Consider the following 57671-nt stretch of genomic DNA (forward strand, 5'->3'; position numbering starts at 1 on the left):
CTTCCGGGCTTAAAACTGGAATCCAGCCGGAAGATCTGTGTTCCTTCCACGGTTCCGCCCAGCACCCCGGCCAAAAGATTACTCTCATGGAGCCATCGCATATAGGCTTTCTGCCACCTATTTTCATCTGTAAGCGTTTCCTTTTGCTTTTCCTGGTCATCGTAATCCCGCGCCGCCTGGTCCAGAGCTGCCTTCAGTTCTTCCGGCGAGAGCGTCTCCCAGTCCAGAATCGCGCTGACCCTCTTTTGATTCTCTTCCGACAGCGTACTTCCGCGATCTTGAGATTTTAGCAGGATATATCGGATATTTGGCTTGTAACGCTGGGTGTCCCGGATAAACCAATTTTCATTGTAAAAATTCAGCCCTTCTTGTATGAGCACGATCTGCGCCGGCAGGCTCTCGATCATAGAAGCTGCCAAAACCGCATTGGTCGTATGCAGTACCAGAGAATAGTCTTCTTTCCACTGGCCTATATACTGTTTTAAGATTCCCTGCAATTCCAGATTGTCTACAATGAAAATCACCGAGTAACTCATTCGGACACCTCCTATGCCCTCTTTATAGAAAAATCCTATTTAAACTTTTTTCTTTTACCAGATAAAAATACCAAATTTTTGAAACATTTTCAAGAAGGTGTATTATTTTGTTCAAAAAAACAAAATATTTCTCCTATTTTCCCATCTTTTGTTAAATATTTTTCGGGATAGCAGAATAATCCCCCTTGTCAAAAAATCTATCCATTGAATCTGACAACTTCCGGTTTTATCATAAAAGCACTTAAATCAACGGAACGAAAGGAGATATTATTTATGAAAGCTTTAGCGAAAATCTGCGACGGAAAAGTGGATCTTGTGGACCTTCCAGAACCAATGATACGGCCAAACGCCGTTAAGGTGAAGGTGGACTACTGCGCCCTGTGCGCCACCGATATCCACATTGTCACTCAAGACTTATATCATTTCTCCAAAGATCTTCTGCCAATGGGACTTGGGCATGAAGGTTCCGGAACCATCGTAGAGCTCAGCGATGAGGCGGCGGAAATGGGCTATAAGATCGGCGATAAGGTGGCTGTGGCAAGTCTTGGACACTGCGGCGTCTGCGATGAGTGCAAGCGCGCCCATGACGTGTTCTGCGAACATTCTACTTCCGCCATGCCGATGGCGACCGAGTACGCCGTGGTGAACCTGGATATGATCTTCAAGATTCCAGAAAACGCCGATCCGCTTCACTACTGCATCGCTGAGCCTTGCGCCTCCGCTATGCAGGGCATTGATATCGCTGATATTCAGATTGGAGACTCCGTTTTGATCTCCGGCGTAGGCGGCATCGGCGCGATCCTGCTGGATATGCTGACCAAAAGAGGCGCCACCAAACTGACCGCCAGTGATCCCCTCCCGCAGAAACGCCAGCGGGCGCTGGATATGGGCGCTCAGTATGTGATCGATCCCTCCAGTGAAGATATTGTAGAAAAGGGATTAGAAATCACAGGAGGACGGGGCTATGATGTGATCATCGAAGCTTCCGGAGTGCCGGCAGCCGCTCCGCCGCTGCTCAATCTGATCGCTAAAAAAGGAAAAGTCGTTTATTTCGCCGTATTTCCCATGGATTATGAGCTGCCTGTAAATCTTTACGAAATGTACATGAAAGAGGCAAGCCTTCATACGGTCTATACCAGCATTTACAATTACCCAAGAGTCATCGACCTGCTGCCCCAAATGCAGTTAGATAAGATCATAGGCCCTATCATGCCCCTTTCAGATGCGGTAAATGCTTTTGAATTATATAAGAAGTCAGAATATCCAAAGATTGTTATTAAATGTAATAAAGACGCGTAAGGAGGCGGAATTATGGCTGAACAGGCAACGATCAAACATTTAGAAAAGGCTTCTCTGGAAACGAAGCTCAACCTTTTAAGATTATGTCATCAGACGGTCATCCATATCGGAGGCGATATGTCCTGCTGTGATATTATGACCGCCATCTGGCAGTACGCCATCCATTATGATCCCGCCAACCCACATTGGGAGGACAGAGACCGATTTGTATTGAGCAAAGGGCACGCGGCCGCTGTCACTTCTTTCAGTCAGGCGGCCATCGGCTGCTATGATGTGGAAGATATCTACAAAGAGTACGCCACGGATTTTGGCCGGTTTGGAATGCACTCCTGCAATCTCAGGAACCCCTATGTAGATGTTTCCACCGGTTCTCTTGGCCACGGATTCCCGGTGGCGGCTGGAATCGCCACCGCCCTGAAATCCAAAGGAAGCAAGAGCCGGGTATATACCGTTGTGGGTGACGGCGAATGTGACGAGGGAAGTATCTGGGAAGCCGCCATGTCCAGTGTAAAATACAAACTTGGCAATCTGGTCGTATTCGTAGACCGGAATTACATGTCTTTCGACGGCCCTACGGAAGAATATATGCCTTTAAACGATATGGCCAGCCGCTGGCGCGCCTTTAACTGGAACGTGGTCGAGGTGGCCGATGGAAACGATATGGAACAGCTGATCGACGTCATAGACGCCCTTCCGTCGGCAGACAGCGATGTTCCTACCGTTGTTGTCTGCAACACGGTGAAAGGACACGGCATCAGTTTTATGGAAAACAACGCCAAATGGCACGCAGGCATGGTCAATGATGAAAACTACGAGAAGGCCGTAGCTGAAGTAAAAGCGGCATACGAAGCGAAATGGGGGAATGAATAATGGCTGGAATGACAATCAATATCGGTGATATTTTTAGTCTGCGGGATGCTGTAGGCGCATGCCTGGAATCCCTGGGCGAACGCTACCCGGAAATGATCATCTGCAGCGCGGATGTAGACGTATCTTCCAGAGTCAGCGGATTTAAAAAACGTTTTCCTGAACGTTCCTATAATGTGGGTATCGCGGAGCAAAATCTGATGAGTTTCTGCGCCGGAATGGCCACAGAAGGTTATATTCCTTTTGCGTTTTCTTTTGCTCCCTTTGCCTCCATGCGGGCCGCTGAGCAAGTCCGTACTGATATCTGCTACAACAATCTGCCCGTGCGCATCGTAGCCAATTATGCCGGATACTCCGGGGCGGAAAGCGGCGGTACCCATTGTGCTTTAGAGGACTGCGCCATCATGTCCAGCTTCGCCAACATGACCGTGATCGAACCTGGGGATCCCTTCCAGATCGCAAAGGTCCTGGAGGCTGCTATTACCTGGCCGGGCCCAGTATACATCCGCATGGGCAAGGAAGCCACTTCTTCCCTCTACCCGGAAGACCAAAAATATGAGATCGGAAAAGCTCTGGTTCCCCGTCCCGGAAATGACGGCGTATTCATTGCTTCTGGCATTGTCGTCCATCATGCTATGAAAGCCGCTGAGATGGTAAAAGAGGAAACAGGCGCGGAAATCCGTGTAGTGGATATGCATACCATTAAGCCTTTGGACAAAGAAGCCGTGCTGGATGCCGCCAAAACCGGACGTATTGTATGCGCACAGGATCACAACAAGATCGGCGGCCTGGGCTGGGCCGTTGGAAATGCTCTGGCGGAAGCCGGCATTTCCTGCAAATTTAAAATTCTGGGCTGTCCAGATGAGTTTGTACCCCTGGCCACGCCGGATTTCTTATATCATCTGAACGAATATGACGAAGAAGGGCTGGCGAAAAATATGAAAGCCATGCTGTAAATGAAAGAATGAGAGGAGGATTCCCGCATGTCAAAAGTATACAACGTAGACGAGGCAAATATTAAATTGACGCCTCTCCAAAAATGCGGCTATGCGATCGGAGACTTTGGAAATAATTTCAGCTGGTCATTTATTTCAGCTTTTTTAATGTATTTCTGGACAGACAGCCTTGGAATCGCCGCCGGTACCGCTGGTATCATCATAGGCGCTTCCAGGATCTGGGACGCGATCAATGACCCGATCGTCGGCCGCTGGTCTGACCATACCAAAAGTAAGTGGGGGCGTTACCGTCCTTGGATACTCTTTGCCTCTCTGCCCCTGGCAGTGCTGAATATCCTTTGCTTCACGGATTTCGGGATAGAGAGCGCAGTCGGTAAAATTGCCTACGCGACTGCTACCTTTTTCATTCTGGTATTCGTATATACTTGTGTAAATGTTCCTTATTCCGCCATGGAGGCCGCCGTAACACTGGATGCGAGAGAGCGCGGAAGTCTAGCTACATATCGGCTATTCTTCGCTTATACAGCTTCCGCTATCATTTCCTATGGAACTCAGCGCTTTGTCATTTTATTTGGCGGCGGGGACGACTCTAAAGGTTATTTTATGACGGCTGTCATGTTCTCAGTGATCATGGTCGTATGTCATATGATCTGCTTTAAAAATACAAAAGAAGTTGTCAACACGCCCCACGAAGATGTATCCTATAGAGAAAGCTTCAAGTGTTTGAAAGGGAATTGGCCGGTCATTATTCTTTCCGCCGGTTTCTTGATCTACGGTTTATTCTACTATGGAAGAAGCTCTGTTGCCCTGTACTATTTTACTTATAACGCGGACAATGCTCTGGCGTACAGCACCTACTCGCTGATCAATCTGGTCTCCTCTATGGTGGGAATACTGATCTTAGGTTCGATCACGTCTAAATTAAAAAACAAGGCGATTGTTCCTATGGTAGGTTTCCTGGTATCCGGAATCCTGACCTTTGTGATCTATTTCATAGATCCTACAACGACTGGCGGTATGATGGTCGTTTATCTTACCACCGCTGTGGTTGGTCTGTTTATGGGAGCTTCTACCACCATGATCTATGGAATGGTGCCGGATACCACGGAATATACCCAGCTTTACTATGGCGTCCGGGCCTCCGGGTTTATTTCAGCGATCGTAAACTTTTTTATGAAGGTTGGCATGGCTGTCGGCGTCACCGGCGCGGGATCAGTTCTGTCTGCCATGGGCTATATCGCCGGAATTGAACAGTCAGCAAGTGTACTAAACGGGATCAATCTTATTTTCACTGTCATTCCAGGAATCTTGTCGATTGTAACCGCTGTTATGCTGAAGTTCTATCCGATCGACCACGCCACATATGAAGATATCCTGGAAAAACTAAAAGCTCAAGAAGAATAATGACTGATAAGGCTTAGGATACACTTGGCTTGGTGTATCCTGAGCAGGTCCAGATTTTCTTAATTTAGGAGGTAATTTATGCGACAGTTATTCTATACTCCACATGGCCTGGAACTCCAGACAGATGCGCCAGAGCCTCAGATCGCGGAGGACGATGATGTAAAAATTAAAGTGGAATACTGTGGGGTGTGCGGCTCAGACCTTCATTTCCTTCGAAAAGAGATGGATTTCCTGGTGTTGGCTGACACCGACCACTATCCTCTGGGACATGAAGCCGCCGGATATATTACAGAGCTTGGCCCAAAGGCCACTGCGAAAGGACTGAAGGTGGGCGATCCCGTCATCTACTACTTCAATCAGTATTGCGGAAAATGCCATTACTGCCGGAACGGACAGGAGCATCTTTGTACCAATATTAAGAGTAATATGGCGGCCATGGCGGACTATATCGTCACCGGCGAACAGACCGTCTTCAAACTGGATGAAGGCACCGATCTGGCCAAAGCCGTATTTCACGAACCCATCTCCGTATGCCTGCACGGCATCGACCTGGCGAAGATCAAACCGGGACAGAGCGTGATGGTCAGCGGCGGAGGCGGCATCGGTTTGATCCTGCTGCAGCTTGCCAAATTGTCCGGCGCCACAGAACTGACTTTAAGCGAACCCATCGCCTGGAAACGAGAAGTCGCTAAAAAACTAGGCGCAGTACATACCATCGATCCCACCGCAGAAGATGTGGGCGAAGCCGCCCGCCGCTATACAGGCGGCCTTGGATACGATGTGGTGATCGAGGCCTCCGGTTCCACACGGGCGTGTCCCGGCGCTCTGGACGCCGTAGGACGGGGCGGCACTTTGGAATTCTTTGCCGCGTTATATGATGTGAATTACGATTTTCCATTGAATCTGCAGGCGGCATTTTTCAAAGAAGTCACCATCGTGGCCGGCGTCTTCCAGTCTCCGTACGCATTTCCGCGGACCTTGGGATTATTCAAAGTGCTGGATATCGATACACTGATGAGCGATGGCTGCATTTTCGAGGCGGAACAGTATCAGGAGGCATTTGAGGCACAAATGAAAGGGAAGACGATCAAGTCAGTATTGAAGTTTTGATTGTTAAATTTTTAATTGGGGACGTAGCCTTTTTGCAAAAGGCTACGTCCCCAATTACGTTTTGCCCTGTACCAAAATGACTTTTAGGGTGTATCCGCCCGCAATCACAGCCGGTACATTTTCCGGGCGTTTTCTTCTGTCTGCCGTATCACTTCTTCATAGGAAATATCCTTCAGCCGGGCAATCTCCTCAGCCACATAGCGGATATATCTGGAATCATTTCGTTTTCCCCGATAGGGCACGGGAGCCAGATAAGGGCAGTCCGTTTCCAGCAGGATCTTTTCCAGCGGTATGGCTTCTGCCACTTCCTTGATTTTCTTTGCGTTTTTAAATGTGACCACTCCGCCGATTCCAATATAGAAGCCCATTTTTACATACTCCTGCGCCATTTCCCTGGAATAGGAGAAGCAGTGGATCACTCCGGAAAGGCCGCCGGCCTCCTCTTTCATGATCTCCAAGGTATCTGCCGCCGCTTCCCGGCTATGGATCAGGACTGGAAGGTTAAGCTCTTTCGCCAAATCTAACTGACGGATAAACCATTTTTTCTGCTGGTCATGGGATTCCTTATCCCAGTAGTAATCCAGGCCAATTTCTCCCACGGCTACCACTTTTTCCCGCTGAAACAATTGTTTCATCTGAGCAAAAGACACTTCATTCAATGCTCCCACTTCATCGGGGTGAATGCCCACAGCCGCATACATGAACGGATACTCCTGGGCCATGTCCACTACTTTCTGGCAGGAATCATAAGAAGCGCCTACATTTACAATGGTTCCAACACCCTCCGTCGCCATCGACATGAGAAGTTCCTTCCGGTCCGTATCAAATTGTTCGTCATCATAATGCGCATGTGTATCGAAAATCATAGTACCTCCTTGGTTGGGGCCGGGGGATTTTTAAAAATCCCCCGGCCCCAATTAAAAATGCCCTGTCCCTTTTTACACTTTTCCCATATCCTATTACAACAATTCTGCCCTTAACTGCTCCGGTGTCTTCATGGATAACAGTGCCGGCGCAATATCAAATACGGTTTTCGCTCCGCTTTCGCCGGCTTTCGCCAAGCGATAGGCCGCTCTTGCGTAGCAGATCAGCACGCTTGCCGTAAATTCCGGATTAGAATCTAATTTCAAAGAATATTCGATGATATGGTTATTTGCCTCTGTACCTGTTTTTCCACTGCGGATCACAAACCCGCCATGAGGCATTTTGCTATGGTTTTCCTTCAGTTCTTCTTCTGTAATAAATGTTACGGTTGTGTCGTATTCGTCGAAATAGTTTGGCATTGTCTTGATCGCGTTCTCGATTTCCGCCAGATCCGCTCCTTCTTCCGGCACCACATAGCACTCCCGCAGGTGTTTTTCCCGTGTGGTAAGTTCCGGCTCGCTTCCGCTTCTCACCTGGTCTACCGCTTCTTCGATCGGCACCGTGTACTGAATGGCATTTTTCACACCTTTCACACGGCGGATCGCGTCAGAATGTCCCTGGCTGACGCCTTTCCCCCAAAATGTGTAAGTGCTGCCATTCACAAGGATAGACTCCGCGTAAAGCCGGTTCAGAGAAAACATTCCCGGATCCCAGCCGACAGAAATGATTCCCACATTTCCGCCTTCTTTTGCTGCTTTATCTACATTTGCAAAATATTCCGGTATTTTTGCGTGAGTATCAAAACTGTCGATGGTATTAAAATTCTTCACAATCTGCGGTCCCATGACCGGAAGATCCGTAGCAGACCCGCCGCACAGCATCATCACATCGATCTCATCTTTCATTGACAGCATATCATCCATATGCTTTACCTCTGCTCCCGCCGTCTGGATCTTTACAGAAGCCGGATCTCTTCTTGTAAATACCGCCTTCAACTCCATATCCTCATTGCAGGCGATCGCCGTTTCAACACCTTTTCCAATATTTCCATAACCAACAATACCAATTCTGATTTTATCCATTTTTTCTCCTTTCTCTTTCATCGGGGCCGGGGGATTTTTAAAAATCCCCCGGCCCCGATTGAAAATGCCCTGTCCCTTTTTAACAATTTAGCAGATTTCTGCTCCTGCGGGCATTTCTTTTTCCGGGGTTACAAGTGCCAGATTCCCGTCTGCGTCTTCCGCGCACAGCAACATTCCTTCTGACAATACGCCTGCCAGTTTGGCAGGTTTCAGGTTCGTCAGCACCATGACTTTTTTACCTACCATTTCTTCTGGTGTGTAATGAGCTTTGATGCCGGATACGATCTGTTTGATCTGGCTTCCTACTTTTACTTTAGAGCACAGCAGCTTTTTGGATTTTGGCACTGCTTCGCAGGCGATGATCTCTCCCACCTGGAACTGCATTTTTCCAAAGTCCTCAAAGGTTATCTCCGGCTTTGGCTCCAGGTCGATCACCGGGCCCTCTTCTTTGGCTTCTTCCACCGGCGGATGCAGCTCTTCCACTTTTTTCATCACTTCTTCAAGATCCAGTCTGGCGAAAAGGATTTCCGGCTTTTCTGTTACTTTTCCATCTCCAAGCTGGGCCAGGATCTTGTCTGCGGTTTCCGGCATATAAGGCGCCAGAAGTTTCGCCCCTGCTTTGATGCTCTCGATCAGGTTGTAGAGCACGGTCTCCAGCCGGTCTTTCTTTGCCTCATCTTTTGCCAGCGCCCAGGGCATGGTTTCGTCAATATATTTATTGCAGCGTTTAAACAGATTGAAGATCTCCGTCATGGCATCCGCCACCCGAAGCTCGTCCATTTTCCCGTCCACCGCTTCTGGGGTATGGGCTGCTACTGCTTTCAGATCTGCGTCCACATCTTCCGCCACGCCTTTGTCTGCCACAGTGCCGCCAAAATATTTATTTGCCATGGAAACGGTCCGGTTAACCAGATTTCCCAGCGTATTGGCAAGATCAGAGTTCATCCGCTCTACCATCAGCTCCCAGGTAATGACGCCGTCGTTCTCAAATGGCATCTCATGGAGTACGAAATACCGCACTGCGTCCACTCCGAAGAAATCTACCAATTCATCCGCGTACAGCACATTTCCTTTGGATTTGCTCATCTTGCCGTCTCCCTGCAGAAGCCAGGGATGTCCAAAAATCTGTTTGGGCAGCGGAAGATCCAGAGACATCAGGAAAATCGGCCAGTAAATAGTATGGAAACGGATGATGTCCTTGCCGATCAGATGCAGATCCGCCGGCCAGTTCTTCTCAAACAGTTCCGCGTTTTCTCCATCGCAGTTATATCCGATACCGGTAATGTAGTTGGTCAGCGCGTCCAGCCATACATAAACTACATGGCCCGGATCGAAGTCTACCGGTATACCCCATTTAAAGGAAGTTCTGGACACACACAGATCCTGCAGGCCCGGCAGCAGGAAATTGTTCATCATCTCATTTTTCCTGGATACGGGCTGAATGAATTCCGGATGAGTATTGATGTGCTCGATCAGCCGGTCCGCGTATTTACTCATTTTAAAGAAATATGCTTCCTCTCTGGCTGGCTGCACTTCCCGGCCGCAGTCGGGACATTTGCCGTCTACCAACTGAGATTCGGTGAAAAATGACTCGCAGGGAGTACAATACATTCCTTCATAATATCCCTTGTAAATGTCGCCTTTCTCGTACATTTTCTTGAAAATCTTCTGTACCTGGCGCTCATGGTCCTCGTCTGTGGTGCGGATAAATTTATCATAAGACGTATTCATAAGATCCCAGATCTGCTTGATCTCGCCGGCCACATTATCCACGAATTCTTTCGGTGTAACCCCGGCTTCCTGGGCTTTCAGCTCAATCTTCTGGCCATGCTCGTCTGTTCCTGTCTGGAAGAACACATCATACCCCTTGCTCCGTTTGTAACGGGCGATCGCATCCGCCAGCACGATCTCATAGGTGTTCCCGATATGGGGCTTGCCTGATGTATAAGCGATGGCTGTTGTAATATAATACTTTGGTTTTTCCATTTTGCAGCTCTCCTCCTTTGATCCAAATAAATTATGCCTAAAAAAGAAAAAACTCCGATTTTTCAAATGATTTGAAAAATCAGAGAAGACGGAATTTCCCGTGTTACCACTTCTTTTCATCTGGGCCTCACGGCACAGACCTTAGCGGGTGAATTTCACCCTGCCGCTATAAAGGGCGGACCCTTCGCAGCCTTGCAGACAGATTCCTCCGTGATTTTCTGCCACTCTCCGGATTATTTAAAATCTGCCATGTTCGGTGCGCCGCTTGGGAGCCATCTTCCGCCAGTCTCCATTCATCCCTCTCAGCAGCAGGCCTTTTGGCCTTCCAGGACTTCTCTGTAGAATATAAAAAGGCGTACTCTTTCCGTCATTGCATTTGCATATTTATTCGTGTTAAAAATCGTAGCATACCAAAGCCTGGCATGTCAAGGAAAAGTAGAGGATTCCTCCGCCTTCTGGCAGAACGGTTACTCATTTCCGCTCTTCCTTCTGCATATAAATAGAAAAAACGTCAGGAATCTCTATGTTCAAATCGTTAAAAAAACATTCCCGGCTCTTGGGGGTCATCCTGCTTGCCCTTTTTCTTTCTATTGCCGGCCTGCTTTTATTCCTGGGGCAGGATGCCAACCGGAGGTTTGAGGCCTACACGGAAGCTCTCTTCCGCCAGGAGGTGGCAAGCAATACGATTTCCCTCCACTATACGCTCCGGGATCCTTCTGCTTATGGCATCCAAGACACACCCATTTCTCTTGGAACCTGCAGCACAGACACGGAAGAAATCAGCGCCGCCGCTGAAAATGCCCTGGCCCTGCTCCATAGGCATAACCGCGAGAAACTATCGGAAGAAAACCGGCTGACCTATGACGTCCTGGAAAGTTATCTGGAACATTCTCTCCGGGAGTCTGCCTATGGACTGTATGAAGAACCTCTGGCTCCTCTAACGGGAACCCAGGCCCAGCTTCCTGTGCTGCTGTCAGAATATCAATTCTACGACACCACCGACGTAGATATCTATCTGCGGCTATTAACCCAGATGCCGGAATATTTCCAGTCGATTCTGGAATTTGAAACAGCCCGTTCTGAGCAGGGGCTTTTTATGTCTGCCTCCAGCGCGGATGACATTGTCACAGAATGTCAGGCGTTCATAGATTTGGGAAAAGACAACTATCTCTATTCCTCCTTCGAGGAACGATTAGAGCCGTTAGGTCTGACCGATGACCAGAAAAAAGCCTATTGTGACAAAAATGCAGAAATTATTGAAAGTTCTGTTTTCCCTGCTTATCAGACATTAAAAAAAGGCATTGCCGGCCTGCGCGGCGCCGGCAAAAATAGCTGCGGCCTGTGCCATTTTCCAGAAGGGGAAACGTATTATGAAGCTCTGGCCGCCTCTGAAACCGGTTCTGACCGGACGATCCCTGAACTTCAGGAACTGACCCAGCAGCAGATCGCCCAGGATCTGACGGACATCCAGGAGGCCCTTTCATCCCTTTCCGTGACGGAAGAGGGCGGCGTTTCTTCTGATTTATTCAAGACCCAGGGAAGCACCCTGTCCGACACCAATCCCAGTTCCATTCTCACTTTCCTGGAACAAAAGCTGGAGGGGGAGTTTCCTGATCCGCCCAAGGTAAACACTCAGGTCAAATACGTTCAGGAGTCTATGGAAGAATATTTAAGTCCGGCTTTCTATATGATTCCGGCGATCGATAACACTCAAGATAACGTGATTTATATTAACGCCGGGCATCTGCCTGACGATCTGTCTCTATTCACTACTCTGGCTCATGAGGGCTATCCAGGCCATTTGTATCAAACCGTCTATTTTGCCAGCCAGGATCCCGATCCTATCCGGAACCTGATAAATTTCGGCGGTTACACAGAAGGATGGGCTACCTATACAGAAATGATGAGTTACTATTATGCGCCTTTAGATCACAGCCAGGCGGTCCTTATGCAGAAAAACGCTTCCATTTTGCTGGGGCTTTACGCCCTGGCCGATATGGGGATCCACTACGATGGATGGAGTCTTCTGGATACCGTATCCTTCTTCCACAGTTATGGAATCACCGAAACCGATGTGATCGAGGATATCTATGAACTGCTCGTAGGCGATCCTGCCAATTATCTAAAATATTACATCGGATACGTAGAGTTCCTGGAGCTGAAAAAAGAAGCCATTCAAGAATGGGGCGATGACTTCAGCCAGAAACGGTTCCATAAAGCCGTGTTAGAAGTCGGGCCAGCACCCTTTGACGTGCTGCGGACATACGTGTTGGGGCCGGGGGATTTTTAAAAATCCCCCGGCCCCAATTAAAAATGCCCTGTCCCTTTTTGACTAAATCAGGAAGCTTTCCTGCTCGATTCCCTTCCCAGTGTCAAGAATCCGCCGTGCCAGACCAGACAGTTCTCCTGCCTCCAATTTTTCCAGCTTTTTCAGAGATTCTTTGGTCAAAGGCTCTGCGTATTCCTGATACTGGTTGAAGGTTTTCACATCCATCATGTATGGTTTCAGTTCTGGAAAGATTCTGTTTTTCATATACTGATAAATCCGTATCCCGCCGTAATCCAGATCTCCCGTGTGATAATAGGCGACCTCTTCTGTCCCCAGAACGTCCCTCAGTGCTTGCAGAAAATCTCTCTCCTTTGGCGAAAAATAACCATGGCTGAAGAAATATAAAGTATCTTCTTCGTAAGGCATTGACACAAAATTGGCTTTATTTTCTATGGTCATTACTCTTCTGATCGGCGCTTGTTCCGGCAGAATCCGGCTGTGTTTTAATGTTGCGCTGTTTAGCACCGTACCGTATCTAAATTTTGACAGGTCCAGTTCCTCTTCTTTTTCTTCTCCGCCAATGACAAGTTTAAGAGGCCCTTTCACTGCCAGCTCCTGAGCATATTCCTCGATCAGGAGCTGCGCCAGCACAGTTTTATCATCCATTCCCTCTTCAATTTCATCACAATATTTTCTGGCTGTAGACAATACGTGGGCCTGGGCTTCTTTTTCAAATTGTTTGGAATGATTCAAAAAACGTTTACTGAAGATCCGCTTGTAAATAGGTTCCTCCAAGACGTCAATCCCGCGGAAACATTTCAGATAAAGGTCCAATTTCTCCATTTCTCTTGGAAAATCGCCCCGCTCCAGCCTGGACAAAAGATACGTATAATAATCTCTGATCCAAGGTTTGGCAAACCCCTTCTCTATTTCTACAGTTATCTTCTGTATTCCGGCGTTTACCCGGTCCTGCTTTGTGCAGATCTTTTCCCCGCACATTTTCTCCAGCATTTGATAAAATTCCGGCAGACTTTCCAGCCGGAACGCGATCCTCTCCGCATCACTTCCCCGGATGATCCATTTTACATCGGTGATAAGCCCAGCCGCTTCCAATTCCTTGACTTCGTTGATCAGCTCTGTTTTTCCGCACTGGTCGTAATCCGACTGCTGGATCTTTATCGTTCGCCCTCCGCTGGCTCCTTCCCGCCAGTCATTTGCACTGTTTTCACATTTTTGAATGATCTTTTTTATCAAATACATCTCAAAAAATCCTCCATTTGGGACAGGGCTTTTTCAATTTGGGCCGGGGGATTTTTAAAAATCCCCCGGCCCCAACTCTTCGAATTCCTGAATCGAGATATGCCGTTTATCGGGATTTGCGTACACGAAGGTCTTATCTACATTCTCCAGATAGTTCTGGATCTTATCGTTGGTAGCGCTAATGATCGCCTGGAACCCCAGCCCCCGGATCAAGGATATACAGCTTGCCACTTTTTCTCCATCCATTTTGGAGAAGGCTTCATCCAGTACCACCAGCCGGATCGTTGGCTTCCGGTGTACTTTGGGCGACAAGTTGATCCGGTAGATCTGGGCGAAGCTTGCCAGCAGCGCCACGTACAGTGGATTCTGTCCCTCTCCCCCGGAGTTTTTCTTGATCATCTTCCCAAGTCCTATGGTCATATCTTTCTCACCCTGGATGATCTGCTGCATGTCAAAGGAAAGATAGGTCCGGTAGTCCGCGTATTTCTCCATATTCCGCTTTGCCTCTTCCATCTCTTCTTTCGACGCGTTTTCCGGCGGAATAAAAATCTGGATCAATTCGTTCATCATCTCGCCGTACTGCCCTTCATGTTCCATCGTAAACAGATTCATCTGGTGGTCCATCCGGTTCCCCAGCTCGGAAGGCTGGATCTGCAGGGCGTCATCCATGAACATTTTATAATACCTTCCGTCCGCCCCTTTATTTCTGCCGATCACAAACTGATACCGGTCTTTTCCAAAATCCAGCCGGCTTAGTATCCGGTTCAGTTCGTCTTTTCGCTGCAATGCCTCCCGGATGGCGCTGCGGATCTTGAAAATAAAATCGTCTTTGAAATGCTCTACCGCGGAACGGGCCTGCTCTTTGGCCGCCTCCCGGTATTCTTCCAGCTCCCCGCAGCTAAGATCTTCCAGCAGTTTATCGTAAGGCCCATTCTCCCGGATCGTGGTGGAAAACGTCCGGTTTGGATAACTGCGGATGTAGTTTCCACGCTCTTCCACCAACTGCCGGTAGGATTCCTCCTCCTTTTGCCGCAAACCTTCCAGCTCCGCCTGCTTCTGCTTCTTCAGGTATTCGTAATTCCTGGATTTCCGTGAGTTCAGATATTCCTGGAACTCTCCCTCCCACGTCTGTTCTCCATCTTCTTCCAGTTCTTTTTCTTTCCCGGCAAGCTGTTCCTCTGCCTCCAGGATCTCTTCCCTGAAATGTTTGATCGCTCCCCGGCTGCTCCAAATACTTTCTTGAAGTCTCTCTCCCAGTCCTTTCTTTTCTTCCTGCTGCCGCAATAGCTCCTTTTTGCGCTCTTCCCATTGATTGACGGAAACTTCCCTTAACTCTTCCATCTCCTGGATCAGCTTTTCTTTCCGTTTCCGTTTGCCGGACAGTTCTTTGCAGTCCGCCATCCAGCCCAGATAATCCTCCGCCGGCTGGGTCAGGCCCTCCAGTTCCATCAGCCGCCGCACTTCTTCCAGCAGCTCCTGGATGGGAAGCCTTTCCTCCTGCAGTTTTTCCCGCCGCTTTTCAAGCCGCCGGATCCGCTGGCGCATACTGGTCTCGCCAATATAAGCCCTGCTGGTATAATTCTCCGGGTTCATGTGCTGCAGACGGAATCCTGAATACAGCATACAATCCGGCGTCACGCCGATCTTCTGCTGCCGCAGTTCGCTGATGGTCTCACACTTGATCACATTTCCAAGCAGGAAATCTATATAGGCCCGCACGTAAGGCTCCCTGGCCTTCACTTCTTCGGCCAGCGCCCCTTCCCGGACTGTGTATTCCCCCTCTAAGACTTTCTCCGTATCCAGCACTGCCGCCCGGCAGAATTTCTTCCGATCCATATCCTGGTAAATGTCCATGGCCATCTTCGCATAGGCTGGTTCCACCACCAGCAGCAGTTTGTTATTGCCAAGATACCCTTCCACCGCGTTGTGCCACCGCTCGTCCCGGATATCCAGAAGGTCCGCCAGGATCTGCACATTCACAAATCTGCCGCAGTTCTCGTGGAGCCGGCGGCGCAGTTCATATCTGGCTTCTTCCAGCTCTCTGGGATATGCCTTGCTTCCCTTCTTAAGTTCCTCTAATTCTTCTTTTGTCTCTTTTTCTTCCCGCTTGATCCTTCGAAGGTCTCCGGCCGCTTCCTGACGCTGCTCCTCTAATTCCCTGCGGATCTCCTGAAGGCTTTCCTGGAGCCGTACAAGTTCCTCCGGAGAAATATTTCCCTGGACGAACTTCTTGATATCCCACAAGGTCTGGTTGGAAGGACTGTCTGTTTCCTTCCATGCCTCCAGCCGCCGGGCCGTCTGGTCCCACCGCCCTTTGCTGGTCTCCAGCCGCTGGATGGTCTCGTTCAATGCGGCAAGCTCCGTCTCCATCCGGGAATAACCGCTGTCCGCGATCTTCACCAGGATTTCCTCATACTCTTTCTGCAGCTCCTGCTGTTCCTGGGCAAGCTGTTCTAACTGCCTCTCCTGCTCTTTGGCTCCTTCTTCCCGGTTCTTCATTTTGTCCCTGCACTCTTGGATCTTCTCCGTCAACTGCAGGATTTCCAAACGGGTCACCTGATAAGCGCCGGACCTGGCCTCTCTTCCCATGGCTTCGTAGGCGTCATAAATTTCCCTGATTTTCCGCAGCTTCTCCACTTCTGCCAGGGTTTCCTCGATCCGGGCGCGCATCCTGCCGTACTGCATGACGCTTTCCTGCAGATCTTCAATGTGGATGTCCTGCTCCATGCAAATATATTCCTTGACGAATTCTTCCAGTTTAATGTTCATCCGGAAGGGAATGGCCCGCTTAAAAAGCCGGGGGAATTTCTCCATGTCCAGTCCGCCCAGATAAACGTCATAAAGCTGGCGGCGGAACCGCTCATTGCTGGGGCCGCAGTAATATCGCTCCGGCGGCAGCATCCGCTGGAAATATTCTTTTAATTCCGCCGTACTTAAAACCCGCTTTTCTCCCCGGTAATGGTTGTCCAAAATCCCGCCGGCATGCCAGAAGAAAAGCCGGCTCACCTCATTGGTCGCCGTCTCCACATCAAAGACCACGCCCACACATTCTTTCTCTCCGGTACCGCTGTGGGTGAATTCCAGCACAATGGTACTGGAGAAATTCTGATTCCGCAGATACTGGGATTCATTGTTGTCGCTGATATTGACCATGCCCCGCAGATATTCGATCAATGTCCGGTCAGAATCATCGGCGGCCGCCTTATTAAAGAATCCCCGCCCGTCAGTATTGGCATACAGCACGATCTGAAGGGCATCGATCACCGTGGATTTCCCGCTTCCTGAATGTCCGGTGAAGAAATTCACCCCTTCGCTGAAAGACAGAACCTTCCGGTTAATATAATGCCAGTTATTCAGGCAGATCTTCGATAGTATTTTGAATGGCTGTTTCGTCTCCACTTTGTTCCTCCTCGTTAAATGTATCCAAAAGCTGCCGGATGTCGTCTCCCTGCAGGACCGCGTGGATGCAGGGATAGATGACCAGCCTGGTATGCTCGTTCAATTCTTCCAGCACGTCCAGCGGCTCAATGATCTGGTATTTCTTCAGAAGCGCGATGGTCCGCCGCATCTCTGTAGGCGAGGGCAGGCTTTTCAGCACGCCGAAACTGCCTGCTTTGCCATTGACCGCTCCCAGCGTGGTGACCACATGGCTGCTGGAAGAGGCGGCGGCCATCTGTTCGTCATATAAGATCTTCATCACCAGAAGATAGATGGTCGTAAGCCTGGGCAGCTTCTCTCCCCAGAGCTGTTCTCCCTGGATGTAGAAAATCCCCATATGTACGTTTTCTCTCAGCTCGATCCCCGCCACGGCAAAGTACATCCTCAGAAACTCCAAATGTTTCGCGCAGGTCCGGTATTCTCTGGTATACTGCATCCGCCCGGCCCTGCGGTCAAATTTCCGTTCCAAAAGAAAAGTCTGGCGGTAAAGTGTCTGGATCACCTCCGTGATCTCTTCTTGTTCTTCCTGGGTCCGTTCTTCAAAATATTCTATCATAACCGTTTCCTCACAAATTTCAGCGCCGGATACCGGTAAGGTCCCTGCTGGATCATCTCCGGTTCCTCTTCCAGTATCATATACCGGCTGTCTCTTCTGGTACTGTAATCGTAGGCCAGGATCAACTTCTCGAAGCTTTCTTCATCGGAAATATCCACCTTGGCCGCATCCATGATCTCATCTGTCATATGTTCCTCGATAAACGCCTCGATCTGCTCTGTGCTGTATCGGGTATGGATCCGGTTCAGCCGCAGGATCGCCTCCTTGGAAAGGTCTTGTTCTTCTTCCTCCAAAGCCATCTGGCTGATAAAGTCCTTTCTGGGCTTCCGCCGTTTATAGAGAGACCTCTCAGATAGGATTTCCAGCAGAGACAGGTTGATCTTCTCCGAGGTCTTCTTGAGCAAAGCTTCTCCCCTGCCGCCTTGAGACATCTGATTTAAAAGCTGGACAACCAGCCCTCTGGTGTCTGACTCCTGGCTCAGCAGATAATTCAGCCGGGTGACCGTAGCCCGCACATACTTGGTGTGCTCCCGGTCCATGTTGGAGATCCTATGCTCAATGTCGTCAAACCCTCTCTCGATCTGGTCGAGAAGATCCAGCACATCTTCCTCCACATCCCCCATCATCCGGGAACGTTCCCGGACCAGCTCGATCCATTCCTCATCTTCCCGCATCTCCCGCAGACATTTTTTAATGTCCATCTTATAAATATAGAAGTTATCCGAGGTTTTCAAAATGTGGTACTTCTTGCGCACGATCTCTTCGACATAACCGTTCAGGTGTTCTTTTAACAGATCTCCGTAGAACTCCTGGTCCAGAAGCCGGCCAAAAAAGCGGTCCATATTGTGGAGCATATCCTGCAGCGCTTTATTGAGCCTTCTGGTATTGACAAGCGCCGTGCGCAGCATGCTTAAGTTCACTCTGGAATCGTTCCGGAAGGAAAACAACGTGCCGTAGACATTCTGGATATAAACTTCAGTTTCCTCCATCCCCTCCGAACTCAGCCGTTCAAAGGCGTTGATAAAAACCGCCGAGTAATCCGGGATCACAATGTTGGTCACCAGGGTGTGATAATCCTCGATCCGCTTTAACCAGCCGGTCTTCAGCAGCCAGTTTAAAATCCGGGATGCCGGCGTTTCCAGCATATCGAAATCGGTTTCTGTCTCCTCCCACTTCAGTTCGAACTGTTTCCTGACGTTCCGGTCGCTCAGTACCTGGATACAGGTTTCTTTGGTGAGAAAATAATTATTATATTGGTATTCTTCACTGATGCACAAAAGAGCGTCAATGTATGTCTCCCGGTTTATGGAACGAAACAAACTCCAGAATGTATCCGGGATCTCTTGGCGAAGCTGCATGTATGCTGTTCACTCCTATCCTTTTATCTGCGTGTTAAAATCTGTATATTAAAATCCTGCGTATTAATATCTATGTGTGTAAACCAGCTCGGTGATTCCATTATACGTTTGGGCGCGGAGCAATTGCAGCGGAATTTCTGCCGCCTCTCCTTCCAAATCCTCTTGAAACAAACGGATTCCGCCCCCTAAGATCATCGGGATCACCGAAATGTGATATTCGTCGATCAGGTCTGCTTTCACCAGGGGCTGGATAATGTCTGCTCCTCCGCAGATCCAGATATTTTTTCCCGGTTTCTCTTTCAGATCCCGGACCAGTTCCCGGGGCGGCTGATGGGTGAAAATGATCTGGTCTGCGGAAGGTATCTCCCTGTGGGTGACCACATAGCTTGTCAACCCTTCATATACCCATTCCTTTGGCGACAGCTCCGTCACGACTTGATGATAAGTCTTCCAGCCCATGACCACGGTATCAACATTTTTTATGAAAACCGAATAGGTATCCAGGACAGCGCCCTCCGGATCCTGGCCGCCAAGCCAAGACACCCCGCCATTTCGATCTCCAATATAGCCGTCCAGGCTCATAGCGATAAATAAAACAACCTTTCTCATACTGTTCCCTCTCCTGACCGCACCACTATTTTCACCGGTGTACAGGCCCCGTTATTGCACTTGCTTTCCGACACGCTGCATGCGGCAATTCCCAAACGCATATGCATATCCGCCCTCAAGATGATCTGATCTCCCGGCTTGGAAACAGGCGGCTCTACCGAGATCCTTCCGGCGCTGTACAGTTTCGTATGCATGAAGAGATTGACCGGCTGGATGATCGGCCTTGCTTCTCCCAGACTGTGGTTGATATTGTCAAGACAGTTGGGATGGTCCTTTCCATTTTCGTAGAAGAAGTCGTACATTTCCGGACGGCAGCAGGGATGCAGAAGGTCATGCTCCCCCACCTCATCATAGAGGATCTCAAACATTTTCCGGTAGCGGTTCGAGTAAATCCCATCTCCCACCTTCAAACGCAGGGATTCATTGCAGTCAATGGTGACTCCCGTGGACAGAAATTTGTCCAGGCAGTACCTCTATACAGATCCCGCTGCAGACATTTATGATATATTCTGCTTTCATCTACCTTCTCCCTTCCGGCTGTGTGTCTCTGCTCTGTCCATGCATAAATAATTCATCTACGGTGATTCCCAGCTCCTTTGCCAGTTGAAACGCAAGAGTCAGGGTGGGGTCGTATTTATTATTCTCGATGGCGTTCACCGTCTGCCGGACCACTCCGCAGCGTTTTGCCAGTTGTTCCTGAGAGAATCCCAGTTCTTTTCGCTTTTCCCGAATTTTATTTTCCATAGTAGTCCCCATATTGCTTTTTATAATAAAGCAGCATAGCGCCATAAATAATTGCTGCCAGCGTCAACAAATGTCAAATTCTTTTTACATTTCAACTGTAGATTAAAAAAAGAGAAATGTCAAGAACTTTTGACATTTTTCTCGGATCTTTTCCCGGAATCTTTCCTTATTCTCCCAAAATCGCCTTTCTATCCCCTGCAGTCACAGCCCGCCCAGCGCCACGCTGGCTATAAGTCCCCCGGCGGTTGCCAAAAGGGCCCCGGCCAGTGTGTACCTGCTCTTCGTAACTTTTGCCGTCATAAAGTAAACACTCATGGTATAAAAAATGGTCTCTGTGCAGCTCATACTGATGGACGCCACTTTCCCAATATAAGAATCCGTCCCATATTCCTTATAGAGATCCAGCAAAAGGCCGGCAGCTGCCGAGGACGAAAACATTTTTACCACGCTTAAGGGCACCAGCTCTGCCGGAAAGCCCAGAGGCTCCGTCAGACCTCCCGCGATCCTTGCCAGGAAATCCAGGAAGCCGGAAGCCCGCAGGATTCCCACCGCCACCATCAATCCCACCAGTGTGGGGATGAGTTTGATCACTGTGAAAAATCCACTTTTTGCTCCTGTGATGAACGTCTCATAAACTTCCACTTTCATCAAAAGTCCATAGCTGACAATCCCGAAGATCACTAAGGGAACGATCAGGTCGCTGACATACAATAAGATTTTCATTCCGCTCTCCCTTTTCTTTTTCAAAACCATACGATTCTATAAGTCTATAAGATCCTGGTTTTGACCTTGGTATCATTATATGTATGCCGCTTTCCCCTTATATCCCCCTTTTCTTTTATCTCTGTCAGCTTCTGCCGCCCTCTGCCTCACAGCGGATCAAGTATTTTAATTTCTTTTCGTCCGCCGTCTTCTCCTGCTGTCCCCGCCTGCTTTTTTCATATTTTCTCCGTCCCAGTTTTTCCCTGGTTTCCTCCAAGATAGATATCCTCTCCTTTCTGCGTTCTCCTTTCATCCATCCCCTTTTCTCCAGATAATCCAAACGATCCTTTCCATATTGGGTAAGAAACGCTTCTGCCAGCACTTCTTTTCTCACATCTAAAAGTACGCTTTTGGCAGGAATACAATCCAATGCCTGGAAGATTTCATCCGAGCCGTTTCCCGCGATCCGTCCCAGATACTGGAAATCCTTTTTCTTTCTTAAAATCCAGCCCATCATCTTGTCCGCCTCACAAGCAAAGCAGAGCTCCCATAAACGTTTTCTTCCCTCTTCCAATTCTATCGACTTCCTATATTTGTTTAAAATCACTTTCAAAAACAGTTTTTCCATTTTGCTTTCCGGAAAGGGAAAGATTCTTTCAGAAATTTCTTTTTCATATTTTAAAATATGCCGGAACATCTGCTCATCTTTGTACCGCAGTATCTTGCGGTAGACCCTGGTCCGTCTTTCTTCTGCCAGGATTCCTAAGATTCCCCTTTCCAGGAGATGGCAGGACAGCGTCTTCTGCTGGTGATCCAGCAGATATTCCAAAATCTTTGTCCAGTCTTCCTCCTTATCCTTCTTTTTTAAATCTCGCTTCTTTAGTAAAGGGATCTGTTTTCCCAGAAGATCGAGCCTCTTGTTTTCAATCATCTCTTCTATGCTTATCTGATTTTCCTTTGCTTTCATACGGATACCTCTGTAAGTAAATTTTGATATGGTTTGTTGGTTATCAGGTATCTTAATCCTCTTTTTTAAACAGAAGTTAAATTCAAACCATCCTTTTTTGAAATATCTGTGAATTCTGACTTTGAAAACAGTTTCTTCACGATTCCATGTTATACTGTCCCAAAACCAAAGAGCAGTTTTATCGAAGAGCTTCGCTCTTACAGGAGGATTTCTATGTTTCAGATCATCATTACAGACAGCAGCAGACCGCTCCGGCGTCATCTAGAACAATTACTTTCCAAAGCGGGATATCAATGTTATCCTGCCGCTTCCGCAAGAGAAACTTTATGTCTGTTGGAAGAAATTTCCGCGGATCTGATCCTTATGGATATTTCGCTGCCGGATATGAATGGATATGAATTTATAAAGCTCCTTCGAAACTACTCAAGTGAATTGCCGATTCTGGTTCTCTCGGAGAACTGCCTGCTTTCGAATATGAAACGCAGTTTTCTTGCCGGCGCCGACGACTTTATGGGGAAACCTGCGGCAGAAGAAGAACTGGTCCTTCGTATCCATGCCCTTCTCCGCCGCTTTCACAAGATTTCCAAGCCGTGTATCCGTGTAGGCTCTACTTGGCTGGACTCTAAAACCCTGACTGTAGGGAGAGAATCTCAAGTTCAGACACTTCCCCGGAAAGAATTTCAGCTTCTATATAAATTGCTCTCCTGCCCGGAGCAGATATTTACCAGGGGACAGCTTCTGGAAGAAATCTGGGGACCCGCCACCAACTCCATGGAACCTACCGTCAGTGTCCACATCAACCGGCTGCGGAAACGATTTGCGCAGTCCCCGGACTTTCACATCCTGACCGTCAGAGGTTTGGGATATAAAGCAAGTCTCCGTGTCTGAACACACTTTTTCCTTCTTTTTTCCATAAAGTTATCACCCTCTGGACACAATTCTTCTGTATAGTTTGGTCTAACCGTTAAAACCAAAGGAGGTGGATCTGATCATATGATTGAATAAAAAGAAGAGCGGGAACTTTCAAAGATTTGTTGTGAAAGGAGTGTTGTAACATGAAACATAAAATATTTCGCAGACTATTTTTGTTGGCATGTGTGGCAATCCTTGCCACAGGAGCTCTGACCGCGTGTACCAGCGATGATGATTCAGACGGCTCCTCCACCAGTTCGGAGTCGGATTCTGATTCGGACACGTCATCCGATTCCGACTATTCTTCTGATTCTGACAGTGATACATCGTCCGATACAGGTTCCTCTTCCAGTTCGGATACAGCGTCAGATTCAGAGGATTCTACAGATTCCGATACGGCATCTGACTCCAGTACGTCATCAGGATCCAGTTCCTCTTCAGAATCTGACACATCCTCAGAATCTGATACTTCATCTAGTTCGAGTTCTGTTTTGAATTCCAATTAGAAAAGCGGAACAACAGGCCATATGAGAAGAAAAACAGGATGAAATCGCTTTCTCTGTGATTTCATCCTGTTTTTCTTCTCTCGCAGCGTTACCCTTTCTTCATGTCCTTTCATCCTGCCGCAGATAATTAAATCCCGCCTATAGTATTTTCTTTTTCTTAAAGATTAAGATACACGCGATCACAATCACAATACTCAGGACTACTACCCCTGGATATCCGTCTTCCAATCCCGGCATATCTTTGAAATTCATTCCATACCACCCGGTGATCAGCGTCAATGGGAAGAATATGGTAGAAACTACAGTCAGGAACTGCATATTACTGTTCTGCTTAGTGTCAATCTGGGACTGGTGGGCTTCCTTCACTTGCCCCGCGTATTCTAAAAGATGCTCTGTTCTGCTCTTTAACCGGTCCGCCCGATCCGCCAGCGTCCCAAAATATTTCAGCTGTTTCTTTTGGAATAGGCCGTTCTCATTTTCTTCCAATTCTTTACTCAAATCCATAATCTCGTCATAATAACTCCGAAGCGTCAGAAGCTCTCTGCGCAGCGGCATAAGACGGGCCTGAAAATCCTTGATCCTGCCCTGAGCTACATCTTCCTCCATCTCAAACAGTCTCTTCTCGTAAGTAACCAGAAGTTCCTGGTCGCGGCTGATAAATTCCGCAATATAATTATAAATAAACCGTTCCCTTGTCTCACCTTGATGCATCTTCTTCTGCTGGATCCTGCGGATCAGCCGGAGGGAAAAATCTTCATCATCTACGATCACAATATGCCGGTCATTAATAAAAATCGCGATTTTATATCTGCTGCCCAGCACATCCAAAAGCTTTGGAATACAGAAAGTACCTACCAAACAATCCTGCTGGTTTTCAATCTTGCAGAAGCCGATCTTAGATAGCTGCATTTCACCTTCATAGGCAATGTCCAGCTTCTCGAAGACCGCTCCGGCTTGGGCAGAATTAGTCAGAAAAACCGCTGGAAAACGCAATGTTTCCCACTCTTCCATATCCACTGGACATAACTGCTCTCCAAACTGAAAGACCATATTCTCACCTCCGGGTATCATTATAACATAGGGCTTTCAAAAAGGGACAGGGCTTTTTCAATCGGGGCCGGGGGATTTTTAAAAATCCCCCGGCCCCGATTGAAAATCTACGCACAAAGGCCTATACTATTTAAGAATGTTATTTTTACGAAATCTGGTGATAATATGACACATTCCACTATTTCCAAAACGCAGAAAAAGGATTTCAGCCAAGGAAGTGTGGCAGCCAATATTCTCCGGCTTGCTCTTCCAATGACGCTGGCTCAGCTGATCAATGTCCTTTACAATATTGTAGACCGCATTTATATCGGACATCTTCCCAACACCTCCACTCAGGCCTTGACTGGGATAGGGCTTACTCTGCCTGTCATCACGATCATCACTGCCTTTGCCAATCTTTTTGGTATGGGCGGCGCTCCTTTATTTTCTATCGCCAGAGGCGCCCGGGAAACGGAACGGGCAAAATGGATCATGGGAAACTCTTTTTCTCTGCTTTTATTATCCGGTGTGGTTATCGCGGGAGTCTGCTTACTATTCAGGAAACCTCTTTTATATCTTTTTGGCGCCAGCGACATTACTTACCCTTACGCAAATGACTATATTACAATCTACCTGCTCGGAACTTTATTTGTTATGGTCAGCCTAGGTATGAACAATTTTATCAACGCTCAGGGCTTTGGCGTGACCGGAATGCTGACGGTATCTATCGGCGCCATCCTAAATCTGGTGCTGGATCCGCTTTTCATCTTCGTCTTCCACATGGGCGTCCAAGGAGCCGCTATTGCTACTGTCCTTTCTCAATGCATTTCTGCCATTTGGGTGCTTCACTTTCTAACGGGAAATAAGGTGTTAATAAAGTTGTCAAAGAAATATTTTCGTTTACAAAAGGGCCTGATTAAAGAGATAACCTCCCTTGGCCTTTCTGGTTTTGTTATGTCTATCACCAACGGGTCTGTCCAGATCATTTGTAATGCGACTCTTCAGAAATATGGCGGCGACCTGTATGTCGGAATCATGACGGTACTTAACTCTGTACGGGAAATCATTAATATGCCGGTCACTGGGCTAACCAGCGGAGCTCAGCCTATCATGAGTTTTAACTATGGAGCCGGGAAATATAAAAGAGTAAAAACCGCTATCTCATTTACCACCATCGCCTGTATCCTTTTTACACTGGTAATGTGGGCTCTTTTATTTTTCTTCCCTCGCTTCTTCATCCATCTTTTTAACAGCGAACCCGCACTTTTAAGAGAAGGCGTGCCTGCTATGCATTTGTATTTCTTCGGCATTTTCATGATGGCTCTGCAGTTCGCCGGCCAGTCCACCTTCGTAGCCCTTGGCTACTCCCGACAGGCCGTATTCTTTTCCCTCCTTCGCAAAGCTGTGATCGTCATCCCCCTGACCATCTGGCTTCCTACAATAGCAGGTCTTGGAACAAACGGAGTATTTCTGGCCGAGCCAATTTCAAATTTTATCGGTGGAAGCGCCTGCTTTATTACCATGATGTTTACCGTCTGGAAGAAACTTAAAGATTAATTTTGTAAATGATTTAATTTCTTTTTGTCATTTGGGTACAGGGCAAAAGTTAATTGGGGACGTAGCCTTTTTTAATTTTACTACGTCCCCAATCATATACTTTACAAAAACCTCAGGAGTTTCTTATGTTGAATTTTCTCTGGGCCGGCATGATTCTGATCGGTATTCTTTTCGCCGCTTTCACCGGCCGTATCCCGGACATTACCAACGCTGCCATTGACTCTTCTAAGGAAGCCATCACTCTTTGTATTACTATGATGGGGGTTATGTCTTTATGGGTCGGGTTGATGGAAATCGCCAGAAGCGCGGGCGTAATCCAAAGCGCGTCCCGGCGGCTGCACCCTCTTCTGCGCTTTTTATTTCCCAGTCTTCCTCCGGGTCATTCTTCTGAGCCTTATATTCTTACCAATATGATCGCAAATTTTCTTGGGCTTGGCTGGGCCGCGACTCCGGCCGGATTGAAGGCGATGGAGGAATTATCGAAGCTGGAAGACGACCGGCGGCTTATGCGCCTCCCTGGTCCTGTAAGGAAAAAGGGAACTGCCAGCAATGAGATGTGCACCTTCCTGATCATTAATATTTCTTCCCTGCAGTTGATTCCGGTCAATGTGATAGCCTATCGGAGCCAATACGGAAGTGTGGATCCGGCCTCTATTGTAGGCGCCGGAATTCTGGCTACTACAGTGAGCACAGGCGTTGCTGTCATCTTCTGCCGGCTGATGGACCGGAAACGAAAGCGCTGACTTTCGCGGGATCACCCTTTTCCGCCGGATTGCTTTTCTGGAAATGCTACTGCCACTGACAGCCAGCCCGCTTCATAATCCGCCCGAATCTGGCCGCCCATCCGCTCCACCAGTATTTTGGCGATAGAAAGTCCCAGACCGGTGGAGTTTCTCCCTGTCTCTACAGTATAGAACCGGTCAAAAAGCCGTGCGGCAGTTACCGCATTCAATCCGGCGGATGGATTGGAAAATGTGATCCGTCCGCCTGGTTCCATTTCAACACGAAACACCCCTTCCCCGTATTTTATCCCATTGCTGATGATGTTTCCAAATACGCGGCGCAAGGCATCCCGGTCTGCGGTCCGTTCTACCTTTTCTTTTGGGAGCTGGATCCTTGGCGTGATTCCCTCCTCTTGAAAAAGTACATATGCCGCGGCCAAGCTCTCCTCCAGCACTGCCCCTATATCCACTTTTTCTTCCGCCAGTTCTTCTGTTGAGAGAATAATAGAATAGCGAAACATTTCTTCCGTCAGCTTTTTCATCGCTTCTGCCCGGTTATTGATCAGTTCCAGGTATCGTCTGCCTGTCCGCGCAAGTTCTTCTTCTCTTAGCAGACGGACATATCCCAAGATTCCTGTCAAAGGAGTGCGCAGATCATGAGAAATATTTGTAACTGCTTCTTTTAATTCCTGGTCGCCCTGCTGAAATCTGCGGCGCTTTTGATGAAATATGGCAAGTTGACGATTCAGATCCGCCGCAAGGCGGCACATCCTGGAATCACGGCTTGAAATGGCAATCCTCCCATTGGTATCCTCCTGACAGCAATGGGCAAATTGTTCCCGGATTTCTTCCGCCGCCTTACGTATTCCGCAGATTTTTATTCCCAAGACCGCTGATAATACCAACAGCACAAGGCACAAAACACTAAGCCATATTTCCATTGTCCCGCTCCTTCTTTGGCTTTCTCATTTTTAATCGTTTTCTTCTCTCTTCTATTTTAAATCTTTCTTTTCAAACAGCCAGATTCCGACTCCAGTGGCCGCGGCAATTATTCCCAAAGAATACAGCGCCATCGCCGCCGGATGGACTGCCATCTGTCCCGCAAGCTGGAATCCCTGCCCTGTAGGAAGGAAGTCCGCAAGAAACTGCAGCAGTTTCCGTTCCCCTTCTGTGGGATAGACGGGATTTGGCACAGTTTCTATCAAGAATTCTCCATTGATGCTGATTGCCTGTTCCACCATCTCCGGCTGGCTCAAAAGGTTCAAAAGCCCACTGGCCAGCATCAAAAAACCAAAGATCAGTCCCATACTGATTACCGCGGCCGCCGCTTTATTGGCGCAAAGCATGGATAACAGATTGAAAAGCGCCGCGTATACAAGGATGAGCAGAACTGCATCCGCCATCTGCCAAATCAAGGCCGAAGGCTTTGTCTCAAAAAACCCAAACATCGGAATTCCCACTGCGCACACCAGCAAGAGGTAGGCCACATAAAATGCCAGATTCCCAAAGGCACAAGTCAGAAAATTCGCAAAATAAATCTCTTTCCTCCCATGGCCCGCGATCACCTTATTACGGATCGTTCCGTCACTATAGTCGGCTCCTACATACATCGTGACAAACGCGGCGGCCGCGATCCCAATCATGGCGATCAGATTCAGAAAGAAATCATCAATCTGTACATCCAATCCGTAATTGACCATTTCATTATGCTCTGAGAGAAGCATAAAGCCGCCAAACGCCAGACAGACCGCCAAGCAGACCCAGAAAGTCCCGCTCTTCTTAAGGCGCATAAGATTAGCTCCCAACAGCTTACGCATGGCTTTCACCTCCTACCAGATTAATGAAATACCCCTCCAGGCTTTCGTCTTTCTCGCGCAAAGTCTTGATCTTACATCCCTCTGCCGCCAGAGCAAGCGTAAGCTCTGTCACTTCAATCTGCCCGTAAATGTCGGCTTCTGTTTCCGATAAAATCGTATATGGTATTTTACGCTTGTCCATTACCCGTGTCAGCGCCTGGACATCCGATACCTCCACATGGATACATTTCTGACAGTTTTGCTCCAGTTCCCTTGCGCTGATCTCCTTGACCATCTGTCCATGGTCGATAAACCCATAATGAGTGGCAAGCCTGGACAATTCTCCCAGAATATGGCTGGAGATCAAAACAGTGATCTGATACTCACGGTTTAATTTTAGAATCAGCTCCCGCATTTCCACGATGCCTTGAGGATCCAGTCCATTTGTCGGTTCATCTAAAAGCAGGAAGTCCGGGTTCCCTGCCAGCGCTACAGCAATTCCGAGCCTCTGGCGCATTCCCAGCGAGAAATCTTTGGCCTTCTTTTTCCCGGTATCCGGCAGGCCTACTAAATTGAGCAGTTCCCCAATTCCATCTTCGGAAGGAAGCCCGATGATGCGGTATTGCTGCCTAAGATTCTCTTCTGCCGTCATGTGCTGATAGACGGACGGCGTCTCTACCACCGCGCCGATCCTGCGTCTGGCTTTGAGGATCTCCTTCTCTTGATTCCCGGTTCCGTAAAGGGTATAGGTTCCTCCAGTAGGTTTTTGCAGGCCGCAGATCAAACGGATCAGAGTCGTCTTCCCCGCTCCATTTTTCCCTACAAATCCGTAGATCGCGCCTTTTGGCACATGCAGTGTCACATCGTCTAGGGCTTTAAAATGCCTGTATTTTTTCTGCAGATGACTGGTTGTTAAGACATATTCCATATTCTTGCCTCCTGTTTCCTCTTTCTGTCCGGGCTGTCCTTAAGATTCCCCGGCAGCATCCAGGATAGCGGTCTCCGGTTAAGAAACCAGTAAAGGAATTCGTAAAGAAACCGTAAAGATTTCGCCTTTCTCATCCTTGTCTCAGCTTGAAACCAATCCCCCAGACTGCTTCAATATAGTCTTTTCCCGATAATTCCTTAAGTTTCCTGCGCAGATTGCTGATATGGACTTTCAAAGACTCTTCTGTACAGTCCGGCGTATCTTGCCCGATCCTGTCCAAAAGTATGGCTTTTGTGATCACCTGAGATGGATTCTGAAGCAATGTTTTTAGGATGGCGGACTCAGTCCTGGTCAAGTGTACCTCACGGCCATCCACCTTAACAAGCTGGCTCTCCAAATCCATAGAAATACGCTCAAATTCCAATATCGAAAGCCGCGTTTTCTCTTCTTTCTCCGTTTTTCTGAGCTGGACCTGTATCCTCGCCAGAAGCTCATCCACATCGAAAGGTTTCGTTATATAGTCGGCCGCTCCGTTTAATAGGAGCTCTACCTTATTACGCACCTCGCCTTTAGCGCTCATTATGATCACCGGAAGATCGGCGATTTCTGGAAGTACTTTCTCCCCGGAAAGTCCCGGCAGCATAAGGTCCAGCAATACCAAATCCGGCTTTTCTTTCTGGAACAATAAGAGAGCCTCCGTTCCAGAATAAGCGCGTATTACCCTATATTCCTTTTTTTCTAAAATTTCTTCCACCATATCCCCAATATATACATCATCATCCACGACCGCGATCGTATTTCTGCTTTGTTCCCTATTCATCCTAATTTCCTCCATTCCTTCTCATTGTACTATTTCTCTTTGTCATTTTCAAATTCTTAACTTTTCCTTATTTATGCAGTTTTTGCGAATTTTCATGCATTTTAGCCCATTTTATTGACATTTTTGACAAATAGTGATATGCTAAATTTTGTATTAAAGAAACAGTTTCTTAACAGAGCTAATTTTTGAAAGGAGGATGAGAGTATGTGGGGACATATTTTCGACCTTAACAATCCGCTTGTAGGAGCGGACAACACCTGGGTACTTTGGGCTATCTGTGCTGCTGGCGCCGCTGCTGCCATCTATCTGGAACAAAGATACGCATGGGCCGCAAAAGCCAGCGGAGCCATTGTGGCTCTTGTATTTGCCTTAATTTTATCAAATCTGGGAATTATTCCGACAGCCTCACCTGTTTGGGACATTGTCTGGGATTATGTAGTTCCGCTTTCCCTTCCGCTTCTGCTGATGCAGTGTAATGTGCGTGACATGGGGAAGGATTCCTTAAGACTTCTTGGAATCTTCTTATTTGGTTCCGTCGGCACAATGGCAGGCGCAATCCTTGGATTCTTCCTTTTAGGCAACTTTATTCCTGAACTGAACGCGCTGGCTGGCGTATTTACCGGAACTTATGTCGGCGGGTCTGTAAACTTTGCCGCGCTGGGCGAAGCGTTTGGTGTAACCGGCGAAATGCTGTCAGCCGCTACAGTCGCTGACAACCTGCTGATGGCGCTTTACTTCTTTGTACTGGTCATGATTCCGACCATCGGTTTCTTCCGCAAGAATTACAAACATCCGCATCAGGATGCGGTAGAAGCTGGATCTGTCAATAAAGAAGAAGGCGAGACCGCTGCTGCCGCTTACTGGGGACGGAAAGAAATATCTCTGAAAGATATCGCGATGGCTGTTGCCGTTTCCTTCGTGATCGTTGCTTTGTCAGGTATCGTTGCGGACTTCCTGGGTGGAGTGATTCCAACCTCCAATCCTGTCCTGTCTATGCTGAACACGCTGTTTGGCAATATGTATCTGTGGATCGCAACCATCTCTATGATCTGCGCGACAGCGGCCCCGGGATTCTTTGGTGAAATCAGAGGAACCAATGAATTGGGAACTTTCCTGATCTACCTGTTCTTCTTTGTAATTGGTGTTCCTGCCTCTATCCCGTTGATCGTACGGAATTCACCACTGCTTCTGGTGTTCGCGGCAATTGTCGTTATCGTAAATATGCTGTTTAGCTTTGTGTTTGGAAAGATTTTCCACTTCGATCTGGAAGAGATCATCTGCGCATCCAACGCAAATATCGGCGGACCTACCACATCTGCCGCTATGGCGGTCTCCAAAGGCTGGACGAAACTGGTCGGACCTTGTCTGATCGTTGGTACGATCGGTTATGTAATCGGAACTTATCTTGGTCTGATCGTAGGAAGCCTTTTGGGCGCGGCGTAAATTAGGTTTACATACAGGGGCGGAGTTACCGTCCCTGTATTATTTTTTCATTTTCTTTTAATGAAATCATTTCTCATTTAAAAAGTGGGCAACAGCTAGTTTCTACAAAGGAGGGCTGACTTATGAACTTTGATGCACATTGTGACATTTGGACAGATGTAACTCACCATTACCTGGCTGGAGAATCCGATATTTTCCGAAAATATCACTACGAACGGCTGAAAAAAGGACAGATTGAAGGCGGAATTTTTGTAATCTGGAATGATCCGCCCTTTGACAAAGATCCCTTAAAACGTACTCATCAGATGATGGAAGCCATTTCCCATGAAGAACCTGACTGCGCGGACATCCTGAAAATCTGCCGTTCTTATGAAGATATGGCCGCCGCTAAAGAACAGGGGAAAATGTATACTTTCATTGGGCTGGAAGGCTTAAAAAGTATTGGCGAGGATTTGGATCTGATTGACGAGTTCTATCAGTTTGGCGCAAGACACGCAAGCCTTACCTGGAATGAGGAAAATCCGCTCGCCACCGGCGCTCTTGGTACTCCAGAGCGGGGCCTTACCGAAATTGGCCGCAGAGCCGTCCGCAAGATTCAAGATCTGGGAATGATCCTGGATGTGTCCCATTTGAACGACACCTCCTTCTGGGATCTTCTGGACGCTGCCAATGGCCCGGTCGTAGCCACCCATTCAAACTGCCGTGCTCTATGCAACCAGAGGCGGAACCTGATGGACGATCAACTGAAGGCTCTGGCGGAAACCGGCGGAATGGTCGGACTGAATTCTTTCAATGAATTTGTTCATGAAGAGGAGTCAAAACAAACCGTTGAAAACTTAGTCAAACATCTGATCCATATGGTAGAGATCATGGGGATCGATCATGTTGGATTTGGATTTGACTTCTCCGAATTCTTGTGCGGCGATACCTTAAGTTCCTTCAGCAACCAGGCAACACCCTACACTATTGGGCTTGAAGATGCTTCCAAAGTTCCAAATGTAATCGAAGAAATGCGGCGGGTCGGATTTCACGAAGAAGAAATCGAGAAGGTCGCTTATAAAAACTGGCATAAATTAATTCACAAAGTCATGAAATAGTTTCCTGGGGCCGGGGGATTTTTAAAAATCCCCCGGCCCCACTTGCTTTTTTGAAATATTGGGTATAATATGTATATATAATATTATATAGTTTTAAAAACCACGTATTGTATTTTAAATATTTCAGGAGGTTATCACATGGCTGACAGAATTAAAGAACACATTAAAGATCCTGGGAGCGCGATCACACATTTTATCGGAATGTTGATGGCGATTTTTGCCGCGGTCCCTCTTTTAATCAAAGCAGCTCAAGAACCTGAGCGGATTTATATCATATCTATTAGCGTCTATGCGCTGAGTTTGATTTTATTATATGCGGCAAGTACAACTTATCATACCTTCGACCGTTCAAAAAAAGTAAATACCATTTTAAAGAAGATTGACCATATGATGATCAGCGTTCTGATCGCAGGAAGCTATACGCCAATCTGTCTTCTAGTCCTGAAAGGCAGAATCGGGATCATCCTTCTCTCTATTGTATGGGGAATCGCATTGGCCGGGATCTTGATGAAGGCATTTTGGATCAACTGCCCAAAATGGGTCTCTTCCGTTTTATATATTGGAATGGGTTGGACCTGCGTGCTGGCATTCACACAAATCCTTAATTCCATGTCTCCGGCAGCTTTTGGATGGCTGTTGGCAGGAGGTTTGATCTACACGGCAGGCGGCGTAATCTATGCATTAAAGCTCCCGCTCTTCAACCGACGGCATCGTTATTTTGGAAGCCATGAAATCTTCCACTTATTCGTTATGGGCGGAAGCGCTTGCCATTTTATCGTAATGTACGCATTCGTCCTTTAAGTGTTCAAAAAGGGACAGGGCATTTTTAATTAGGGCCGGGGGATTTTTAAAAATCCCCCGGCCCCCAGACTGTAGACAAAGTTGGTGCTGGAGCCTAGCTCCAGCACCACTCTTTTTGCCAAAATGCCAACTCCCATATTTTTTTATAAAAGATAAAAAAGAATCCTGATTTTTTGTCCTGCCTTTCCCTTACATCCAGAATCTTTGCCAGCTTTTTCAGATTCATGCACGCAAAGGTCAGCCCGGCTTTCATTCTCATTCGGGCGTTGCCGATGTATTGTGTGTATCGAAATCCATGCTGTTCTTTTGCACTTCCGAACAATCTCTCAATGGTTTCTTTTCTCAACATATAGATCTCTTTGTTCCCGAGAGTATAGCGGATATCCTCACTGGTTTCCAGATACTCTTCCCAAATGTGGCGGGAGATCGTTTTTTCATGCTCTTTGCTTTCTGTACAGTTGCAAAGGTAAGGGCAGTTTTTACAGATGCTTTTATCGCTCTTGTATTCTTTGTACCCTTCCCGGTTCGTTGTCCGATAAGTAAGGATCTGATCCGCCGGACAGATATAGCAGTCATAGTACTCATCGTAGACATACTCATATTTCTTGAAGAATCCATCTTTTGTCATGGGCCTTTTATACGGAAACAGGGGCTGTATCCCGTCTTTTAACAATTCTCGGGCGATTGCTGGAGTCTTATATCCGGCATCCAATACCATCATCTCCATATCCAGGTCTTTCAACTTGTCGTACAAAGGCTTCCATGTCCTGCTGTCATGTTCATTCCCTGGATGCACAGTATAACCTAAGATCCACCCGTGCTTGTCACATGCAGTCTCTATGTTGTATGCAAAAACATGTTTATGTTCGCCTTTTCGGAACCACCCGCTTTCCGGATCTGAAGTACTGCATTTTTGCGTTTTGGCTCCTTCCGGGATCTCGTCTGAAGAACCGCTTTCACCAGAAGTGCCGCTACCCGCTGCAGGCGGTGTAGTTGAATCATCCTTTTTTTCTTTTAAAGGTTTCTTTCCATGATTTTTGCGGTCTTCATTGATTTCTTTTTTTAACTCCTCCTCATACCATAGAGCTTCTTGAGATGCAATCCTCTTTCGCCTCTTTTTGCTGTTCGCACAGGCTTTTACATGGGTAGAATCCACAAACACGGTAGACGTATCTACCAGATGAAACTTCATACATTGTTCGAGGATATGGGAAAAGATCTGTTCAAACAGTTCCGTATCCTTAAAACGCCGGGTATAGTTTTTCCCAAAAGTAGAAAAGTGAGGAACTGGATCCAGCATATCCAGACCGAGAAACCAACGATACGCTACATTCACTTCGATTTCTTTGATCGTCTGGCGCATACTTTTAATCCCATAGAGATACTGGATAAAAGGGATTTTGATCAGCATCACCGGATCCATGCTCGGCCTTCCGTTATCTGCACAATACTTGTCTTCTACAAGATCGTAAATAAAGTTCCAGTCAATTGCCCGGTCAATCTTTCGGAGCATGTGATCCTTTGGCACCATGTCATCCATGCTGAACAGCATCATTTGTTCTCTTTTTTTATCGGAATCTCTTGTCATCATAAGCAGGCCCTCCTTATAGGATAATTATACCATGTGCAGAGAACGCACCGCTTAACTTTCGAGTTGATAAGTAGGGGATTTTTCTTGATAAAAACCGGAAGAATCATTGAAATGTTGATAACTACAATAGAAAAGCTCCGGTGTAAACCGGGGACTTTGTCTACAGTCTGAGGGCCGGGGGATTTTTAAAAATCCCCCGGCCCCATCATCTTTTCCTTCTCTTTTCTACTCATTCTCTTAATTGCGTATTCGCGTTTCATCGCTTCTTCTTTTGTCTCAAACTCCTCGTAGTAGGCCAATTGTACCGGTCTTCTCCCCTTCGTATATTTTGCCCCTTTTCCGCTGTTGTGCTGTTCCAACCGTTTCTTAAGATCATTTGTCCAGCCTGTGTATAAACTTCCGTCTGCACAGCGCAGAATATATGTATAATTCATGACGGCCTCCCGATCCCATGGTGTTCTTTCTCCACTATTATAGGTGCTTTTCAGGTCATTTGCAATTGGGGCCGGGGGATTTTTAAAAATCCCCCGGCCCCAATTAACTATTCTACCAAGTATTCCATTGGATTGACCGGCTGTCCGTCTTTTCTCATCTCAAAATATACGTTGCAGCCTTCCACGCTGTAATATTTCGTTGGTTGGCTGACATAGCCCAATACAGTTTTGGCCTCTACCCGGTCGCCCACCTTTACTGGCACTTCCTTCAACTGGCCATAGAAGAGCTCATAGCCATTGCCAAGGTCCACATTTACGGTTGTCCCCGTTTCTGCCGTTACATCTATGGATTTCACGGTCCCTGGCGCGGATGAGATCACTTGGTCTCCTTCTGCCCCGGATATGATCATTGCCGGATTATACTTATATTGATCCAAGGTTGAAAAATACACCGTCTTGTCCATACTGTAACTTAAGAGTACATTTCCGTCTACCGGCCACAGAAGCTGACTGTCGCTGGTAAAGCTGGCAGACTGGCTGCTTCCGGAAGTACTCTGGGCCACAGGCGTCTCCTGGCCTTGTGTCTGCGTTCCTTCATCTGATTCCTCATTATTTTCCGCCTCTTCTTCCGCTGGCTCCTCTGTGTTCAGAATCAAGTCCGTATTCGTCTCTTTCGTGCGCTGAGTTTCATTCTCCCGCGTTTCATCTGCTGTCTGAGTCTCTTCCGCCTGCGCCACCTGATCCTCCCGCTGGGATTCTTGATGATCCCTGAATGTATATGTTCCAACGATCGCGATGGCGGCCGCAAAACTCAGGACCGCGGCGGCAGTAGCCCCTCTCCTTTTCTTCGGCTTTGGTTTTTGCCTCTGATTCATTTTATATCACCACCTTTGCCTTTATTTTTGCCAGATAGTGATACACTTATTCTCAAGAAGCAAATCTTTTACATCAATCTGCCGCCGCTTTTCCCGCGCTCTCCTGGGACTCCTCCCCCGCTTCTTCTGACTGTACGATATCCGCTACTTCTTTTATCTTTGTTCCGGGAAAAAAGTACGCCAGAATCTCTTCAAATGTATTGTTCTCTTCCGCCATTTTTCCCGCGGTATACTGGCTCATTCCCAGTCCATGTCCTACCCCTCTTGTGGTGATCCTTACCTTTCCATTATATTTCTGCAGGGTAAAACAACTGGAAGCCAGATGATACGTTTCCCGAAATTCCTCTCCGCTGACCGTCTCTTCTCCTACCCGAACGCTTAACACATATCCCGCGGTATCGCTTTTTGTCACTTCCGCATCCAGTGCATCAATGGTCACCGTCTGGATCTGCTCCGGCGCCTCAATGTCCAACGGGCAGTCCGCGATCTTCAGATAAGGATACTCTTCTCCCAGCACTTCTTTCCCATCCCTGGTACTTCCATTACTCAGCCGGAAAAAAGGAGTTTTTGCCAGGTTCCCTTCGTAGGTCAGCACCTGCCCTTCCGTCGCTTCCCATGCCTTCTGCAATTTTTTATAATTTCTGGAATATCCGCTCATTCCCCATGCTTCTTCCATCTGTTCCCGATCCCAGAATTCTTCTTCCAGCGCTGTCCCGGTTCCTCCTGACTGGAGTTTTTCGTAAATGTCTGTCCTTACCAGCACAGCCTGCGCTTTCAGCGCTTCTTCCTCATAGTCCGCCGGAATTTCTTTTGCTAAAATTCCAATGCAGTACTCTTCGATGGGCATCTGGATCTCCCCCGCCTCCGTCTTTACCCGGATGTCGGTACTGTCCACCTGGGAGGAAGATACACTGCTTGGCCCATTTATGAATACAGTCACTACATAGGGCAGCAAAATGATAATAAGGATGTAGCATCCTAGTTTTTTCAGTCTTTGACCCATAAAAAGCCCTCCCATACACTTATATGGAAGGGCTTCTATTTTTATTCTTCTTTTTCTGCTCCCGGCCCATATACTCCATTCCAGGATCCCTGCGGACCGATTCCTTTCTCCCGGTTCCGGATCAGGAAGAAATAGATTGAGGTGTACAGTGGAATGAAAACCCCCAGCACTCCATGAAGCAGGGCATAATTATCATCCGTATACCTTTTAAATATCTGACGGTTTACCAAAATCTGAAGCGCAGCTGTCATAGCGCTTACCGCTACAGACAGCAGCGTCAGCATAATAATTCCGATCAGCATCAGAAACAGCCCTGCTCCAGACGCTCCGCCCTGGTAATTCCGGTATGCCTCCGAATAATCGTAGGCGCGGGAAATGAGATTTGACACTTCCAGCACCACGCCGCCCACAATGAAGATGGTAAATACGCTCATGACCAGGCTTCCCACCACGGGAATCACTAACAGCCACAGTCCTGGACTCTTCAGATCTCTTTTCCCAAAATGCAGGGTTCCGCATAGTTCCCCTTGAAAATAGGTTCTCGCGTAGGGGACAAATGCCAGCCAGGGATAGTTCATCCCGCGCCTTTTCCCCATCGTATACATCCCCACACCTCTTAAGATATAGCCGGCCAGCCAGCCGATGCCAAGCACAGCAAAAATCAAAAAATAGCTCATAAAAAGGGTGAGCAGGAAACCGTTGGCCCCAACTTCCATTCTTATACCTCCACTGTAAGCCTATCCAAATGCCAAATATCGTCTACGTACTCCTGGATCGTCCGGTCGGAAGAAAATTTCCCGCAGCTTGCCGTCTGTAAAAGCGCCATCCTGGCCCAGCGGTCCTGATCCCGGTAAGCCGCCTCCACCTGCTCCTGCGCCTGGGCGTACGCCCGGAAATCTTTCAGAATAAAATACATATCCGCCCGGTTTCCCTGAACACTGTTCAGCAATGAGTTGTAAAGATCCCGGTACATCTCTGTATTCCCGTGAGCGTAGGTTCCGTCTACCAACTGATCTACCACCCGACGTATCTGAGGATCATTGTTGTAGATCTCTCTTGGATCGTATCCTCCATACTGCTCAAAATGAATGACTTCGTCAGAACTTAATCCAAAGATAAACGCATTCTCTCGGCCGACTTCCTCCACGATCTCCACATTCGCTCCGTCCATGGTTCCAAGCGTTGGAGCTCCGTTCAGCATAAATTTCATATTTCCTGTTCCGGAAGCCTCTTTAGAAGCAGTGGAAATCTGTTCGCTCACGTCTGCCGCCGCAAAAATAAGTTCTGCGTTAGAAACTCGGTAATCCTCGATAAATACAACTTTCAGCTTGCCGTTGATGCTGCGGTCATTGTTGATCACATCCGCCACAGAGTTGATCAGTTTGATGATCTGTTTTGCCCGGATATAACCCGCAGAAGCTTTGGCCCCAAAGATAAAGGTTCTGGGATAGAAACTCTTCTCCGGGTGTTCCTTGATCTGGTTATACAGATACATCACATGAAGAATATTCAAAAGCTGACGTTTATACTCATGAAGCCGTTTTACCTGGACGTCGAAGATGGATCTTGGATCCAGCTCAATTCCATTGTGTTTTAAAATATAGTCTGCCAGACGTTCCTTATTTTTATACTTGATGCTCATGAATTCTTTCAGTACTTCTTTGTCATCGACCCATTTTTTCAAGCCGGACATAAGGGACAGATCCGTGATCCAGTCCTTCGTTCCAAGTTTATCCGTCACCCAGTCCGCCAGAAGCGGATTCCCGTGCATTAAGAACCGCCTCTGGGTAATTCCGTTGGTCTTATTGTTAAATTTCTCCGGCATCATTTCATAGAAATCCTTCAGTTCCTGATGCTTCAAGATCTCTGTATGAAGTCTGGCCACTCCGTTTACAGAATAGCCTGCTACGATAGCCAAATGCGCCATTCTTACCTGGCCGTCCATTAAGATCGCCATCCGTTTTACCTTTCCTTCATCTCCCGGATACTGTCTGCGGATCTGTTCTACAAACCGACGGTCGATCTCCTGTACGATCTGGTAGATTCTTGGCAGCAATCGGGAAAACAGGTCGATAGGCCATTTCTCAAGAGCCTCCGCCATAATCGTATGATTGGTATAAGCGCAGGTCTTAGTCGTAATCTCCCACGCCTCATTCCATCCCAATCCTTCCTCATCCAGGAGGATCCTCATAAGTTCCGCTACCGCCACGGTGGGATGGGTATCGTTCATCTGGAACGTTACCTTCTCTGGCAGCTTCATAATATCATCGTGGGCCTTCTTATATTTGACAATTGCCGCCTGGATACTCGCGGAGATGAAGAAATACTGCTGCTTCAGACGCAGTTCTTTCCCCGCGTAATGGTTGTCATTAGGATAGAGCACCTCTACGATCGTTTTAGCCAGGTTCTGCTGCTCTACCGCTTTGTGATAGTCGCCCCGGTCAAAGGAATCCAGCTGGAAGTCCACGATCGGCTCCGCATCCCAGATCCGGAGCGTATTGACTATATGATTCCCATAACCAACGATTGGATAATCATAGGGAACCGCGAGAACCGATTCATAATTTTCCTGCACGAAATGGGTCCTGCCGGTCTCATCATATTCTACCCGGATATTTCCCCCAAACCGGATCTCCTTAGCATACTCCGGCCGTCTCAGTTCAAAAGGATTCCCGTCTTTGAGCCAGTTGTCCGGTGTTTCTACCTGATAACCATCTTCGATCTTCTGCTTGAACATTCCATACCGGTACCGAATACCGCAGCCATAGGCCGCATATCCCAGAGTCGCCAGGGAGTCCAGGAAACAGGCGGCCAGCCGTCCCAGACCTCCATTTCCCAGCGCTGGGTCTGGTTCCTGATCCTCGATGACGTTCAGATCAATGCCCATCTCATCCAGAGCTTCTTTGACTTCCTTATAGGCCGTCATATTGATCAGATTATTTCCAAGGGCGCGTCCCAGCAGGAATTCCATAGACATATAGTAGACCATCTTAGGATCGTCCTTCTCAAACTGCTTCTGAGTAGCGATCCAGTCATCGATGATCGCCTCCTTTACCGCGTAAGATACAGCCTGAAACAGCTGCTGAGGCGTGGCCTCCTCAATGGTTTTCCGAAACAAAGTCTTAACGTTATTGATAACTTCTTTCTTAAATATTTCCTTTTCAAATCTTGGATTATACATTTTCACTTATTCCTTCCCTTCGTCAGTTGCGCCGCGGGCTTGATTATTTTTTCTCTACTCCAAGAGTCACCTTTTCTCCGTTGATCTTCCATTCCTTCACATAGCCTGATGGGGATGATTTCTCCACGGTAAGAGCCAGTGTTTCCTGACCGATCTCTTCTGCGTTCTCCGCAAATATTTCTTCCGCCCGGTCAGTTCCCTCATAGGTAACGCCGATCTTATCCATAACCTCGAATCCGGCCTCCTTGCGCATAGTCTGTACTTTACTGATGATCTCTCGTACAAACCCTTCTCGCCGAAGCTCTTCCGTCAGATTAGTGTCCAATACAACCGTAATTCCATTATCGTCTTCTGACACATATCCTTCTGTCTGAGCGGTCTCGATCAAAAGGTCTTCTCGGAATAAGGTGATCTGCTGCCCGTTTACATCCAGTTTCAGAGAATCGTTCGCGTTTAGCTCATCCATGGCGGCATTTCCATCGATCTGGCTTAACGTGGTCTTGATCCCGCCTAACATTTTACCATATTTAGGTCCTACTGTCTTTAACTGTGGTTTAAATGTATATGAAGTAAACGCGCGGACTTCCTGAGTAAATGTAATTTCTTTTACATTCAGCTCGTCTCTGACGATCTCCTGATAAAATTCAGGAAGGTCAAATCCCGCCTTCACATACATCTGGCCAATAGGCTGACGGTTCTTGATATTCGCTGTGTTCCGGCAGGCGCGGCCCATGACTACCAGCTTCAGGACTTTCTCCATATTAGACTCCAGTTCCTGATCGATCTGGCTTTCATCTGCCGCAGGGAAGTCGCACAGATGGATACTCTCCGGAGCCTCCGGATCAATGCTGCGCACCAGATTCTGATAGATCTCCTCCGTCATGAATGGAATCATAGGCGCCGCCGCTTTGCTGATATTGACCAGAGCCGTATAAAGAGTCATGTAAGCGTTGATCTTATCCTGCTCCATGCCTTTTGCCCAGAAACGGTCACGGCTTCTTCTTACATACCAGTTGCTCATATCATCTACGAACTCCTGAAGCGCTCTTGCGGCCTCCGGGATCCGATAATTATTCAGGTCATCGTCCACCGTTCTGATCACGGTATTTAACTTAGACAGGAGCCATTTATCCATTACGGATAATTTATCGTATTCCAATGTGTATTTCGTTGCGTCAAATTCGTCAATATTTGCGTACAGCACGAAGAAGGCATAGGTATTCCACAGAGTTCCCATAAATTTTCTCTGGCCTTCCACAACTGCTTTCCCATGGAAGCGGTTGGGCAGCCAGGGCGCACTGTTCACGTAGAAATACCAACGGATCGCATCTGCTCCGTATTTCTCCAGGGCATCAAACGGATCTACCGCGTTTCCTTTAGATTTGCTCATCTTCTGGCCGTTTTCATCCTGTACGTGTCCCAGAACGATAACGTTCTTGTAAGGCGCTTTGTTAAAGATCAGGGTAGAGATGGCCAGCAGGGAGTAGAACCATCCTCTGGTCTGGTCCACCGCCTCGGAAATAAAGTCTGCCGGGAACTGTTTCTCAAATAATTCCTGGTTCTCGAAAGGATAGTGATGCTGGGCAAACGGCATCGCGCCTGAATCAAACCAGCAGTCGATCACTTCCGGAACTCTGTGCATTTCTTTGCCGCATTTCGGACATTTGATGGTTACACCGTCGATATACGGACGATGCAGTTCGATATCATCCGGGCAGTTATCGGACATTTCCTTCAATTCCGCGATGCTTCCGATGGAGTGCTGATGGCCGCACTCGCACTCCCAGATATTTAAAGGAGTCCCCCAGTAACGGTTCCGGCTTATGCCCCAATCCTGGACATTTTCCAGCCAGTCGCCAAACCGTCCCTTGCCGATGCTCTCCGGAATCCAGTTGATGGTATTGTTGTTGGCGATCAGGTCGTCTTTCACCGCCGTCATATTGATGAACCAGGATTCGCGGGCATAGTAGATCAGGGGCGTATCACACCGCCAGCAGTGAGGATAGCTGTGTTCAAACTTAGGCGCGTCGAAGAGAAGGCCTCTCGCCTCCAGGTCCTTTAATACCTCCGGATCCGCTTTCTTCACGAACAGGCCGGCAAATGGAGTAGTCTCGCCCATATTTCCTTTCTCGTCTACCAACTGAACGAAAGGCATATCGTACCTGCGGCCCACCTTAGCATCGTCCTCACCAAAGGCCGGCGCAATGTGTACCACGCCAGTACCATCGGTCAGGGTTACGTAAGTATCGCAGGTGATAAAGAAGGCTTTCTTATTCTGTTTTGCCGCGCAGTCTGCCGCGCACTGATACAGAGGCTCATACTCCTTGTATTCCAGATCTTTTCCTTTGTAAGTCTCCAAGATCTCATAATCCGGCGCTTTATCGCCGTCCGCTTCCGCCGCTTCAGCTCCGGCGGCTTTCGCTGCCAGACCTCCGAGCACGGTATCCAGAAGAGCACAGGCCATATAGTATACATTTCCATCGGCCGCCTTTACCTTTGCGTAGTCTTCCTCCGGGTTTACGCACAGACCGATATTAGAAGGCAGGGTCCATGGCGTGGTGGTCCATGCCAGGAAATAGGCATCCTCGCCGATCACCTTGAAGCGGACGATAGCAGAGCGTTCCTTCACATCTTTATAACCCTGGGCCACTTCCTGAGCGGAAAGAGGCGTTCCGCAGCGAGGGCAGTAAGGCACGATCTTAAAGCCTTTGTACAAAAGGCCCTTCTCCCAGATCTGCTTCAGCGCCCACCATTCAGACTCAATATAGTCATTATGATACGTAACATAAGGATGCTCCATATCTGCCCAGAAACCAACGGTAGCAGAGAAATCCTCCCACATACCTTTGTATTTCCAGACACTTTCCTTACATTTATCGATAAAAGGCTCCAGGCCATACTCCTCAATCTGCTCCTTGCCGTCCAGGCCAAGGGCGCGCTCTACTTCCAGCTCAACCGGAAGCCCATGGGTATCCCATCCTGCTTTTCTGGGCACTTCGTACCCCTTCATGGTACGGTAACGAGGGATCATATCCTTGATGACCCGGGTAAGCACATGGCCGATATGAGGCTTACCGTTGGCCGTCGGAGGGCCGTCGTAAAACATATAAATCTCATTGCCATCCCGCTCTTCCATACTCTTTTCAAAAATGTGATTTTCTTCCCAGAACTTCTCGGTGGCCTTCTCCCGGTCCACAAAGTTCAGGTCCGTAGAAACTTTCTTGTACATGATTGACCTCCTTTTTCAGTTGGGGTCGGGGGATTTTTAAAAATCCCCCGGCCCAGATTGAAAATGCCCTGTCCCTTTTTGATAAAAAAAGCTTCCGTCCTGTATAGGACGAAAGCCAGAGCTAACGTTTATAAACCACCTAAACATACCAACATATGCTTTCCCTGTAACGGGGGAAATCCGTCAGTTCCTACTAGGCAAAACAGCCTGCTTTTCAGAAACCGCGACTCGGAAGTGATATTCAATTGTATCCTACTCATACCAGGCTCCCACCTGCCCCGGCTCTCTTTGATTTTCTGATACAATCTACTGTCTTCGTCAAAGTCTTTCTATATGCTGTATTATTATAGCCAAAAATGGCCGATTCCGTCAAGGCTTTTTTCAATTAGGGACAGGGCATTTTTAATTGGGGCCGGGGGATTTTTAAAAATCCCCCGGCCCCAATTGATCATTTCCGGTGTTTCATATGTCTTCTATATTTTTTTCGTCTCTTCATCCGCAGGATCATCCAAATGAATACCACGATCAGCACAGCCAGCAGGACACACGCCCCGCACAAGACGATTGTCTCAACGGTTCCTCTTCCATTCTCTCCCTGCGCTGTATTTGTGCCCAGTTTCTCAATCTTTGCGGTATGTTCCTGGATGTAGGAATCGCTTAATTTCGCGCGGGCTGTTCCTACCGGGTTTCCCTCATAGGTATAATTCAATGTTGCCTGTCCGTTATTTTTATCATCCGGTACGATCTCCATATCCAAGTCGGAAAATTCCAACCCTTTTGGCAGCATCACATATCCTGTGCCTTCTTCATCCAGAATCTCTCCTATGTCTTCCGATGTTTCGTTTCCCGCGATGGGTGTCTTGGTAAAATTCTGAAACGCGTAATCAAACAGGTTCCTGGTATCTGTATAGTGGTGTCCGCTCTGGGACCGCAGTACCACGCATACTAGCTGCGTCTCTCCGTTATCCGCCATTGTGATCAGCGTATTCAGCGCATCGGAAGTATATCCTGTTTTTCCGCCTACAGCGTATTGGTAATAATTGCTGTTGTTCGGATTCAGCATTTTATGCTTTTGCTGGAAAATGTGTTCTTCGCAGGTAGCTGAGGCCGGAATCTCATATTGGTGAGTCTGTACGATCTGAAAAAATTCTGGATACTTAAATAATTCACTTCCGATCAGAGCCATATCTCTGGCGCAGGTATAATGATTTGGATCATGCAGCCCATTTGTATTCGCAAAATGAGAATTATTACCGCCTAACAGCTTGCATTGAGCGTTCATTTGCTCAAGAAACCAGTTATAATCGTGACCCGTATTCTTCCCCACATTTTCTCCAACCGCATAGGCAGCCTCATTGGCTGACGCAAGAAGCGTAGCATACAGCGCCTGCTCCAGTGTGATCTGATCTCCTTCTTTCAGGCCAACGGAGGAATCTCCCGGCTGCAGGAAAGAAACACAATCATGAGAAAAGACCACGGGGTCTTCCATATTTCCATTCTCTAACGCTACCAGAGCAGTCAATACTTTCGTGATGCTGGCTGGATATTCATGCTCATCAATATTTTTCCCATAGAGGATAGAACCTGTTCCGGCTTCCATAACGATGGCCGCGTCCCCGTAAGTTCCCGGTCCTTGGGGCCAGCCCTCCAGTTCATTTGTCTGGACTGGCATCTCATAGATTTCTTTTAACAGCGCTGCCTGTTTCTCCTCATCGGTCAGTTCTTCCTCCGAAGCTTCTTCTTCCTGGTTCTGTATTCCAGTTGCGTATACGTCTGTCTCTGTACCTGCGAGCAAAACAATGAATAACAGCATAATTGGGAAAATTCTCTTTCCCTTTTTTATCCATTGGTTTTTCATTTCCTTTGGCTCCTGTTCGTCTGAAGCGTCGCTGCCTCATCTACATTAGATTTTACCATATTTGTCATTTTATTACCAGAAAACAAATTTTTTCAATTATCAAAAAAAGAGTGAAAATGATTGGAAATATCATTTTCACTCTTTCCAGCGTTCCCTGCGAGAATCGAACTCACAACTAGCGCTTAGGAGGCGCTTGTTATATCCATTTAACTAAGGGAACTTTTTCATGCCCAACAATTATACTGCATTTCCATAGAACTTGTCAAACACTACTTAAAAATTTATCCTGCCTTGAAGCCAGATATTTCCTTTGAATCTGCGGCCGGGGGCTGGTTCTCCCATAATCTGGGCGGAAGGCGCGCATACGTCGAAGGTAAGTCCATTTACTTCCATACGCATGATCGTGATCTCCTCGCCGGACATCTCATTTTCCACTGCATGAAACTCTTGAATAGTGCCGAGGATAGAATAACTGTCGCACTCTACCCCATAAGGCATAATATAGGTGTCCACAATGCTGAAGATATCTTCTGTGACCAGCCTTCTGGAGACTTTCGAGTATGTATCAATATCGTCCAGCGTCAGACTCTCTATCGCTTCCGGATCCCCGCTTTTGGCAGCGCTTAATAACATCATCCGGTTCTGCACCTCTTCCTGCTGCTGGCGCTGCTGCATCGCGTCTTTTTGCACTGGCAGAAGGACGGTGCCCTTTTTGCACAGTCCGGCCAGTGTAACAGATGAATATTTGACAGTTGTTTTGCTCATCTGCCGCTCTTTCATATACTCTGCCATATTCTGCAGATGGAAGATCAGGCTAATGCCGATCTTGATATCTTCACAGATCCCCACATACGCGTCCCGGTCGATACGTTTTTCCATTGTCACGTCCGCGTAAGATGTGACTCCCGTTCCAATAAAATAAGGGAAATAATACTGCCTTTTAAAACATTCATCCAAATCTATATCTCCACATGCTGAAATCCCTATTCCTGGAGCATATTCTTTTTTATATTCACAAAAATCTATGCCCTCTTCCTGAGAAATCAGTTCATGCTGAGTAAATGATGTTTCTACCTGTGTCAAGATTTCATACAATTGTTTTTTTGTTTTTACATTGTGAAAGCCGATGGCGTCCAGGTACTGATGCATATTCTTTCCCTCATTTTTATAGAATCAATAGCGTCTTTACTCGCTATTTCCTTCGGATTTCTGTCATATTTCCCATATATGGACGAAGAATTTCTGGTATTCTTACAGAACCGTCTTCCTGAAGATTATTTTCCAGGAAAGCGATCAACATTCTCGGCGGCGCTACGACCGTATTGTTTAATGTGTGAGCGAAGTATTTATTTCCGTCCGCTCCCTTTACCCGGATGCCAAGACGTCTTGCCTGAGCATCTCCTAAATTAGAGCAGCTTCCTACTTCAAAGTACTTCTTCTGTCTAGGAGACCATGCTTCTACATCGCAGGATTTTACTTTCAGATCAGCCAAATCGCCGGAACAACATTCCAGTGTCCGTACCGGAATATCCAGTGAACGGAATAAGTCTACGGTATTCTGCCATAATTTATCATACCAGAACATACTGTCTTCCGGTTTGCAGACAACGATCATTTCCTGTTTCTCAAACTGATGGATACGGTATACGCCTCTCTCCTCGATTCCGTGCGCTCCTTTTTCTTTGCGGAAACAGGGAGAATAGCTGGTCAACGTCTGAGGAAGCTGATCCTCTGTCAGCATGGAATCAATAAATTTACCGATCATAGAATGTTCACTGGTACCAATAAGATACAGGTCTTCTCCCTCGATCTTATACATCATGGCGTCCATTTCGGCGAAACTCATTACTCCGGTCACTACATTGCTCCGGATCATAAATGGAGGGATGCAGTAGGTAAAGCCCCGGTCGATCATAAAGTCTCTCGCGTAAGCGATCACTGCGGAATGTAATCTTGCGATATCTCCCATCAGATAATAAAAACCATTTCCCGCAACTTTTCCCGCGCTTTCCAGATCAATTCCGTTAAAACTTTCCATAATCTCTGTATGATACGGAATTTCAAAATCCGGCACTGCCGGCTCTCCAAATTTTTCAATCTCTACATTTTCACTATCGTCTTTTCCGATCGGAACAGAAGGATCGATAATATTGGGGATTGTCATCATGATTTTTTTAATCCTGGCTTCTACATCCTTTTCTTCCGCGGAAAGTGTTTCTACCCTGTCAGCGTTAGCCTGAACTTTCTTTTTCAATTCTTCAGCTTCTTCTTTCTTCCCCTGGGCCATGCAGGCTCCGATCTCTTTAGAGATCTTATTCCGATCCGCGCGGAGCGCTTCTACTTCCTGCTTAATATCTCTATTCTTTTTATCTAATTCTAATACCTCATCTACCAGCGGAAGTTTTTCATCCTGAAACTTTTTTTTGATATTTTCCTTAACTACATCTGGATTCATTCTCACAAATTTAATGTCTAACATTTTTTCTCCTCCTACTCTTATTTTTCCTTTGGTTCAATGTTATAGGGATCTTGATAAATAGCTTTGTCCAACGCTTCTGCTTCTTCCTCCGCCAATTCTACGTAACTTTCTCCTTTCACGATTTCTTTTACGTAGGTATAGCATCCTTCGCGGCTATGCATGGCGTTGATCACCCATCCGTTATTCTTGCCATCCAGCATTGCCAGAGCGAAACTTAGTTTTCCTCCCATTTCGTTAAAGGCGTCGTATTTGATAATTCCAAGTTTCTGATAATTTCTCTCTATTTTCCGGCTGATCTCACGGATGTCTGACCGGTTCTGCTTTGTTATTTTTAAGATGGCGTCTACTTCCGCAAATCTTTCCTGCATGCTTTCTTCTAAAGTTTTCCCATCTTTCCCCCGCATAAACGACATATAACTGCTCTTTAGTCGGTTGTATTTCATTGTAACATTTACATAGAGCAGAAACAATACGATAAATAAAAGCAGCATAAATAAAAAAATAAATGCCGGATCTATTCCAAGTGAATTCAGTATACTATTTTCCATATATCTTTAATCTTCCTTTCCAAGGCTTACGATCATATCGAACATACGTTCTAGTTCTTTGTCAGAATAATATTCTATTTCTATTTTTCCTTTTCCATTTCCTTTTGCTGATATGCTGACCTTTGTTCCTAGCGCCTCTATCATTCTATTTTCAAGATCTGTATAGACGAATTCATTCTGAACAACTTTCTTTGCTTTTGGTTTCTTAGGATTTTTAATATCCTTCACTAATTTTTCTGTCTCCCGGACGCTCAGCTTTTCATCAAATACTCTTCCTGCAAGGTCATACTGCTGTTCATGGTCGTCAATAGCCAATAAGGCTCTTGCATGTCCTGTAGAAATCATATCATCAACGATCATCTGCTGTACTCTTTCGTCCAGCTTTAAAAGACGCATGGAATTAGTGACAGCTGTCCGGCTCTTCGATACGCGCTCCGCGACTTCATCTTGTTTCAGATGAAATTCCTCTAACAGCTTTTTAAAGGCCATTGCTTCTTCAATCGGATTCAGGTTTTCTCTTTGAATATTTTCAATCAGGCCAATTTCCACAATTTCCTGTTCGCTGTAATCTTTAATGATCACGGGAACTTCTTTTATACCTGCCAACTTTGCCGCACGCCATCTTCTTTCGCCCGCGATGATCTCATAGTAGTCTTTTCTTTTTCTTACAAGAAGCGGCTGAAGTACGCCAAACTGTTTGATGGAGTCTGCCAGTTCAAGAAGAGCGTCCTCTTCAAATTTTTTTCTTGGCTGTTCTCTATTTGGTTCAACCATATTTATATTCATCATCTGTTCACCAGATTTTATTTCTTCCGATCTATTAGATGAATTTGCTGTTTCTGTCTTAATTGGTTTATTATCAGGAATCAGACTGTCTAATCCTTTTCCCAGTCCTTTCTTTTTGACCGCCATATGTCATTCCCCCTTCTGTTTTATTGATCCGTCTCTCTGTTGATAACTTCCTCGGCTAATCTCATATAGCTTTCAGAACCTGCCGATTTCGGATCATATTGATTGATCGGAATTCCATAACTCGGTGCTTCAGCGAGACGAATATTTCTGGGTATGATGGTTTTATAAATATTCTGGTGTAAATTGTCTTTTACATTTTCCACTACTTGGAGCGATAAATTTGTTCTCGCATCGTACATTGTAAAAACCACACCCTCAATCTCTAATTCCGGATTTAGTCTGCTTTTTACAAGATCTACTGTATGAATAAGCTGACTCAATCCTTCCAAAGCATAATATTCACATTGAATAGGAACCAGTACGGATGTGGCTGTTGTCATCGCATTGATGGTAAGCATACTTAAAGAAGGCGGACAATCTATAATAATATAGTCGTATTCATCTTTAATTTCTTGAATGATATTCCTTACGATATACTCCTTTTCTTCTACATCAATCAACTCTATTTCCGCAGCGGAAAGATCAATGTTTGCGGGAATAATATCAAGATTTTCCATAATATTTTCTTTTAGCACTTCTTTTATTGTGGATTCTCCTATGATCAGATCATAGATTGTATCTTCGATGGCATTCTTATCTACGCCAAGACCGCTTGTCATATTCCCCTGCGGATCCATATCTACCGCCAGAACTTTTTTCCCTTTTTCAGCAAGGCATGAAGACAGATTAATTGCTGTAGTGGTCTTTCCAACTCCGCCTTTTTGGTTCGCGATGGCTATGATTCTTCCCATATTATATCACCTTTCTTTAGACTTAAAATTAGTATAACACTTTTTCAATTTCTTATCTACCAAATGTTTCACGTGAAACATATTTTTTCTATTTATACCAAATGTTTCACGTGAAACATTGTCTCTTTTATCTATGTTTGTCAAAATATCTGTCGAAGAAAATCACAAATGTTTCACGTGAAACATTTGATATAGCACTTTCTATGTAGTATAATAATATCAAGAATTTTAAATATCCTTTCGGTTTTAAAATTTCAATATTATTATGATAAGAAAGGTGTGAAAACATGAGTTGGAAAAAGAAGCTTGTTGCCGGAACTTCTCTGGCCGTCTTAAGCACTGTAACAATACACCTGATAAATAAATTCATCTTCCTTTCAGCTACTGTTGATGATCTTCTAAACAATCCTCCAGGCAGCTTTTACGAATGGAAGTTTGGAAAAATTTATTATACAAAAAAAGGTGAGGGAACTCCCCTTCTTCTTATCCATGATCTTTCTGTATATAGTTCGGGATATGAATGGAATAAAATTGCAAAAGATCTATCCAAAAACTATACTGTATATACCATTGATCTCCCTGGATGCGGACGTTCCGATAAACCAAATATTACTTACACCAATTATCTTTTCGTTCAATTAGTACTTGATTTTATTAAGCACGTAATAGGAGAGAAGACGAAGATTATTTCCACAGGAGAATCTTGCTCATTTACAGCCGGCGCATGTCAAACGGAACCAGACATCATTGATGAAATGATATTTATTAACCCTATTGACATAAAACAATTGGGGCGGATTCCTAATAAGAGGAGCAAAATGCTGACATGGATGATCAATACTCCTGTATTTGGAACATTTTTATATAATATGTTTGTAAAAGAGAAAAATATAGAGTCTTTATTTAAAGAAAAATATTTCTATCACTCAGAAAACGTGACTTCAGAAATGATAAAGACGTATTACGAATGTTCACATTCTGGCGGGGCCGTCTGCAAATATCTTTTTTCCAGTCAGATTGGCCGCTATACAACTGTCAATATGAAGCACTGTTTAAATTCGATCAACAACAGTATCTTCATTATTAGCGGAGAAGAAGATCTGTACCAGGAAACAGCAGAAGAGTACAAGGAAATCCTTCCTTCCATTGAGGTTGCTTCTATAAAAGGAACAAAATATCTTCCTCAATTAGAAGAACCCGATAAATTCTTAGAACAGGTCAATATTTTATTTTCACAGCAAGAAGAAGAGCCATTGTAAATTACAATGGCTCTTTTCCTGGAAGTCCAGCTTTCCGTGGATACTTCTTTTTCGTCATTTCAATTTTTTTAATCTTTACAAAAGATCTATTGATATCTGTTCCTGGCAATGAAAATTTTAAAACATCTTCCAGCTTTCCTCCCAAAATGTTTACCGCCTTCTCAGAAGCTTTTAATTCTCCATCAATATCCCCGGACTTATAAGAGATAAAAAAGCCGCCGCGCTTAATATAGGGAATGCAATATTCGGAAAGAGTAGAAAGGTTAGCGACTGCCCTGGATACACAGAGATCAAATTGTTCGCGATATTCTTTTCTTCTCGCGTAATCTTCAGCTCTTCCATGGATTGTCTCTATTCCTGACAGATTCAGCCGGTCTATGACTTCATTCAAAAACCGTATCCTCTTATTCAGAGAGTCCAAAAGCGTGACCTCAAGTTCTGGAAAAAGAATCTTCAGAGGAATTCCAGGGAAACCGGCCCCAGTACCTATATCGATCACTTTCTGCCCATGATTTAAATCCATTACATTCACAAGAGAAATACTGTCTACGAAATGCTTTTTTACTACTTCCTGATAATCTACGATCGCTGTCAGGTTCATAACTTGATTCCACTCAATAAGGATCTCATAATAATCCAAAAACTGCCGGACCATAGAATCTGTCAGTTTCACAGGAAACACTTCTATACTTTCCTTCAAAAATTTTTTCTGATCTTCTGTCACTCTATTTTTCCTTTCCATATACCCCTCCCAGGTATATTAACAACACCGATATATCCGCCGGAGAGACCCCGGATATCCTGGACGCCTGTCCGATCGAAACAGGACGGTACTCTTTCAGTTTCTGGACCGCCTCGATCCTGAGACTGTTAACTTTATCGTAATCAATATCCTCTGGTATCCGCTTCTTCTCTAATTTCTGGAATTGTTCTACCTGCTTTTCCTGCCGTTTGATATATCCCTCATATTTAATAGAAATATTTACCTGTTCCCCTATTTCTTCACTCAGATCTGGTGGAAAAACTGGTCTGTCAGAATCTAAAGGCCCCAGGATCTCATAAGAAAGTTCCGGCCTGCGGATCAATTCCGCAAGTGTGATCCCTGAAGACAGGGGAGTACTATTATATTGTTTCAGCATCTCATTTACAGAAGAACTGGTTCCAATATTCGTATGCTGCAATCGGTGTATCTCTTCCGCAATATATTGTTTTTTCTTTAACAATCTTTCATAACGTTCCCGGCTGATCAGCCCAACCTGGTATCCTTTTTCCGTCAGCCGCTGGTCCGCATTGTCCTGCCTTAGCAGCAGGCGGTATTCCGCGCGGGAGGTCATCATCCGGTAAGGCTCTTTACTTTCCTTTGTAACAAGGTCATCGATCAGGACGCCGATATAGGCTTCCGAACGATCGATGATCAGCGGCTCTTTCCCCTGAAGTTTCAGAGCGGCATTGATTCCCGCTACCAGTCCTTGAGCGGCAGCCTCCTCATAACCAGAACTTCCGTTGAATTGTCCTCCGCTGAAAAGTCCTTCTATATTCCGGAATTCCAGGGACGGCTTCAACTGTCTGGCGTCTATACAATCGTATTCGATAGCGTAAGCGTTCCTTACGATCCTTACATGCTCAAGACCTGGAACCGTCCGATACATCTCATACTGAACATCTTCCGGAAGAGAACTGGACATTCCTCCGATATACATCTCATTGGTCTCCAAGCCTTCCGGTTCGATAAATACCTGATGCCTGTTTTTATCCGCGAATTTCACAACCTTATCTTCAATAGAAGGACAGTATCTGGGGCCTGTTCCCTCGATCATTCCGGAGAAGAGAGGAGAGCGGTCCAGATTATTCCGGATGATCTCATGGGTCTTCTCGTTGGTATAAGTAAGCCAGCAGGAAACCTGATCGATCTGTACGTCTTCGGGATCTGTGGTAAAGGAAAAAGGCACAATACGCTCATCTCCAAATTGTTCTTCCATTTTAGAAAAATCTACAGAATTACGGTCGATCCTGGCAGGAGTCCCTGTTTTAAAACGGTACATTTTGATTCCCATTTCTTTTAAGCAGTCTGTCAAATGATTGGCCGCCTGCAGTCCGTTTGGTCCCGTATTCGTACTGACGTCCCCGTAGATACAGCGGGATTTCAGATAAGTTCCGGTACATAAGATAACGGCACGGCAGGGAAAGATCATACCAGAATAAATCTGGACTCCAGTCACTTTCCCATCCTCCGTTAATATATTTACTACTTCCGCCTGCTTGATCTCCAGATTCTCCTGATTCTCCAGAACTTGGCGCATAGTCCGGCTGTAACGGTTCTTATCCGCCTGCGCCCGAAGGGAATGTACCGCCGGGCCTTTGGAACGGTTCAGCATTTTGGACTGGATAAAGGTGCGGTCGATCACCTTCCCCATCTCCCCGCCAAGGGCGTCCACCTCTCTTACCAGATGACCCTTGGAACTTCCTCCAATGTTAGGATTGCAGGGCATCAAAGCAATACTGTCGATGCTGACTGTAAATACGATCGTACGGAACCCAAGCCGCGCACAGGCAAGAGCCGCTTCACATCCGGCATGTCCCGCTCCGATCACAGCTACATCATAGCGGTCTTTACTTTCCCATACAGAATTTGCTGAATATTTCATTGATCAAATCTTCACCTACCGTTTCCCCTGTGATACTTCCAAGCTCTTCATACGCATCCATCAGATCGATGGAATAAAAATCCTCCGGCATCCCAGCTTCAATACTCTCATTTACCTTTTGCAGAGAATGAAGGGCATTTTCCAGAGCCGTCTTATGCCGGATATTTGTAATATAAATCTCATCATTAAATGAAAGTTTTCCTGCAAAAAACAATTTCTCAATAACCCTTTCAAATTCATCAATTCCGAGAATTTTCTTGGCTGAAATCTCAATTATAGGTAGATTCTCCAGGAATCCTTTCGTAAATTTTGCAGGATTTATTGCAAATAGAGTTTTCTTAATATCCTCAGCCGTTACCAGCATATCCAGATCGCTTTTATTTAACAAGATGACAGAAGGTTTTCTTTCTATCATTTTCAAAATATCCAGATCATTTTCATCCAGCCCAGTGGAGGCGTCAATAACACAAATCAAAAGGTCCGCTTTCCCCGCATACTCCCTTGCCCTGTCTACACCGATCTTTTCCACAATATCGTCCGTCTGGCGGATTCCCGCGGTATCCAGAACATTCAAAGATATACCTTTCAGATTAATATGTTCTTCTAAAACATCCCTAGTGGTTCCGGCAATGTCTGTGACAATGGCCCGTTCCTCGCCTGTAAGCACATTCAGAAGAGAGGATTTCCCCACGTTTGGTTTTCCCAGAATCACCGTCTGGATTCCTTCTTTGATCATCTTTCCATCATCGTAAGTATCCAGAAGCTTTCGGATCTGATCCAGCAATTCGTCCGTTACAGCATGAAGTTCTTCTCCATAATGATCTACGCTGATGTGTTCCGGATCATCCAATGCAGTCTCAATAAAAGCTGTATGGTAAATTATTTTATTTCTTATATCACTTATTTTTTTCTTTATATTCCCTTTTAGCTGGCTGATAGAACTTTGCAGCGCATATTCATTCTTGGAAGTGATCAAATCGCCAACCGCCTCTGCCTGAGACAGATCCAGCTTTCCATTGAGAAAAGCGCGTTTTGTAAATTCCCCTGGCTCCGCAGGCCTTGCGCCGGCATGGATCAAAGTTTCCAAAACCCTTTTTACTACATAGACGCCGCCATGGCAGTTTACTTCTACCGTATCTTCACCGGTATAGGTATGAGGACCCCGCATGAGCATGACCAGAACCTCATCGATCATTTCCTCCTGGTCAAAGATATGTCCATAATGAATGGTGTGGGACTGTTGGGAAGAGAGTGTCTTTTCCTTCTTCCCATGATACACTTTATCAATGATCTTAAACGAATCCGGTCCCGTCATTCTCACAATTCCAATGCCTGAATTGCTCATCCCTGTTGAGATCGCGGCGATCGTCTCAGAAAAAAGACTTTCCATAAGCCCCCTCCTTTCCCTTCCATCCAATGTTCTTATTATAAGGTTTTTGCGGAAACTTGTAAACGTTAGATTACGGTTGACTTAAATCTCTTTTAAATCTATAATTGTATACAAATACATATACAATAGTGAAGGGGAAGGAACATGGCTTTAAAACAAATCGGAAATAAGAAATCCTTGTCTCAGCGTGCCTATGAAATATTGAAGGAAGCGATCGTGACCGGAGAATTCCTTCAAGGCCAGATTCTCACTGAAGAACAATTAGCTCAGGAGCTGGCTATCAGCCGGACTCCGGTAAGATCGGCCGTAAAACAATTAGAATATGAAGGGTTAGTAGAGATAAATTCCTCCAGAAGTATTGTGGTGGCAAAGATCACAGAAAAAGACATCAAAGACGCTGTCCAGGCCAGGAATCTGGTAGAAGTAGAAGTAGCTGGGATACTTGCGGAATCCGCCTCCAAAGAACAGTGTGAAGAATTAAGAAAAATTATCCAGCTCCAGAAAGAATCATTTCTAAATCACAAGAATATCGACCTGATCGAGTACGAATGTCTATTTCATACGAAGATCGGCCAGTTCTGCGGAAATATATGGTTTGAGAAACTTCTGACCAATATTGCGCTTTTGCAGAAGAGAGTCCTTATTCTCGGCGGAAAATTCGAGAACAACTGGAAGGAAGCCATAGAAGAACATTTAAAGATCACAGAACTTTTAGAAAACCACGACACATCAGGGGTAAAAGAGCTGATGGCAGTCCACATCAAGAATGGCCAGCCAGTTCTAAAAATATAGTGCCAAAAAGGAAGGAGAAAAACTATGCTGTTATTATCAAGAGAGGACATTAAAAAAGTATTTACCATCAAAGATGCCATCGAAGCAGACAAATATGCTTTCACTCTGGTGGTAGACGGAAAATGTGAAGCGCCGCTGCGTACCAATATCCAGGCTCCTAAATACGACGGATGTTTCTTGTTTATGCCTGCTTACGTAAGTGAAATGGACACTGCTTCTTTGAAGATCATCAACATTTTCCCTCATAATATCGACCAGGGAAAACCATCCTCACCGGCTCAGGTTCTTTTGATCGACGGAACTACCGGGATTGTGACCGCTGTCCTGGACGGAACCTATGTGACGCAGCTTCGGACAGGAGCCGCCTCTGGGGCCGCTTTTGATGTGCTAGCTAAGAAAGACTGTAAAATCGGCGCTCTAATTGGAACCGGGGGCCAGGCCGCGACTCAGTTGGAAGCCATGATAGCAGTCAGAGATCTGGAAGAAGTCCGGGTATTCGATTTGAATTTGGAAAGAACAAAAGAATTTGCCGCAAGGATGCAGGAAGAATTAAAAGACTACGGCACTAAGATCATTCCTGTAAATAGTTCTGACGAGGCTGTAGACAACGCAGATCTTGTGATCACCGTCACTCCATCCTCCAAACCTGTATTTGACGCGTCCAAGATCAAAGCAGGCGCCACCATAAGCTGTGTTGGCGCCTATCAGCCTCACATGCAGGAAATGGATTCCGCCATCCTGACCCGCGCTTCCAAACTCTATTTTGACTCGGAAGAGGCCGTCCTGTCTGAATCAGGAGACATTCTGATTCCTCTTGAGGACGGCACCATCACAAAAGATGATTTTACAGGCGATCTGGGACAAGTGATAAAAGGAGAGTTGGTTGGAAGAGAGAACGATGAAGAAATCATCGTATTTGAAACTGTAGGAGTCGCCACACAGGACCTGGTAGCGGCCAGGAGAATCTATGACAAGGCTGTAGAAGCAGGCGTTGGCATTAACTGGGAGTAATCCATTTCAGAAATATACAAAAGGAGCAGCAGCATGAAGCGAAAAGTAGTAGTGA

General features: G+C 46.4%; 48 protein-coding genes, 1 tRNA gene and 3 pseudogenes (2 of these 52 running past the window's edge). 17 read left to right on the forward strand and 35 right to left on the reverse strand.

Annotation, left to right across the window (positions count from 1 at the left end):
• Positions 1 to 536, reverse strand: the start of a protein-coding gene (locus FND36_16095) for a helix-turn-helix transcriptional regulator (protein QDW75438.1). Its footprint begins 1057 nt before the window's first position; only the first 536 of its 1593 coding nucleotides appear in the window; the start codon lies at positions 534 to 536; its stop codon lies beyond the left edge, outside the window.
• A gap of 273 nt (positions 537 to 809) precedes the next feature.
• On the opposite strand from FND36_16095, the gene FND36_16100 reads away from it, so the two are divergent.
• The 5 genes from FND36_16100 to FND36_16120 all read left to right on the forward strand — a co-directional run bounded on the left by FND36_16100 (position 810) and on the right by FND36_16120 (position 6172).
• Positions 810 to 1835, forward strand: a complete 1026-nt coding sequence (locus tag FND36_16100; protein QDW75439.1) for a zinc-binding dehydrogenase — start codon at positions 810 to 812, stop codon at positions 1833 to 1835.
• 12 nt (positions 1836 to 1847) lie between these two features.
• Positions 1848 to 2705, forward strand: a complete 858-nt coding sequence (locus tag FND36_16105; protein ID QDW75440.1) for a transketolase — start codon at positions 1848 to 1850, stop codon at positions 2703 to 2705.
• Positions 2705 to 3658 (forward strand): transketolase family protein, encoded by a 954-nt coding sequence (locus FND36_16110; GenBank protein QDW75441.1) that lies wholly within the window; start codon positions 2705 to 2707, stop codon positions 3656 to 3658. Before FND36_16105 ends, FND36_16110 begins: the two co-directional genes overlap by 1 nt.
• A 27-nt stretch (positions 3659 to 3685) precedes the next feature.
• Positions 3686 to 5062: an MFS transporter gene (locus tag FND36_16115; GenBank protein QDW75442.1), complete on the forward strand. Its 1377-nt coding sequence runs from the start codon at positions 3686 to 3688 to the stop codon at positions 5060 to 5062.
• 78 nt (positions 5063 to 5140) lie between these two features.
• Entirely contained in the window at positions 5141 to 6172 is a 1032-nt protein-coding gene (locus tag FND36_16120) for a zinc-binding dehydrogenase (protein QDW75443.1), read from the forward strand.
• A 104-nt stretch (positions 6173 to 6276) separates the two neighbouring features.
• Here the strand turns inward: FND36_16120 and FND36_16125 are convergent, their stop codons facing one another.
• The 3 genes from FND36_16125 to metG all read right to left on the reverse strand — a co-directional run bounded on the left by FND36_16125 (position 6277) and on the right by metG (position 10224).
• Positions 6277 to 7038 carry a TatD family deoxyribonuclease gene (locus tag FND36_16125; protein ID QDW75444.1) on the reverse strand — a complete coding sequence of 254 codons (762 nt, stop codon included), beginning with the start codon at positions 7036 to 7038 and terminating at the stop codon, positions 6277 to 6279.
• A gap of 93 nt (positions 7039 to 7131) precedes the next feature.
• Entirely contained in the window at positions 7132 to 8118 is a 987-nt protein-coding gene (locus tag FND36_16130; GenBank protein QDW75445.1) for a diaminopimelate dehydrogenase, read from the reverse strand.
• An 87-nt stretch (positions 8119 to 8205) separates the two neighbouring features.
• On the reverse strand, positions 8206 to 10224 hold the full coding sequence (gene metG, locus FND36_16135) for a methionine--tRNA ligase (GenBank protein ID QDW75446.1): 2019 nt from the start codon (positions 10222 to 10224) through the stop codon (positions 8206 to 8208).
• Between the two features lie 403 nt (positions 10225 to 10627).
• Between metG and FND36_16140 the strand changes: the two genes are divergently transcribed.
• Positions 10628 to 12394 carry a DUF885 domain-containing protein gene (locus tag FND36_16140; GenBank protein QDW75447.1) on the forward strand — a complete coding sequence of 589 codons (1767 nt, stop codon included), beginning with the start codon at positions 10628 to 10630 and terminating at the stop codon, positions 12392 to 12394.
• 42 nt (positions 12395 to 12436) lie between these two features.
• Here FND36_16140 and FND36_16145 read toward each other — a convergent pair whose 3' ends face one another.
• The 9 genes and pseudogenes from FND36_16145 to FND36_16185 all read right to left on the reverse strand — a co-directional run bounded on the left by FND36_16145 (position 12437) and on the right by FND36_16185 (position 22007).
• Entirely contained in the window at positions 12437 to 13633 is a 1197-nt protein-coding gene (locus FND36_16145; GenBank protein ID QDW75448.1) for a DUF2399 domain-containing protein, read from the reverse strand.
• 54 nt (positions 13634 to 13687) lie between these two features.
• Positions 13688 to 17032, reverse strand: a complete 3345-nt coding sequence (locus FND36_16150) for an AAA family ATPase (protein ID QDW75449.1) — start codon at positions 17030 to 17032, stop codon at positions 13688 to 13690.
• Positions 16983 to 17627, reverse strand: a complete 645-nt coding sequence (locus tag FND36_16155; protein ID QDW75450.1) for a DUF4194 domain-containing protein — start codon at positions 17625 to 17627, stop codon at positions 16983 to 16985. Before FND36_16155 ends, FND36_16150 begins: the two co-directional genes overlap by 50 nt.
• The gene (locus FND36_16160) at positions 17624 to 18985 is read right to left on the reverse strand and encodes a hypothetical protein (GenBank protein QDW75451.1); all 1362 of its coding nucleotides are present in this window, start codon (positions 18983 to 18985) and stop codon (positions 17624 to 17626) included. Before FND36_16160 ends, FND36_16155 begins: the two co-directional genes overlap by 4 nt.
• 63 nt (positions 18986 to 19048) lie before the next feature.
• Entirely contained in the window at positions 19049 to 19594 is a 546-nt protein-coding gene (locus FND36_16165; GenBank protein QDW75452.1) for a dihydrofolate reductase, read from the reverse strand.
• A pseudogene (locus FND36_16170) lies at positions 19591 to 20113 on the reverse strand (urea carboxylase-associated family protein). Before FND36_16170 ends, FND36_16165 begins: the two are co-directional and overlap by 4 nt.
• The gene (locus tag FND36_16175; protein QDW75661.1) at positions 20114 to 20350 is read right to left on the reverse strand and encodes a helix-turn-helix transcriptional regulator; all 237 of its coding nucleotides are present in this window, start codon (positions 20348 to 20350) and stop codon (positions 20114 to 20116) included. It lies immediately after the preceding pseudogene.
• 189 nt (positions 20351 to 20539) lie between these two features.
• Positions 20540 to 21061 carry a spore maturation protein gene (locus FND36_16180; protein ID QDW75453.1) on the reverse strand — a complete coding sequence of 174 codons (522 nt, stop codon included), beginning with the start codon at positions 21059 to 21061 and terminating at the stop codon, positions 20540 to 20542.
• A gap of 124 nt (positions 21062 to 21185) precedes the next feature.
• The gene (locus FND36_16185) at positions 21186 to 22007 is read right to left on the reverse strand and encodes a hypothetical protein (protein ID QDW75454.1); all 822 of its coding nucleotides are present in this window, start codon (positions 22005 to 22007) and stop codon (positions 21186 to 21188) included.
• 213 nt (positions 22008 to 22220) lie between these two features.
• Here FND36_16185 and FND36_16190 point away from each other — a divergent pair, with 213 nt between their 5' ends.
• Positions 22221 to 22895 carry a response regulator transcription factor gene (locus tag FND36_16190; protein QDW75455.1) on the forward strand — a complete coding sequence of 225 codons (675 nt, stop codon included), beginning with the start codon at positions 22221 to 22223 and terminating at the stop codon, positions 22893 to 22895.
• Between the two features lie 167 nt (positions 22896 to 23062).
• The gene (locus FND36_16195) at positions 23063 to 23425 is read left to right on the forward strand and encodes a hypothetical protein (protein ID QDW75456.1); all 363 of its coding nucleotides are present in this window, start codon (positions 23063 to 23065) and stop codon (positions 23423 to 23425) included.
• A gap of 138 nt (positions 23426 to 23563) precedes the next feature.
• On the opposite strand, the gene FND36_16200 is transcribed toward FND36_16195, so the two are convergent.
• Complete coding sequence (locus FND36_16200) at positions 23564 to 24475, reverse strand: cobalt transporter (GenBank protein QDW75457.1); 912 nt, start codon at positions 24473 to 24475, stop codon at positions 23564 to 23566.
• Between the two features lie 165 nt (positions 24476 to 24640).
• Between FND36_16200 and FND36_16205 the strand changes: the two genes are divergently transcribed.
• Positions 24641 to 26011: an MATE family efflux transporter gene (locus FND36_16205; GenBank protein QDW75458.1), complete on the forward strand. Its 1371-nt coding sequence runs from the start codon at positions 24641 to 24643 to the stop codon at positions 26009 to 26011.
• Between the two features lie 125 nt (positions 26012 to 26136).
• A complete protein-coding gene (locus FND36_16210) occupies positions 26137 to 26754 on the forward strand; it encodes a nucleoside recognition protein (GenBank protein QDW75459.1) in 618 nt (205 codons plus the stop codon).
• 11 nt (positions 26755 to 26765) lie between these two features.
• Here the strand turns inward: FND36_16210 and FND36_16215 are convergent, their stop codons facing one another.
• The 4 genes from FND36_16215 to FND36_16230 all read right to left on the reverse strand — a co-directional run bounded on the left by FND36_16215 (position 26766) and on the right by FND36_16230 (position 30277).
• Positions 26766 to 27674, reverse strand: a complete 909-nt coding sequence (locus tag FND36_16215; protein ID QDW75460.1) for a HAMP domain-containing histidine kinase — start codon at positions 27672 to 27674, stop codon at positions 26766 to 26768.
• A gap of 51 nt (positions 27675 to 27725) precedes the next feature.
• Positions 27726 to 28550, reverse strand: coding sequence for an ABC transporter permease subunit (locus FND36_16220; GenBank protein ID QDW75461.1), 825 nt, complete (start codon positions 28548 to 28550; stop codon positions 27726 to 27728).
• Positions 28543 to 29457, reverse strand: a complete 915-nt coding sequence (locus FND36_16225; protein ID QDW75462.1) for an ATP-binding cassette domain-containing protein — start codon at positions 29455 to 29457, stop codon at positions 28543 to 28545. The genes FND36_16220 and FND36_16225 overlap by 8 nt, the downstream gene beginning before the upstream one ends.
• 130 nt (positions 29458 to 29587) lie before the next feature.
• Positions 29588 to 30277, reverse strand: coding sequence for a response regulator transcription factor (locus tag FND36_16230; protein QDW75463.1), 690 nt, complete (start codon positions 30275 to 30277; stop codon positions 29588 to 29590).
• Positions 30278 to 30481: 204 nt separating this feature from the next.
• Here FND36_16230 and FND36_16235 point away from each other — a divergent pair, with 204 nt between their 5' ends.
• From FND36_16235 to FND36_16245, 3 genes are all read left to right on the forward strand, one after another.
• Positions 30482 to 31720, forward strand: a complete 1239-nt coding sequence (locus FND36_16235) for a DUF819 domain-containing protein (GenBank protein ID QDW75464.1) — start codon at positions 30482 to 30484, stop codon at positions 31718 to 31720.
• A 122-nt stretch (positions 31721 to 31842) separates the two neighbouring features.
• A complete protein-coding gene (locus tag FND36_16240) occupies positions 31843 to 32817 on the forward strand; it encodes a membrane dipeptidase (GenBank protein QDW75465.1) in 975 nt (324 codons plus the stop codon).
• A gap of 138 nt (positions 32818 to 32955) precedes the next feature.
• A complete protein-coding gene (locus FND36_16245) occupies positions 32956 to 33618 on the forward strand; it encodes a hemolysin III family protein (protein ID QDW75466.1) in 663 nt (220 codons plus the stop codon).
• A 199-nt stretch (positions 33619 to 33817) separates the two neighbouring features.
• Here FND36_16245 and FND36_16250 read toward each other — a convergent pair.
• The 14 genes and pseudogenes from FND36_16250 to FND36_16315 all read right to left on the reverse strand — a co-directional run bounded on the left by FND36_16250 (position 33818) and on the right by FND36_16315 (position 50519).
• Positions 33818 to 35215: pseudogene (locus tag FND36_16250) on the reverse strand (IS1182 family transposase).
• 179 nt (positions 35216 to 35394) lie between these two features.
• Positions 35395 to 35643, reverse strand: coding sequence for a GIY-YIG nuclease family protein (locus tag FND36_16255; protein ID QDW75467.1), 249 nt, complete (start codon positions 35641 to 35643; stop codon positions 35395 to 35397).
• A 107-nt stretch (positions 35644 to 35750) separates the two neighbouring features.
• A complete protein-coding gene (locus FND36_16260; GenBank protein QDW75468.1) occupies positions 35751 to 36518 on the reverse strand; it encodes a M23 family metallopeptidase in 768 nt (255 codons plus the stop codon).
• A gap of 73 nt (positions 36519 to 36591) precedes the next feature.
• Entirely contained in the window at positions 36592 to 37521 is a 930-nt protein-coding gene (locus FND36_16265; protein ID QDW75469.1) for a SpoIID/LytB domain-containing protein, read from the reverse strand.
• A 104-nt stretch (positions 37522 to 37625) separates the two neighbouring features.
• A pseudogene (locus tag FND36_16270) lies at positions 37626 to 38237 on the reverse strand (hypothetical protein).
• Between the two features lie 2 nt (positions 38238 to 38239).
• Positions 38240 to 40702 carry a glycogen/starch/alpha-glucan phosphorylase gene (locus FND36_16275; protein QDW75470.1) on the reverse strand — a complete coding sequence of 821 codons (2463 nt, stop codon included), beginning with the start codon at positions 40700 to 40702 and terminating at the stop codon, positions 38240 to 38242.
• A gap of 43 nt (positions 40703 to 40745) precedes the next feature.
• Positions 40746 to 43931 carry an isoleucine--tRNA ligase gene (locus tag FND36_16280; GenBank protein ID QDW75471.1) on the reverse strand — a complete coding sequence of 1062 codons (3186 nt, stop codon included), beginning with the start codon at positions 43929 to 43931 and terminating at the stop codon, positions 40746 to 40748.
• 448 nt (positions 43932 to 44379) lie between these two features.
• Positions 44380 to 45789: a D-alanyl-D-alanine carboxypeptidase gene (locus FND36_16285; GenBank protein QDW75472.1), complete on the reverse strand. Its 1410-nt coding sequence runs from the start codon at positions 45787 to 45789 to the stop codon at positions 44380 to 44382.
• A 148-nt stretch (positions 45790 to 45937) separates the two neighbouring features.
• Positions 45938 to 46009, reverse strand: a tRNA-Arg gene (locus FND36_16290).
• Between the two features lie 53 nt (positions 46010 to 46062).
• On the reverse strand, positions 46063 to 46938 hold the full coding sequence (locus FND36_16295) for a DUF3881 family protein (GenBank protein QDW75473.1): 876 nt from the start codon (positions 46936 to 46938) through the stop codon (positions 46063 to 46065).
• A 43-nt stretch (positions 46939 to 46981) separates the two neighbouring features.
• Complete coding sequence (gene serS / locus FND36_16300; protein ID QDW75474.1) at positions 46982 to 48268, reverse strand: serine--tRNA ligase; 1287 nt, start codon at positions 48266 to 48268, stop codon at positions 46982 to 46984.
• Between the two features lie 17 nt (positions 48269 to 48285).
• Complete coding sequence (locus tag FND36_16305; GenBank protein ID QDW75475.1) at positions 48286 to 48816, reverse strand: DUF4446 family protein; 531 nt, start codon at positions 48814 to 48816, stop codon at positions 48286 to 48288.
• Between the two features lie 6 nt (positions 48817 to 48822).
• Complete coding sequence (locus FND36_16310) at positions 48823 to 49728, reverse strand: ParB/RepB/Spo0J family partition protein (protein ID QDW75476.1); 906 nt, start codon at positions 49726 to 49728, stop codon at positions 48823 to 48825.
• Positions 49729 to 49748: 20 nt separating this feature from the next.
• Complete coding sequence (locus tag FND36_16315) at positions 49749 to 50519, reverse strand: ParA family protein (GenBank protein ID QDW75477.1); 771 nt, start codon at positions 50517 to 50519, stop codon at positions 49749 to 49751.
• A gap of 287 nt (positions 50520 to 50806) precedes the next feature.
• Here FND36_16315 and FND36_16320 point away from each other — a divergent pair, with 287 nt between their 5' ends.
• Complete coding sequence (locus FND36_16320) at positions 50807 to 51778, forward strand: alpha/beta hydrolase (protein QDW75478.1); 972 nt, start codon at positions 50807 to 50809, stop codon at positions 51776 to 51778.
• Between the two features lies 1 nt (position 51779).
• Here FND36_16320 and rsmG read toward each other — a convergent pair whose 3' ends face one another.
• Genes rsmG through mnmE form a run of 3 tightly spaced genes read right to left on the reverse strand, consistent with a single transcriptional unit; the run spans position 51780 to position 55813 of the window.
• Positions 51780 to 52520: a 16S rRNA (guanine(527)-N(7))-methyltransferase RsmG gene (gene rsmG / locus FND36_16325; GenBank protein ID QDW75479.1), complete on the reverse strand. Its 741-nt coding sequence runs from the start codon at positions 52518 to 52520 to the stop codon at positions 51780 to 51782.
• On the reverse strand, positions 52504 to 54423 hold the full coding sequence (gene mnmG / locus FND36_16330; GenBank protein ID QDW75480.1) for a tRNA uridine-5-carboxymethylaminomethyl(34) synthesis enzyme MnmG: 1920 nt from the start codon (positions 54421 to 54423) through the stop codon (positions 52504 to 52506). Before mnmG ends, rsmG begins: the two co-directional genes overlap by 17 nt.
• Positions 54389 to 55813 carry a tRNA uridine-5-carboxymethylaminomethyl(34) synthesis GTPase MnmE gene (gene mnmE, locus FND36_16335; protein ID QDW75481.1) on the reverse strand — a complete coding sequence of 475 codons (1425 nt, stop codon included), beginning with the start codon at positions 55811 to 55813 and terminating at the stop codon, positions 54389 to 54391. The genes mnmG and mnmE overlap by 35 nt, the downstream gene beginning before the upstream one ends.
• A 144-nt stretch (positions 55814 to 55957) precedes the next feature.
• On the opposite strand from mnmE, the gene FND36_16340 reads away from it, so the two are divergent.
• The 3 genes in view from FND36_16340 to FND36_16350 are tightly spaced (at most 33 nt apart) and all read left to right on the forward strand, a layout consistent with a single transcriptional unit that may run on beyond the window.
• A complete protein-coding gene (locus FND36_16340) occupies positions 55958 to 56605 on the forward strand; it encodes a GntR family transcriptional regulator (protein ID QDW75482.1) in 648 nt (215 codons plus the stop codon).
• 24 nt (positions 56606 to 56629) lie between these two features.
• Positions 56630 to 57616 carry an ornithine cyclodeaminase family protein gene (locus FND36_16345; GenBank protein QDW75483.1) on the forward strand — a complete coding sequence of 329 codons (987 nt, stop codon included), beginning with the start codon at positions 56630 to 56632 and terminating at the stop codon, positions 57614 to 57616.
• Between the two features lie 33 nt (positions 57617 to 57649).
• A protein-coding gene (locus FND36_16350; GenBank protein ID QDW75484.1) for a hypothetical protein crosses the window boundary here: on the forward strand, positions 57650 to 57671 show its start. Its footprint extends 890 nt past the window's final position; 22 of the gene's 912 nt are visible here — the first part of the coding sequence; it begins with the start codon at positions 57650 to 57652; the stop codon falls past the right edge of the window.

This window comes from Lachnospiraceae bacterium KGMB03038 (assembly GCA_007361935.1).
Lineage (GTDB): Bacteria > Bacillota > Clostridia > Lachnospirales > Lachnospiraceae > Massilistercora.

Bases quoted from the DNA above. Each gene is read 5' to 3' on its own strand.
- FND36_16205 (QDW75458.1), top strand. From the start codon at position 24,641: ATGACACATTCCACTATTTCCAAAACGCAGAAAAAGGATTTCAGCCAA.
- FND36_16190 (QDW75455.1), top strand. From the start codon at position 22,221: ATGTTTCAGATCATCATTACAGACAGCAGCAGACCGCTCCGGCGTCAT.
- FND36_16340 (QDW75482.1), top strand. From the start codon at position 55,958: ATGGCTTTAAAACAAATCGGAAATAAGAAATCCTTGTCTCAGCGTGCC.
- serS (QDW75474.1), bottom strand. From the start codon at position 48,268: ATGTTAGACATTAAATTTGTGAGAATGAATCCAGATGTAGTTAAGGAA.
- FND36_16165 (QDW75452.1), bottom strand. From the start codon at position 19,594: ATGAGAAAGGTTGTTTTATTTATCGCTATGAGCCTGGACGGCTATATT.
- rsmG (QDW75479.1), bottom strand. From the start codon at position 52,520: ATGGAAAGGAAAAATAGAGTGACAGAAGATCAGAAAAAATTTTTGAAG.
- FND36_16310 (QDW75476.1), bottom strand. From the start codon at position 49,728: ATGGCGGTCAAAAAGAAAGGACTGGGAAAAGGATTAGACAGTCTGATT.
- FND36_16345 (QDW75483.1), top strand. From the start codon at position 56,630: ATGCTGTTATTATCAAGAGAGGACATTAAAAAAGTATTTACCATCAAA.
- FND36_16260 (QDW75468.1), bottom strand. From the start codon at position 36,518: ATGAATCAGAGGCAAAAACCAAAGCCGAAGAAAAGGAGAGGGGCTACT.
- FND36_16120 (QDW75443.1), top strand. From the start codon at position 5,141: ATGCGACAGTTATTCTATACTCCACATGGCCTGGAACTCCAGACAGAT.
- FND36_16210 (QDW75459.1), top strand. From the start codon at position 26,137: ATGTTGAATTTTCTCTGGGCCGGCATGATTCTGATCGGTATTCTTTTC.
- FND36_16285 (QDW75472.1), bottom strand. From the start codon at position 45,789: ATGAAAAACCAATGGATAAAAAAGGGAAAGAGAATTTTCCCAATTATG.
- FND36_16305 (QDW75475.1), bottom strand. From the start codon at position 48,816: ATGGAAAATAGTATACTGAATTCACTTGGAATAGATCCGGCATTTATT.
- FND36_16180 (QDW75453.1), bottom strand. From the start codon at position 21,061: ATGAAAATCTTATTGTATGTCAGCGACCTGATCGTTCCCTTAGTGATC.
- FND36_16295 (QDW75473.1), bottom strand. From the start codon at position 46,938: ATGCATCAGTACCTGGACGCCATCGGCTTTCACAATGTAAAAACAAAA.
- FND36_16220 (QDW75461.1), bottom strand. From the start codon at position 28,550: ATGCGTAAGCTGTTGGGAGCTAATCTTATGCGCCTTAAGAAGAGCGGG.
- FND36_16235 (QDW75464.1), top strand. From the start codon at position 30,482: ATGTGGGGACATATTTTCGACCTTAACAATCCGCTTGTAGGAGCGGAC.
- FND36_16315 (QDW75477.1), bottom strand. From the start codon at position 50,519: ATGGGAAGAATCATAGCCATCGCGAACCAAAAAGGCGGAGTTGGAAAG.
- mnmG (QDW75480.1), bottom strand. From the start codon at position 54,423: ATGAAATATTCAGCAAATTCTGTATGGGAAAGTAAAGACCGCTATGAT.
- metG (QDW75446.1), bottom strand. From the start codon at position 10,224: ATGAAAAGAAGTGGTAACACGGGAAATTCCGTCTTCTCTGATTTTTCA.
- FND36_16100 (QDW75439.1), top strand. From the start codon at position 810: ATGAAAGCTTTAGCGAAAATCTGCGACGGAAAAGTGGATCTTGTGGAC.
- FND36_16195 (QDW75456.1), top strand. From the start codon at position 23,063: ATGAAACATAAAATATTTCGCAGACTATTTTTGTTGGCATGTGTGGCA.
- FND36_16145 (QDW75448.1), bottom strand. From the start codon at position 13,633: ATGTATTTGATAAAAAAGATCATTCAAAAATGTGAAAACAGTGCAAAT.
- FND36_16160 (QDW75451.1), bottom strand. From the start codon at position 18,985: ATGCAGCTTCGCCAAGAGATCCCGGATACATTCTGGAGTTTGTTTCGT.
- mnmE (QDW75481.1), bottom strand. From the start codon at position 55,813: ATGGAAAGTCTTTTTTCTGAGACGATCGCCGCGATCTCAACAGGGATG.
- FND36_16115 (QDW75442.1), top strand. From the start codon at position 3,686: ATGTCAAAAGTATACAACGTAGACGAGGCAAATATTAAATTGACGCCT.
- FND36_16140 (QDW75447.1), top strand. From the start codon at position 10,628: ATGTTCAAATCGTTAAAAAAACATTCCCGGCTCTTGGGGGTCATCCTG.
- FND36_16130 (QDW75445.1), bottom strand. From the start codon at position 8,118: ATGGATAAAATCAGAATTGGTATTGTTGGTTATGGAAATATTGGAAAA.
- FND36_16215 (QDW75460.1), bottom strand. From the start codon at position 27,674: ATGGAAATATGGCTTAGTGTTTTGTGCCTTGTGCTGTTGGTATTATCA.
- FND36_16225 (QDW75462.1), bottom strand. From the start codon at position 29,457: ATGGAATATGTCTTAACAACCAGTCATCTGCAGAAAAAATACAGGCAT.
- FND36_16265 (QDW75469.1), bottom strand. From the start codon at position 37,521: ATGGGTCAAAGACTGAAAAAACTAGGATGCTACATCCTTATTATCATT.
- FND36_16200 (QDW75457.1), bottom strand. From the start codon at position 24,475: ATGGTCTTTCAGTTTGGAGAGCAGTTATGTCCAGTGGATATGGAAGAG.
- FND36_16125 (QDW75444.1), bottom strand. From the start codon at position 7,038: ATGATTTTCGATACACATGCGCATTATGATGACGAACAATTTGATACG.
- FND36_16105 (QDW75440.1), top strand. From the start codon at position 1,848: ATGGCTGAACAGGCAACGATCAAACATTTAGAAAAGGCTTCTCTGGAA.
- FND36_16320 (QDW75478.1), top strand. From the start codon at position 50,807: ATGAGTTGGAAAAAGAAGCTTGTTGCCGGAACTTCTCTGGCCGTCTTA.
- FND36_16175 (QDW75661.1), bottom strand. From the start codon at position 20,350: ATGGGGACTACTATGGAAAATAAAATTCGGGAAAAGCGAAAAGAACTG.
- FND36_16155 (QDW75450.1), bottom strand. From the start codon at position 17,627: ATGATAGAATATTTTGAAGAACGGACCCAGGAAGAACAAGAAGAGATC.
- FND36_16275 (QDW75470.1), bottom strand. From the start codon at position 40,702: ATGTATAATCCAAGATTTGAAAAGGAAATATTTAAGAAAGAAGTTATC.
- FND36_16255 (QDW75467.1), bottom strand. From the start codon at position 35,643: ATGAATTATACATATATTCTGCGCTGTGCAGACGGAAGTTTATACACA.
- FND36_16230 (QDW75463.1), bottom strand. From the start codon at position 30,277: ATGAATAGGGAACAAAGCAGAAATACGATCGCGGTCGTGGATGATGAT.
- FND36_16185 (QDW75454.1), bottom strand. From the start codon at position 22,007: ATGAAAGCAAAGGAAAATCAGATAAGCATAGAAGAGATGATTGAAAAC.
- FND36_16110 (QDW75441.1), top strand. From the start codon at position 2,705: ATGGCTGGAATGACAATCAATATCGGTGATATTTTTAGTCTGCGGGAT.
- FND36_16280 (QDW75471.1), bottom strand. From the start codon at position 43,931: ATGTACAAGAAAGTTTCTACGGACCTGAACTTTGTGGACCGGGAGAAG.
- FND36_16245 (QDW75466.1), top strand. From the start codon at position 32,956: ATGGCTGACAGAATTAAAGAACACATTAAAGATCCTGGGAGCGCGATC.
- FND36_16240 (QDW75465.1), top strand. From the start codon at position 31,843: ATGAACTTTGATGCACATTGTGACATTTGGACAGATGTAACTCACCAT.